The sequence below is a fragment of the Streptomyces sp. NPDC047886 genome, assembly GCF_043204435.1.
Taxonomy (GTDB): domain Bacteria; phylum Actinomycetota; class Actinomycetes; order Streptomycetales; family Streptomycetaceae; genus Streptomyces.
Genome location: NZ_JBIDCF010000012.1, coordinates 57128 through 112751, shown reverse-complemented (window position 1 = coordinate 112751; position 55624 = coordinate 57128). Strand labels below are relative to the sequence as shown.

The 55624-nt window shown below is 73.1% G+C and carries 52 protein-coding genes and 2 pseudogenes (2 of these 54 cut by a window edge); 22 read left to right on the top strand and 32 right to left on the bottom strand.

Translation table 11 applies throughout. The features are described from left to right. Positions 1 to 301: the 5' portion of a hypothetical protein gene (locus ACGF5U_RS29085; RefSeq protein ID WP_392717047.1), read on the bottom strand. 137 nt of this gene lie to the left of the window's left edge; the window shows 301 of its 438 coding nt (coding positions 1-301); its start codon is at positions 299 to 301; its stop codon lies beyond the left edge, outside the window. 302 nt (positions 302 to 603) lie between these two features. Here ACGF5U_RS29085 and ACGF5U_RS29080 point away from each other — a divergent pair, with 302 nt between their 5' ends. After that, the gene (locus ACGF5U_RS29080; RefSeq protein ID WP_392717049.1) at positions 604 to 1761 is read left to right on the top strand and encodes an ROK family transcriptional regulator; all 1158 of its coding nucleotides are present in this window, start codon (positions 604 to 606) and stop codon (positions 1759 to 1761) included. 146 nt (positions 1762 to 1907) lie between these two features. Here ACGF5U_RS29080 and ACGF5U_RS29075 read toward each other — a convergent pair whose 3' ends face one another. Both ACGF5U_RS29075 and ACGF5U_RS29070 read right to left on the bottom strand, forming a co-directional pair. Next, positions 1908 to 2651: a GntR family transcriptional regulator gene (locus tag ACGF5U_RS29075; protein WP_392717234.1), complete on the bottom strand. Its 744-nt coding sequence runs from the start codon at positions 2649 to 2651 to the stop codon at positions 1908 to 1910. 243 nt (positions 2652 to 2894) lie between these two features. After that, a pseudogene (locus tag ACGF5U_RS29070) lies at positions 2895 to 2993 on the bottom strand (sigma factor); the annotation flags it as partial. A gap of 240 nt (positions 2994 to 3233) precedes the next feature. On the opposite strand from ACGF5U_RS29070, the gene ACGF5U_RS29065 reads away from it, so the two are divergent. Further along, entirely contained in the window at positions 3234 to 4064 is an 831-nt protein-coding gene (locus ACGF5U_RS29065) for an alpha/beta fold hydrolase (RefSeq protein WP_392717051.1), read from the top strand. Positions 4065 to 4079: 15 nt separating this feature from the next. On the opposite strand, the pseudogene ACGF5U_RS29060 reads toward ACGF5U_RS29065, so the two are convergent. Next, positions 4080 to 4916 (bottom strand): annotated as a pseudogene (locus ACGF5U_RS29060) (DMT family transporter); the annotation flags it as partial. 119 nt (positions 4917 to 5035) lie between these two features. Here ACGF5U_RS29060 and ACGF5U_RS29055 point away from each other — a divergent pair. From ACGF5U_RS29055 to ACGF5U_RS29035, 5 genes are all read left to right on the top strand, one after another. Next, complete coding sequence (locus tag ACGF5U_RS29055) at positions 5036 to 6589, top strand: PLP-dependent aminotransferase family protein (RefSeq protein WP_392717053.1); 1554 nt, start codon at positions 5036 to 5038, stop codon at positions 6587 to 6589. A 252-nt stretch (positions 6590 to 6841) separates the two neighbouring features. Then, on the top strand, positions 6842 to 8212 hold the full coding sequence (locus tag ACGF5U_RS29050; protein ID WP_392717055.1) for an SWIM zinc finger family protein: 1371 nt from the start codon (positions 6842 to 6844) through the stop codon (positions 8210 to 8212). After that, positions 8209 to 10878, top strand: a complete 2670-nt coding sequence (locus ACGF5U_RS29045; RefSeq protein ID WP_392717057.1) for a DUF6493 family protein — start codon at positions 8209 to 8211, stop codon at positions 10876 to 10878. Before ACGF5U_RS29050 ends, ACGF5U_RS29045 begins: the two co-directional genes overlap by 4 nt. A gap of 88 nt (positions 10879 to 10966) precedes the next feature. Next, complete coding sequence (locus tag ACGF5U_RS29040) at positions 10967 to 12514, top strand: GNAT family N-acetyltransferase (RefSeq protein ID WP_392717059.1); 1548 nt, start codon at positions 10967 to 10969, stop codon at positions 12512 to 12514. Between the two features lie 460 nt (positions 12515 to 12974). After that, positions 12975 to 14666 carry a DUF885 domain-containing protein gene (locus tag ACGF5U_RS29035; protein ID WP_392717061.1) on the top strand — a complete coding sequence of 564 codons (1692 nt, stop codon included), beginning with the start codon at positions 12975 to 12977 and terminating at the stop codon, positions 14664 to 14666. A 149-nt stretch (positions 14667 to 14815) separates the two neighbouring features. On the opposite strand, the gene ACGF5U_RS29030 is transcribed toward ACGF5U_RS29035, so the two are convergent. Beyond that, positions 14816 to 15337 carry a rhodanese-like domain-containing protein gene (locus ACGF5U_RS29030; RefSeq protein ID WP_392717063.1) on the bottom strand — a complete coding sequence of 174 codons (522 nt, stop codon included), beginning with the start codon at positions 15335 to 15337 and terminating at the stop codon, positions 14816 to 14818. A gap of 93 nt (positions 15338 to 15430) precedes the next feature. Here ACGF5U_RS29030 and ACGF5U_RS29025 point away from each other — a divergent pair, with 93 nt between their 5' ends. Further along, positions 15431 to 15877 (top strand): Lrp/AsnC family transcriptional regulator, encoded by a 447-nt coding sequence (locus ACGF5U_RS29025; RefSeq protein ID WP_392717065.1) that lies wholly within the window; start codon positions 15431 to 15433, stop codon positions 15875 to 15877. A 72-nt stretch (positions 15878 to 15949) separates the two neighbouring features. Here the strand turns inward: ACGF5U_RS29025 and ACGF5U_RS29020 are convergent, their stop codons facing one another. The 3 genes from ACGF5U_RS29020 to ACGF5U_RS29010 all read right to left on the bottom strand — a co-directional run bounded on the left by ACGF5U_RS29020 (position 15950) and on the right by ACGF5U_RS29010 (position 20886). Continuing rightward, positions 15950 to 19030, bottom strand: coding sequence for an AAA family ATPase (locus ACGF5U_RS29020; RefSeq protein WP_392717067.1), 3081 nt, complete (start codon positions 19028 to 19030; stop codon positions 15950 to 15952). After that, positions 19027 to 20193 (bottom strand): exonuclease SbcCD subunit D, encoded by a 1167-nt coding sequence (locus tag ACGF5U_RS29015; RefSeq protein ID WP_392717069.1) that lies wholly within the window; start codon positions 20191 to 20193, stop codon positions 19027 to 19029. Before ACGF5U_RS29015 ends, ACGF5U_RS29020 begins: the two co-directional genes overlap by 4 nt. A gap of 72 nt (positions 20194 to 20265) precedes the next feature. Then, positions 20266 to 20886 (bottom strand): YigZ family protein, encoded by a 621-nt coding sequence (locus ACGF5U_RS29010; RefSeq protein ID WP_392717071.1) that lies wholly within the window; start codon positions 20884 to 20886, stop codon positions 20266 to 20268. Between the two features lie 155 nt (positions 20887 to 21041). Here ACGF5U_RS29010 and ACGF5U_RS29005 point away from each other — a divergent pair, with 155 nt between their 5' ends. Beyond that, positions 21042 to 21461 (top strand): CoA-binding protein, encoded by a 420-nt coding sequence (locus tag ACGF5U_RS29005; RefSeq protein ID WP_392717073.1) that lies wholly within the window; start codon positions 21042 to 21044, stop codon positions 21459 to 21461. A gap of 137 nt (positions 21462 to 21598) precedes the next feature. Here the strand turns inward: ACGF5U_RS29005 and ACGF5U_RS29000 are convergent, their stop codons facing one another. Further along, positions 21599 to 22192 (bottom strand): helix-turn-helix domain-containing protein, encoded by a 594-nt coding sequence (locus ACGF5U_RS29000; protein WP_392717075.1) that lies wholly within the window; start codon positions 22190 to 22192, stop codon positions 21599 to 21601. Positions 22193 to 22284: 92 nt separating this feature from the next. Here ACGF5U_RS29000 and ACGF5U_RS28995 point away from each other — a divergent pair, with 92 nt between their 5' ends. Further along, complete coding sequence (locus ACGF5U_RS28995; protein WP_392717077.1) at positions 22285 to 23151, top strand: EamA family transporter; 867 nt, start codon at positions 22285 to 22287, stop codon at positions 23149 to 23151. Between the two features lie 49 nt (positions 23152 to 23200). Here ACGF5U_RS28995 and ACGF5U_RS28990 read toward each other — a convergent pair whose 3' ends face one another. Beyond that, positions 23201 to 23938 (bottom strand): acyltransferase, encoded by a 738-nt coding sequence (locus ACGF5U_RS28990; RefSeq protein ID WP_392717079.1) that lies wholly within the window; start codon positions 23936 to 23938, stop codon positions 23201 to 23203. A gap of 151 nt (positions 23939 to 24089) precedes the next feature. Here ACGF5U_RS28990 and ACGF5U_RS28985 point away from each other — a divergent pair, with 151 nt between their 5' ends. Beyond that, a complete protein-coding gene (locus ACGF5U_RS28985; protein ID WP_392717081.1) occupies positions 24090 to 24647 on the top strand; it encodes a gamma carbonic anhydrase family protein in 558 nt (185 codons plus the stop codon). Between the two features lie 40 nt (positions 24648 to 24687). Here the strand turns inward: ACGF5U_RS28985 and ACGF5U_RS28980 are convergent, their stop codons facing one another. From ACGF5U_RS28980 to ACGF5U_RS28970, 3 genes are all read right to left on the bottom strand, one after another. Continuing rightward, positions 24688 to 25452 (bottom strand): DedA family protein, encoded by a 765-nt coding sequence (locus ACGF5U_RS28980; protein ID WP_392717083.1) that lies wholly within the window; start codon positions 25450 to 25452, stop codon positions 24688 to 24690. Positions 25453 to 25564: 112 nt separating this feature from the next. After that, complete coding sequence (locus ACGF5U_RS28975) at positions 25565 to 28111, bottom strand: beta-glucosidase (protein WP_392717085.1); 2547 nt, start codon at positions 28109 to 28111, stop codon at positions 25565 to 25567. A gap of 166 nt (positions 28112 to 28277) precedes the next feature. Further along, positions 28278 to 28730, bottom strand: coding sequence for a DUF4442 domain-containing protein (locus ACGF5U_RS28970; protein WP_392717087.1), 453 nt, complete (start codon positions 28728 to 28730; stop codon positions 28278 to 28280). A gap of 94 nt (positions 28731 to 28824) precedes the next feature. On the opposite strand from ACGF5U_RS28970, the gene ACGF5U_RS28965 reads away from it, so the two are divergent. Together ACGF5U_RS28965 and ACGF5U_RS28960 are read left to right on the top strand one after the other, a co-directional pair. Beyond that, a complete protein-coding gene (locus ACGF5U_RS28965) occupies positions 28825 to 29934 on the top strand; it encodes a hypothetical protein (RefSeq protein WP_392717089.1) in 1110 nt (369 codons plus the stop codon). A gap of 174 nt (positions 29935 to 30108) precedes the next feature. Then, on the top strand, positions 30109 to 31476 hold the full coding sequence (locus ACGF5U_RS28960) for an MFS transporter (RefSeq protein ID WP_392717236.1): 1368 nt from the start codon (positions 30109 to 30111) through the stop codon (positions 31474 to 31476). On the opposite strand, the gene ACGF5U_RS28955 is transcribed toward ACGF5U_RS28960, so the two are convergent. Continuing rightward, positions 31438 to 32283, bottom strand: coding sequence for a spermidine synthase (locus ACGF5U_RS28955; protein ID WP_392717091.1), 846 nt, complete (start codon positions 32281 to 32283; stop codon positions 31438 to 31440). The two genes, ACGF5U_RS28960 and ACGF5U_RS28955, sit on opposite strands and share 39 nt — an antisense overlap. Before the next feature lie 19 nt (positions 32284 to 32302). Then, positions 32303 to 33472, bottom strand: coding sequence for an elongation factor Tu (gene tuf / locus ACGF5U_RS28950; protein ID WP_392717093.1), 1170 nt, complete (start codon positions 33470 to 33472; stop codon positions 32303 to 32305). 525 nt (positions 33473 to 33997) lie between these two features. On the opposite strand from tuf, the gene ACGF5U_RS28945 reads away from it, so the two are divergent. The 5 genes from ACGF5U_RS28945 to lnt all read left to right on the top strand — a co-directional run bounded on the left by ACGF5U_RS28945 (position 33998) and on the right by lnt (position 38729). Beyond that, positions 33998 to 34801, top strand: a complete 804-nt coding sequence (locus ACGF5U_RS28945; RefSeq protein ID WP_392717095.1) for a TVP38/TMEM64 family protein — start codon at positions 33998 to 34000, stop codon at positions 34799 to 34801. A gap of 159 nt (positions 34802 to 34960) precedes the next feature. Continuing rightward, the gene (locus tag ACGF5U_RS28940) at positions 34961 to 35833 is read left to right on the top strand and encodes an undecaprenyl-diphosphate phosphatase (protein WP_392717097.1); all 873 of its coding nucleotides are present in this window, start codon (positions 34961 to 34963) and stop codon (positions 35831 to 35833) included. A 278-nt stretch (positions 35834 to 36111) separates the two neighbouring features. After that, on the top strand, positions 36112 to 36327 hold the full coding sequence (locus tag ACGF5U_RS28935) for a hypothetical protein (RefSeq protein ID WP_392717099.1): 216 nt from the start codon (positions 36112 to 36114) through the stop codon (positions 36325 to 36327). A gap of 75 nt (positions 36328 to 36402) precedes the next feature. Beyond that, the gene (locus ACGF5U_RS28930) at positions 36403 to 36882 is read left to right on the top strand and encodes a nuclear transport factor 2 family protein (RefSeq protein ID WP_392717101.1); all 480 of its coding nucleotides are present in this window, start codon (positions 36403 to 36405) and stop codon (positions 36880 to 36882) included. A gap of 59 nt (positions 36883 to 36941) precedes the next feature. Next, positions 36942 to 38729, top strand: a complete 1788-nt coding sequence (gene lnt / locus ACGF5U_RS28925; protein WP_392717103.1) for an apolipoprotein N-acyltransferase — start codon at positions 36942 to 36944, stop codon at positions 38727 to 38729. Here the strand turns inward: lnt and ACGF5U_RS28920 are convergent. Then, positions 38650 to 39558 (bottom strand): Gfo/Idh/MocA family protein, encoded by a 909-nt coding sequence (locus ACGF5U_RS28920; RefSeq protein WP_392717105.1) that lies wholly within the window; start codon positions 39556 to 39558, stop codon positions 38650 to 38652. The genes lnt and ACGF5U_RS28920 overlap by 80 nt on opposite strands. Positions 39559 to 39604: 46 nt before the next feature. Further along, complete coding sequence (locus tag ACGF5U_RS28915) at positions 39605 to 40933, bottom strand: FAD-dependent monooxygenase (RefSeq protein WP_392717107.1); 1329 nt, start codon at positions 40931 to 40933, stop codon at positions 39605 to 39607. Positions 40934 to 41013: 80 nt separating this feature from the next. Between ACGF5U_RS28915 and ACGF5U_RS28910 the strand changes: the two genes are divergently transcribed. Continuing rightward, on the top strand, positions 41014 to 41625 hold the full coding sequence (locus tag ACGF5U_RS28910) for a TetR/AcrR family transcriptional regulator (RefSeq protein ID WP_392717109.1): 612 nt from the start codon (positions 41014 to 41016) through the stop codon (positions 41623 to 41625). Positions 41626 to 41764: 139 nt separating this feature from the next. On the opposite strand, the gene ACGF5U_RS28905 is transcribed toward ACGF5U_RS28910, so the two are convergent. The 13 genes from ACGF5U_RS28905 to ACGF5U_RS28845 all read right to left on the bottom strand — a co-directional run bounded on the left by ACGF5U_RS28905 (position 41765) and on the right by ACGF5U_RS28845 (position 52147). Then, a complete protein-coding gene (locus ACGF5U_RS28905) occupies positions 41765 to 42202 on the bottom strand; it encodes a hypothetical protein (protein WP_392717238.1) in 438 nt (145 codons plus the stop codon). Between the two features lie 164 nt (positions 42203 to 42366). Beyond that, entirely contained in the window at positions 42367 to 43050 is a 684-nt protein-coding gene (ung, locus tag ACGF5U_RS28900; RefSeq protein WP_392717111.1) for a uracil-DNA glycosylase, read from the bottom strand. 362 nt (positions 43051 to 43412) lie between these two features. Beyond that, positions 43413 to 44993, bottom strand: coding sequence for an ABC transporter substrate-binding protein (locus tag ACGF5U_RS28895; protein WP_392717113.1), 1581 nt, complete (start codon positions 44991 to 44993; stop codon positions 43413 to 43415). A gap of 117 nt (positions 44994 to 45110) precedes the next feature. Continuing rightward, positions 45111 to 45878 carry an SDR family oxidoreductase gene (locus tag ACGF5U_RS28890; protein ID WP_392717115.1) on the bottom strand — a complete coding sequence of 256 codons (768 nt, stop codon included), beginning with the start codon at positions 45876 to 45878 and terminating at the stop codon, positions 45111 to 45113. A 20-nt stretch (positions 45879 to 45898) separates the two neighbouring features. After that, entirely contained in the window at positions 45899 to 46660 is a 762-nt protein-coding gene (gene fabG, locus ACGF5U_RS28885) for a 3-oxoacyl-ACP reductase FabG (RefSeq protein WP_392717117.1), read from the bottom strand. Between the two features lie 166 nt (positions 46661 to 46826). Then, positions 46827 to 47210, bottom strand: coding sequence for a DUF3037 domain-containing protein (locus tag ACGF5U_RS28880; protein ID WP_392717119.1), 384 nt, complete (start codon positions 47208 to 47210; stop codon positions 46827 to 46829). After that, on the bottom strand, positions 47207 to 48064 hold the full coding sequence (locus tag ACGF5U_RS28875; protein WP_392717121.1) for a HipA family kinase: 858 nt from the start codon (positions 48062 to 48064) through the stop codon (positions 47207 to 47209). The genes ACGF5U_RS28880 and ACGF5U_RS28875 overlap by 4 nt, the downstream gene beginning before the upstream one ends. A gap of 826 nt (positions 48065 to 48890) precedes the next feature. After that, positions 48891 to 49133, bottom strand: a complete 243-nt coding sequence (locus ACGF5U_RS28870) for a hypothetical protein (protein WP_392717123.1) — start codon at positions 49131 to 49133, stop codon at positions 48891 to 48893. A gap of 539 nt (positions 49134 to 49672) precedes the next feature. Continuing rightward, positions 49673 to 50272, bottom strand: coding sequence for an alkaline shock response membrane anchor protein AmaP (locus tag ACGF5U_RS28865; protein ID WP_392717125.1), 600 nt, complete (start codon positions 50270 to 50272; stop codon positions 49673 to 49675). 50 nt (positions 50273 to 50322) lie between these two features. Next, positions 50323 to 50970 carry a DUF6286 domain-containing protein gene (locus ACGF5U_RS28860; protein WP_392717127.1) on the bottom strand — a complete coding sequence of 216 codons (648 nt, stop codon included), beginning with the start codon at positions 50968 to 50970 and terminating at the stop codon, positions 50323 to 50325. Between the two features lie 35 nt (positions 50971 to 51005). Further along, positions 51006 to 51410: an Asp23/Gls24 family envelope stress response protein gene (locus tag ACGF5U_RS28855; protein WP_392717129.1), complete on the bottom strand. Its 405-nt coding sequence runs from the start codon at positions 51408 to 51410 to the stop codon at positions 51006 to 51008. After that, complete coding sequence (locus tag ACGF5U_RS28850; RefSeq protein ID WP_392717131.1) at positions 51407 to 51586, bottom strand: hypothetical protein; 180 nt, start codon at positions 51584 to 51586, stop codon at positions 51407 to 51409. The genes ACGF5U_RS28855 and ACGF5U_RS28850 overlap by 4 nt, the downstream gene beginning before the upstream one ends. A gap of 81 nt (positions 51587 to 51667) precedes the next feature. Next, complete coding sequence (locus tag ACGF5U_RS28845) at positions 51668 to 52147, bottom strand: Asp23/Gls24 family envelope stress response protein (RefSeq protein ID WP_392717133.1); 480 nt, start codon at positions 52145 to 52147, stop codon at positions 51668 to 51670. A gap of 149 nt (positions 52148 to 52296) precedes the next feature. On the opposite strand from ACGF5U_RS28845, the gene ACGF5U_RS28840 reads away from it, so the two are divergent. The 3 genes from ACGF5U_RS28840 (at position 52297) to ACGF5U_RS28830 (ending at position 54200) form a co-directional block, all read left to right on the top strand. Continuing rightward, entirely contained in the window at positions 52297 to 52935 is a 639-nt protein-coding gene (locus tag ACGF5U_RS28840; RefSeq protein ID WP_392717135.1) for an RNA polymerase sigma factor, read from the top strand. After that, positions 52926 to 53603, top strand: coding sequence for a hypothetical protein (locus tag ACGF5U_RS28835; RefSeq protein WP_392717137.1), 678 nt, complete (start codon positions 52926 to 52928; stop codon positions 53601 to 53603). Before ACGF5U_RS28840 ends, ACGF5U_RS28835 begins: the two co-directional genes overlap by 10 nt. A gap of 423 nt (positions 53604 to 54026) precedes the next feature. After that, a complete protein-coding gene (locus tag ACGF5U_RS28830; protein ID WP_392717139.1) occupies positions 54027 to 54200 on the top strand; it encodes a CsbD family protein in 174 nt (57 codons plus the stop codon). A 115-nt stretch (positions 54201 to 54315) separates the two neighbouring features. On the opposite strand, the gene ACGF5U_RS28825 is transcribed toward ACGF5U_RS28830, so the two are convergent. Continuing rightward, the gene (locus ACGF5U_RS28825) at positions 54316 to 55389 is read right to left on the bottom strand and encodes an SRPBCC family protein (protein ID WP_392717141.1); all 1074 of its coding nucleotides are present in this window, start codon (positions 55387 to 55389) and stop codon (positions 54316 to 54318) included. A gap of 3 nt (positions 55390 to 55392) precedes the next feature. Next, on the bottom strand, positions 55393 to 55624 hold the end of the coding sequence (locus ACGF5U_RS28820; protein WP_392717143.1) for a histone protein. 644 nt of this gene lie beyond the right edge of the window; only the last 232 of its 876 coding nucleotides appear in the window; the start codon falls outside the window, past its right edge; the stop codon is at positions 55393 to 55395.

Below are 55624 nucleotides of genomic sequence, written 5' to 3'. Positions count from 1 at the left end.
CCCACGGCTCGGGTATGTCCTCCCCGTCCAGCCCGCGCCGCAGCAGCGACCAGAGGCTGAAGACCTGGGGTTCGCCCCAGCGGCCGGTGAGCAGCAGGGCGAGCGCGTCGCGCTCCGCCTCGTACTGATCCTCGACCAGTTCGCGCCGTGTGCCGTCGTCCTCCCAGAAGTCCTCGCTCGTGCTGAGCTCCGCCACGTGGTAACCGGGGCCGCTGTCGCCCACGTCCGATCTGCCGCGCTGCGCGGGGAAGGGGCGGGAGCGCAACACCTCGATCGTGGCCAGATGGCGTGCCGTGGTCATGGATCCAGTAAAGCGCCCCCCACTGACAATTGGCGTCCCGTCAGGTGGCGGCGGCATCCGAGCGGGACCGACACACCGCGCCGGGGTCCGGACGCGGCCCGGTTCGGCGGTCCCCGTACCCGCGGCGACCGCGTACCGCAGCGGCGCGGAGGCCGGACGGCGCGAGGCACGGCCGCGCGGGGCATGGGGCACGGGGGCACGGCCGCGCGGGGCATGGGGCACGGGGGCGGACCGCGGTCGCCGGGCCTGCGGGCATTGAGTACGATCCGGCAGACACGCGGCTCGAACTGGGAGGACACACGGTGGGGCGGCTGACCGGCGGGGACCCGTCTCTGCTGCGGCGGATCAATTCCGCGGTGGTACTCCATGCGCTGCGCGGCGCCGACGCGCTCACTCTCACGGACCTCACCCGGATCACCGGGCTGTCGCGGCCGACCGTCGAAGGGGTGACCGAGGGCCTCATCGAAGGCGGCCTCGTGGTGGAGGCGGCGCCCGAGGAGGGCGAGACGCGGCGCCAGGGCAGGCCCGCGCGACGGTTCAGGTTCCGGGCCGAGGCGGGACACCTGCTGGGTGTCGAGATCGGCCCGCACCGGGTGGCTGTGCTGCTGTCCGGGCTGAACGGGCGGATCACCGGAGCCGGGTCGCGGGAGGTGCCCGAGACGGCGTCGGCCGACGAGCGGCTGGAGCGCGTCCGGACGGTGGTCGCCGATGTGCTGCGGCGTACCGGCGTGGCCCGGAGCAGCCTGCGCGCGGTCGGCGTCGGCACGCCCGGGATCGTGGAGGCGGACGGCACGGTACGGCTGGGAACGGCACTGCCGGGCTGGACGGGGCTGGCGCTGGGCGACCGGCTGCGACGGTCGTTCCGGTGTCCGGTGATCGTCGAGAACGACGCGAACGCGGCGGCGGTCGCCGAGCACTGGAAGGGCGCCGCGATCGACTCGGACGACATCGTGTTCGTCCTGGCCGGGCTGAGCCCGGGTGCGGGTTCGCTGATCGGGGGCCGACTGCACCGGGGCTTCGGCGGCGCGGCGGGCGAGATCGGCGCGCTGCACCTGCTGGGGCGCGGGGCGACCCCGGAGACGTTGCTGTCGACGACGGACGAGCCTCTGCACCCGCTGGACGAGCAGGCGGTGACGGAGGTGTTCGCGCTGGCGCGGCAGGGTGACGCGCGGGCGCAGGCCGCCGTGGAGCGGTTCACCCAGCGGCTGGTCCACGACGTGGCGGCGCTGGTGCTGGCGCTCGATCCGGAGCTCGTGGTGGTAGGCGGCTGGGCTGCCGGTCTCGACGGGGTGCTCCAGCCGCTCCGGGACGAGCTGGCCCGGTTCTGTCTGCGGCCGCCGCGGGTCGCGTTGTCGCTGCTGGGCGAGGCGGCCGTGGCGACGGGCGCGCTGCGGCTGGCGCTCGACCATGTGGAGGAGCAGCTGTTCGCGGTGGAGGGCACGGTGACGGCCCGCCGTTGACGCCGCCGCCCGCCGGGAGGCTGCGGTGGGCTGCGGGCCGTACGTGCGCGGTGGTGCGGGCCGTACGTACACACGAGGTGGCGTACCGACCCGCGTGGTGGGTGCGGGTCGTGCGTGCGCGGTGGCGCGGCGCGGTGCCGGTGGGGTCAGGAGGCGATCTGGAAGTCGCCCGCGTCCCCGAAGGTGAGTCGGCAGGTGTCGGCGCGGTAGGTCGCGACGGAGACGGCGGCGGTACGGCCGCCGGAGAGGTAGCGGGTCGTGACGACGAGCACCGGGGCGCCGGGCAGCCGGTCGAGTTCCTTCGCGTCGTCCGCGCGGGCCGAGCCGAGCTCGACGGCGCGGTCCTGGCCGTCGAGGGCGAGGCGCTGGAGTTCGGCCAGGACACCGCGGGCACGGGCGGCGCCGGAGGTGTCGGCTCCGGCGAGGCGGGGCACGGAGCCGGCCGGGACGTACAGCTGCTCGGCGGCGACGGACTGGCCGTGCGTGGCCCTCAGGCGCCGTACGACGTGGACCTTCTCGCCGGCTTCGGAGTCGAGGCCGAGGAGCCGCGCGACGGCGGCGGGCGGCACGGCACGGGTGCAGTCGACGGACTGCCAGGCGTCCTCGCCGGTGCCGGGCCAGGCGTGCTGCGTGGTGGAGACGTCGACGCCCATACGGGGCGGGGCGACCGTGGTGCCGACGCCGCGGCGACGCTGGAGCCGGCCTTCCAGTTCGAGCTGTTCCAGCGCCTGCCGGAGCGTGGCGCGGGCGACTCCGAAGCGGGCGGCGAGGTCCCGTTCGTTGGGCAGGATCTCCCCCACCGTGAACTCCGAGTCGAGCGCTTCGGCGAGCACGGTCTTCAGGTGCCAGTACTTCGGCTCCGGTACCGATTCGAGCTGCGTGGTCCCCACCCTGATCCTCCGCATTCGCCGCGTCCTCGGCGTTTTTCCGCGCCCTTGTTTATTAAAGGTTCCTGCACTAACCCTGCGACCATAGGACGGCACACCCCCTTGGTCAAGACCAATCATCGGTCGACCGGGGTTCTCGGTCACGGTGGGGCACGCGGCGTTCACGGGACGTTCGCACGGCGACTCGGGGTGGAGCGGCAGACGAAGGCCCCGTTCGCGGATGCCGCCGTGCTCGGCGGCCGACCAGCGGAGCCACGCCTCCTGGACGACGTCCTCGGCGTCGGCGACACGGCCGAGCATCTGGTAGGCCACGCCGGTCAGGACGGACCGGTGCTCCTCGAACACATCGGTGCCGCCGTCGGTGCCGCTCGCCTGCGTGCCGGTATCGGCGGTCACTCTCCCATCCCAGTCGACGGGCCATCCACTGTCCAGCGGCTTCGATCGACTGGACAGCGGACCCGATCGGCGGACGGCCCCGAATGGACCCGGACGGACCCGGACGGCCGGAGGTCTTGAACTGGAAGCTACCGAGCGGTAATTGTTGCTGACACGGCGTCTTATGACAGCGATCCGGGGAGCAGCAGCATGGCCGCACACCTCTCGTTCACCATCGAGTCCCCGAGGGGACCGAGCACCCTGTCCGTGCGGTACGAGCGGGCGGGCGCCGGCGAGCCGCTGCTGCTGCTCCACGGCATAGGGCACCACTGGCAGGCCTGGCACCCGGTGCTGGACGTGCTGGCCGCCGAACGCGACGTCATCGCCGTCGACCTGCCGGGCTTCGGCGCCTCCCCCGCCCTGCCCGACGGCCTCGCCCACGACCTGTCCACGGTCGTGCCCGTGCTCGGCGCCTTCTGCGAAGCCCTGGGCGTCGAGCGGCCCCATGTGGCGGGGAACTCGCTCGGCGGGCTGCTGGCCCTGGAGTTGGGCCGGGAGAAACTGGTCCGGTCGGTGACCGCGCTCTCCCCGGCCGGGTTCTGGACGGAGAGCGAGCGGATGTACGCGTTCGCCACGCTGCGCGCCATGCGCGCGGGCGCGCTCTCCCTGCCGGTCTCCATGATCGAGCGGCTCTCCCGGTCGTCCGCCGGGCGCACGGCCCTGACCAGCACCATCTACGCCCGCCCCGGGCGGCGGTCACCGGAGGCGGTCGTCGCGGAGACCCTCGCGCTGCGCGGGGCGACCGGTTTCCACGAGACGCTCGCCGCCGGGCGCGACGTGCGGTTCGCCGACGACGTACCGGGGCTGCCGGTCACCATCGCGTGGGGCACCCGGGACAGGCTGCTGCTGCGCCGCCAGGGCGTGCGGGCCAAGCTGGCCATCCCCGGCGCCCGGCTCGTCCGCCTGCCCGGATGCGGCCACGTCCCCATGAACGACGACCCGGCGCTGGTCGCGCGGGTGATCCTCGACGGCAGCCGCTGAGCCGACGGCCACCCCCAGGGCGACGAGCGCGCTGCCGACGGCTTGGGAGAGGCCGTACGAACCGGCGGAGACGAGCGGCGCGGTGAGCGCGGCGGCCACCGGGATCAGCCCGGAGAACAGGGTGGCCCGCTCGGCGCCGATCCGCCGCATCCCGGCGTACCAGCAGACGAACCCGACCACCGTGACGACGGCCGCCTGCCACAGCAGCGCCACCGTCTCGGGCGTCGTCGGCACGCGCACGGCGCCCGCCCCGTCCAGGAGGACACCCAGCACGGCCGCCTCCAGAGCGGCGACACCGCAGACGGTCGCCGTGAGCAGCTTCGGCCCGAGCGGCTTCAGGACCGGCACCGCCAGTACGGCGAAGGCGACCTCACCGACGAGGGCGCCCGCCGACCAGGCGAGGCCGGCGCTGTCCGTACGCCCCCACCCCTGCACGGTGAAGGCGCCCGCCGCGACGAGCAGCGCGCCGTACAGCACGGGGCGGGCGGGCCGGCGGCCGTCCGCCAGCGGGACCACCACGGCGACGACGACCGGGGCGCAGCCGACCAGGACGCCCGGCACGGCGGGCTCGGCGGTACGCTCCGCGGCCAGCACCGCGAGGTTGAAGCCGACCATCCCGAGCGCGGCCAGAACGGCCAGGCGGAGCCACTGGCGGCCGGTCAGCGCCCGCAGCCTGGCCGGGCCGCCGCGTCCGACGAGAGGCAGGAGCAGCAGGCAGGCGAGACCGTAGCGGAGGGCCTGGCCGCCGGCGTACGGGTATTCGCCGAGCACACTGTTGGCGGTGAAGGAGGCGCCGACGAGGACGCAGGCGAAGGCCGCGAGAAGGGCGCCTCGCAGGTGGGTCGCGTTCATGGTGTCGACGCTAGGGAGCGCGCGGGCCTCGGTCGGGGTCCACTCGCCGCTCCGCTTCGGGGGCCACTTCGGCCCCTGCGGCCGCGGCGGCCGGCCGGTGCGCTTGTAGGGTCACCGCCATGGAGGGTACGGGAGGCGCGGTGCGCGGCGGGCGGCCGGACGGGCTGCCGGGCAGCGCCGCGTGGGAACTGCTGCTGCCCTCGGTCGCCGTGGCGCCCCGGCGGCGGGGCCGGGCGCTCCAGTCGGCGCTGCGCGAGGCCGTACGGTCGGGGCGGCTCACGGCCGGGACGCGGCTGCCGTCGAGCCGTGAACTGGCCGCCGATCTGGGCGTCTCGCGCGGGCTGGTGACGGAGGCCTACGAGCAGCTCACCGCCGAGGGCTACCTGCGCAGCAGCAGGGGCGCGGGAACGTGGGTGGGAGAGGCGGCGCGCGCGGCCGTGCCGGGCGCGCGGGATCTCGCGCCGCGCCCTGCCGGTGTCCAGGTGGACTTCCGGCCGGGAACCCCGGATCTGTCGCTGTTCCCCAGGACCGCGTGGGCGGCTGCCAACAAGGCCGTGCTGTCCAGGTTGCCGCACCGTGCGCTGGGCTATCCCGATCCGCGCGGCCTCCCGGAGCTGCGTACGGCGCTGGCCGCCCTGCTCACCCGGAGACGCGGTGTGGTGGCCGATCCTGAGCGGGTGGTGGTGTGTTCGGGTGTCGCGCAGGCGATGACCCTGCTGGGTTCCGTCCTGCACGCGCGGGGGCTGCGGGAGATCGGCGTGGAGGACCCCGGCAGCCCGGAGCACGACGGCCTGTTCTCGTCGGCGGGACTGCGGACGGTGGGGCTGCCGCTCGACGGGGAGGGGCTGACGCCAGGGCCGCTCCGCGCGGCCGGGGTACGGGCGGTGGTGACGACGCCCTCGCACCAGTTCCCTTCCGGGATCGCCTACTCGGCCGAGCGCCGGGCCGTACTGCTCGACTGGGCGCGCGCGGTGGACGGTTACGTGATCGAGGACGACTACGACGGGGATTTCCGCTACGACCGCGCCCCCGTCGGCGCCCTTCAGGGCCTCGACCCGGAGCGTGTCCTGTACGCGGGTTCGGTGAGCAAGTCGCTGGCCCCGGGGCTGCGTCTGGGCTGGCTCCTGGTGCCGGGCGAGCTGGCCGATGAGATCGTCGAGCGGAAACGCACGGCCGACCTCGGCCATCCCGCGCTCGACCAGGCGGTGCTGGCGGACTTCGTCACGCGGGGAGGCTACGACCGTCAGCTGCGCCGCTGTCAGCGCGCCTACCGGGAGCGGCGTGACGTGCTGATCGCGGCACTGCGCGAGCACCTGCCCGGCACGGAGGTCACGGGGATCGCGGCCGGCCTGCACGTCATCGCCCGCGTGCCGGGCGTATACGGTCCGGCGCCGGTGTTCCTGAGACGGGCGGCCGCCGCGGGAGTCGGGCTGCGCCCGCTGTCGGACTGCCGAACCGCGCGGCCCCGGGGCGGGGCGTACGGGGAGGGGGACGGGGATGTGGGCGGTGACGCGGCCGGGGGCGGTGACACGGCCAGGATCGGTGACACGGCCGCAGGCGGAGGCGTGCGGCTCGTGGTCGGGTACGCCCATCTGCCCCCGTCCGACATCGAGCGGGGCGTACGCATGCTGGCGCGGGCGGTTTCCCCACGACGACGCCCGCACCCGGGATGACCCCTCCGGCCCCGGAGCGGGTCTTGGTGCGGGCGTCCGAGCGCGCCGGACACGTCGCCGGCGGAGTGGCCCGGCGTGACGGCGAGGCCGATACCGACGGCGAAACCGCCGAGTTGACCCCCCGTCCGCGCGCCGGAGGCGGGGCCGCGGTGTTCGGCGAGGTGAGGTGCGACCGGGACGTACCGGTCGGTGACGGGCGGGCGGCGGGTGGATGCCGGCCGATTGTCAGTGGTGGGTCCTACGGTCGAAGACATGACGCGATCCGTGCAGGCACTCGCCTACTCCCGCCCGTCCGCCCTCGAGTCGTCGCAGGCAGGACGACTGCTCGGGCTGGAGACCTCCGGCGGGCTGACACCCGCCGGGGCCGAGGCCCATCCCCGTTTCTTCTCCGGTTTCCTGACGTCGCCGCAGACGGCGGCGCGGGGGCTGCTCGCGGTCGCCGACGTCGCGGCCGCGCGGTACTACCAGCGGCAGCGGCCGGCGTCGCTGGACCCGGTGGTGACGGGGAACGGGGACCGGCTGCGGTTCGAGTCCTTCTCGGGCTGCGGCGGGGTGTACGCCCGCCTCGACGTGCTGCGCGAGGGCCTGGACGGTTCGGACACCGGCCATGGGACGACCAATGTGGACGTCAACAATCCGCTGCGGGAGGCGCTTTCCCGGCTGACCGGTGACGATCCGCTGCATCTTCGCGTCGGCCCAGATGAGCTGGCGGTCACCACGCTCGACGGTGCCGTCGTCGAGAAGAAGGTGCCACTGCCCGACCGCTGGCTGCGAGGTTTCGCCGAGGCGCAGGTGGTGTCGGCGGGGTTCGATCTGCGGGCCGAGCTGCCCGCCGCCGATGCGGTGCGGTTCCTGCGGTCGCTGCCCCGCTCCGCGGGGACGTCGCGGGGCCCGCTGTGGGTGGTCCCGGCCGGGCGGACGCTGCGTCCGGCGACCCGCCCGACGGCCGGTGCCGTCTGCCTGCCGGGCCCGGAGCGGCTCGTCGCGCTGCAGCGGGTGCTGCGGCACGCCACGGCGCTGCGGGTGTACGGGCCGGTGGCCGCCGGCGCGGCGACGGCGAGCGCCTGGGAGGTGACGCTGCCGGGGATGCGGCTCACGCTCACCCTGTCGCCGGACGCGTCGCGGGGCTTCTCCGGCGAGGGCGGAGTGCTGGAGGCCCTGGCCACGGAGGAGGCCGCGCAGGACGCGGAGCTGGTGTCGGTGCTGCTGGCGTGGGAGCCGCGCATCGACCCGGCGGAGCTGGCCGCGCAGGCGGGCATCTCGGTGGAGCGGGTGCGGGCGGCGCTGACCCGGCTGGGGACGGCCGGCCGGGTGGGGTACGACGTGGCGGACGCCGCGTACTTCCACCGGGAGCTGCCGTACGACGCGGATCGGGCCGAGCGGCACAATCCGCGGCTGGTCGCCGCCCGTGCGCTCGCCTCGTCCGGGGCGGTGGAGCAGACCGGTGACGTGGCGACGGTGGCGTCCGGCGAGCGCCGGTACCAGGTGCGGGAGTCGGGCGGTGTGCTGAGCTGCACGTGCCAGTGGTGGGCGGACTACCGGGGCAGGCGGGGTCCGTGCAAACACGCGCTGGCGGTCCGGATGGTGCGTCGGGGCGCTCTGGTCGCGGGCGGTGTGCGATGAGCGGGCCGAGCGAGCTGCTGGACGCCGTACGGGCGGGGGCCTGCGAGCCCGTTCCCGATCTGGTGCGGTCGCTGGACGCGGCGGGGCGGAAGGCGGCCCTGACGGAGCTGAAGGCGCTGCGCGCGGAGGTGCGCGGCTGGGGCTGGAACGACTGGGACAAGCGCCGCCGCATCCAGCGGGCGCTGATCCTCGCCGGGGCCGGCTGCCACACGGGGGCGGCCGCGTCCGCCGCGTGGATCGGCGCGCGCGACCTGCGGGACTGGGAACGGCTGCCGCACGAGGTGCTGTTCGACCTGCTGTGCGGTGTGCCGGACCGGGCTCCGGAGTGGTTGGGCGACGTGGCCCACCGGCTCGCCGGGCGGGCCTCGACGGCGCGGGACGACTACCCGCTGATCGACGCCCTGGTACGGCGCTCCGGGTGCGAGGTGCCGACGACGGACGCGTTCGTGTACGGCTGGGTGGACGAGTTGGCCGGCCACGGGACGGTGCGCGAGCTGGCGGATCACCCGTACACGCGAGTGCTGGTCCCCCGGCTCTTCGAGACGGCGGAGCTCGCCGGTCCGCTGTCGTGGCACGAGTGGTGGCCCCGGTCGCTCGTCGCGCTGACCGCCGAAGGAGTGGTGGACCGGGCCGAGTTCACCGACCGGTGTGTGTCCCGGCTGCTGCGCGGCGGGAAGACGGGCGATCTGCGGTTCTTCCTGGACGTGCTGAGGCGCCTGGAGCTGACCTTCGACGAGGAGCGGGCCCGTACGGCCGACTGGATGGGGATGGCCGCCGACGCGCCGTCGACCGTGGCGGGCCACGCCCAGGCGGTGCTGTCCCGCCTGGCCGAGGCGGGCGGGCTGTCGGCGCGGGCCCTGGCGGAGGTGTCGGGGGCGGTGCTGTTCCGTACCGAGAAGAAGCTCGTCCGCGCGCAGCTGGTGCTGGTGGGGAAGGCACTGCGGCGCGATCGGGGTGGGGCGCCTGAGCTGCTGCCGGTGCTCGCGGAGGCGTTCGGGCACGAGGACACGTCGGTGCAGGAGCGGGCGCTGAAGCTGGTCGGACGGTATGTGGACGCGGTCGGCGATGAGGTGCGGGGCGAGCTGGCGGAGGCTTCGGCCCGGCTGAGTCCGGTGCATCGGGCGGCGGCGGCCGAGGTGTTCGGGGACGCGCTGCCGGCGGCCGAGGACACCGGTCCGTACGAGGAGGTGCTGCCGCCCGTGCCGGAGCGGCAGCGCGTGGCCCCGGTGGCGGGGAGTCTGCCGCAACTGGTGGAGGAGGTGGTGGCGCTGCTCCACTCGGACGGCGGTGACCCCGGGGAGGCCGAGCGGGCCCTCGACGGGCTGGTGCGGTTCGCGTACCGGGACCGGCGGGCGCTGGCCGACGCGCTCGATCCGCTGGTCCGCGACCTGTGGTGGTACGCGTACGCGGACCGTGCGTTCGACCGGCTGACCGGTGTGGACCTGGTCGTGGCCGCCCTCGTCGGCAAGGTGACGTCCCGGCGGCTGCACGGGGTGCTGGCGCGGCAGTCGGGTGGCGGCTGTGTGCACCAGGTGCTCGACGCGATCTCGGCGGCCAGGGCGCGGGAGGCCGCGTGGCACGTCCTCGGCAGCCCGCTGCCGTTCCTGGTCGCGACGCCCACCTGGCACACGGGCACCATCGAACCTGGTGATCTCGTGGAGCGGCTGAGCGGTTATCGGCGCCTCGGTGCCGCGCCGGGGGCGGTCGACTTCGCGCAGGCTCTGCTGCGGGTGCGCAGGACAGGACCGGGTGTGGCGGAGGCGGCCGAGGCCGCCGCCCTGCTGGGGACCAGGGAGGGTGAGCGGCTCGCGGCCCGGCTGACGGCGGGCGGCCCGTCCCCCGTTGTAGAGCGCCGGACGGTGGAGGTGCCGAGGCCGGTCTGGTCGTATGCGGACCGGCCCGTCGTCCGGCGGATCGGGGTCGGGACGGGAGAGGACGACTGGATCCAGCGGGAGTTGCCGGCTCCGTTCCAGGCCCTGGGGCGCCCGCGTGCGGCGTCCGACGGAATGTGCCACCTCTGGCGCGATGAGCGGACGCAGTGGACACGGTGGACGGCGGTCCTGCCGGAGGACCGGGAGAGGCTGGCGGCGTGGCTGCTGGCCGGCGCGACGGCCGCCGCCGACAACGAGGCGCGTGACGGCGCGTGGTTCCTGATGCCGCTGGCCGAGGGGGGCGGGGACGCGGGTCCTTCGCTGCACCTGGCGCTCGCCTGCGGGCTGGGGGCCCGGTTCCCCGAGGACCGGCTCACCGCCGTGGACGCGCTGCTCGTGCTGGCCGCGCGGGGCCAGTTGGACGCGGCTCGGCTCGGCGCCGACCTGGCGGAGCTGGTCGCTGTCGGTACGGTCAAGCCGAACCGGCTGGCGGACTCGCTGCGCACGGCCGCCGCGACGGGGGCGTACGACACGATCGCGTCGGTTCTCGGCGCGGCGCTGCCCGGATTGCTCGAAGGCGGCGAACCGGCGCGGGGGCTCGGGGAGATACTGGCCGTGGCCGCCGAGTGCGTCGAGCGGTGCGGCCGCTTCGGGGACGGTGCGGACGGCGGGGCGGCACCGTGGCTGGAGGCGGCGGCGAACCGCCGGGGAGGCTCCCAGGTAGTGGTGCAGGCCCGACGGCTGGCGAAAGCGCTGGGGTACGACATCGGACAGCGCACGCCACAAATTGCTTAAATAGCCAATTATCCGACCAGATCCATCCTTAACCAGTCAGTCACACACCGTTCGTGATCGCGCAACACCACTGAGCCACAGTGGCGCCATGACCGATGTGACTTCTGCGAAGACCGGCCGTCGTCGTCGCCACCACCACTGGCGGCGTGACCTGGTCGAACTGGCCGCCCTGTTCACCGCCGTCGCCGTCGCCGACGCGATCGCCAACACCGTCGCGCACGGCCCCGACGGGCCGTACCTCCTGGTGGTGTCGGCGATCGCGCTGATCGCCACGGCGGCGTTCCACACATGGTGGGCACGCCGGCACAGCCATGCCCCGCCGTCGGGCGATCCGGGGGGATCGCCCGGCGCGGGCGCACCCGGCTCCCGGCAGACGGCCGCCACCGGGGCCGGAGCGCGGAGCGAGGCCGGGTCCGGCTCCGGCTCCGGATCCGGCTCCGGCTCCGGCGAGCCCTCGGGCACGGTGCTGTGGCGCGTGCGGACGACGGTTCGTGACGAGCCCGGCAGCCTGGCGGCCCTGTGCAACGCCCTCGCCCACCTCCGGGTCGACATCCTCACCCTCCAGACCCACCCACTGGCCGACGGCACCGTGGACGAGTTCCTGCTGCGCGCGCCCCGGCCGCTCCAGGCGACCGAGCTCACGCGGGAGATCGCCCACGCGGGCGGCACCGGCACCTGGATCGAACGCGCCGACGCCCACGACCTGGTCGACACCCCCACCCGGGTCCTCGGCCTCGCCACCCGCACCGCCCTCGACGCCGCAGAACTCCCGCTGGCACTGCGCCAGTTGCTCGGCCGGTGCACCATCCACTCCCTGCCGGCGGTGTCGCTGACCGGCCGGCCCACCGGTCAGACGGCGCCGGTCGAAGGCGTACTGGAGCAGGGCGAGACCGTCATGCGGCTGCGCGATCCGAACGGCGGCGTGATCAGCGTCGAGCGCCCCTACCTGCCGTTCACGCCCACCGAGTTCGCCCGGGCACGAGCCCTGGTCGAGCTCGACGCGCGCCTCGGACCGCGCATCCCGCGCAGCCAGGATGTGCTGACGCTCCCGGAGGGCAACGAGATCACCGTCCGCCGGGCCGGCCAGGACGATGTGGCGGCCGCGCGCGCGATGCACGACCGCTGCTCGGACCGCACGCTGTCCCTGCGGTACCACGGCCCGGTCGGTGACGCCGACCGCTACCTCAACCACCTGCTCAGCCCCCGGTTCGGCCGCACGCTCGCCGCCGAGACCGTGTCCGGCCGGCTGGTCGCCCTGGGGCATCTGCTCTGGGACGGCGACGAGACCGAGGTGGCCCTGATGGTCGAGGACGACTGGCAGCGCCGTGGCATCGGCTCCGAGCTGCTGAGCCGCCTCGTCGCACTGGCCGTGGAAGCCGGGTGCGAGAGCGTGTACGCCGTGACCCAGTCCTCCAACACCGGGATGGTGGCGGCCATGCGCGCCCTCAACCTGCCCCTCGACTACCAGATCGAGGAGGGCACCCTGGTGATCACCGCCCGGCTCAGGTCCCAGCCGCTCACCGGTGGAGACCGGGCCCCGATCACCGGCGGAGGCCGCGCCCCGCTCACCGGCGGAGACCTGGCCCCGGTCCTGGAGCCGGCCGACCGGTCCCCCCATCCGCGTACGGACGGCTGAGGACGACGAGCAGGTCCGGGGCGCGCACCCGTCGCGCCCCGGGCCTGATTGCGGCGCGCACCCGTCGCGCCCCGGGCCTGATTGCGACATGTTCCGGCCAAACTCGGCGACGCTGGGCAACCGCCGTCGCCGCCCCCTGAAGACCCCGGCACGCGCCCCGGCGGAACGCTCCGCCGGGCGGACGGCCGTCGCGGCCCACCCGGGCGCGGACGTGCCCCCGTCATCGCGATCCGGCCGACCGCACCCGGCATGTGGCTCCGGCACACCCTGCCGACCTGCGACGATCGGGCTCGGGATGCGGCCCCGGGCCGGAACGGGACCGCCCGGCCGCTCGTCCGCCGCACCGCAGGTGCCCGGCGGCCCCCGGCCACGGCGACCGTCCATGCCGGGCCGCTCATTTGTCAGCCGAGTGAGATCGAATGAGATGACGCGGGCCCCGGCCGCGTACGAGGATGTCTCCATGCCAGATACCGCCCGCAACGCTCTCCCCCGCCAGGTCGCCGACGCCTATGTCGACGCCCTCATCGCACTCGACCCGATCACCGGTACCTACCTCGGCGTCCGGGAAAGCGCCGGTCTCCTCCCGGACTTCACCCCCGCCGGTCAGGAAGAGCTCGCCGCGCTGGCCCGCGAGACGCTGGTCCGGCTGGACGACGCCGAGCGCGGCCCCGGTGCCGACAGCGACGCCGAACGGCGCTGCGGACGCCTCCTGCGGGAGCGTCTCACCGCCGAGCTGGCGATCCACGAGGCCGACGAAGCACTGTGCGCGGTCAGCAACATGCGCTCCCCCGCCCACAGCGTGCGCATGGCGTTCACCGTGACGCCCACCGAGACCGACGAGGACTGGGCCGCCGTCGCGGAGCGGCTGCGTGCCGTGCCCGCCGCGCTGGACGGGTACCGGCAGTCGCTGGAACTGGGCCTGGAGCGCAAGCTGCTCGGCGGACCGCGCGCCACGGCGACGTTCATCGACCAGCTCACCGAGTGGGCGGGCGGCGACGGCGCCCGGCGTGGCTGGTTCCAGGAGTTCGCCGCCGACGGTCCCACCGCGCTGCGGGTCGAACTGGACACGGCGGCGCGCGGCGCCGACCGGGCCGTGACCGCGCTGCGCGACTGGATGCGCGACGTGTACGCGCCCGCCGTCGAGGGTGCGCCCGACACGGTGGGCCGGGAGCGGTACGCCCGCTGGTCGCGCTACTTCAACGGCACCGACTTCGATCTGGACGAGGCGTACGCGTACGGCTGGGACGAGTACCACCGGCTGCTCGGCGAGATGAGGACCGAGGCCGCGAAGATCCTGCCGGGCGCGGGCCCGTGGGAGGCGCTGGCCCACCTGGACGAGCACGGCACGCACATCGAGGGCGTCGAGGAGGTGCGGGTGTGGCTGCAGGGACTCATGGACGAGGCCATCGACGCACTGGACGGTACGCACTTCGAACTCGCCGAGCGGGTACGGAAGGTGGAGTCGCACATCGCTCCCCCGGGCGGAGCCGCGGCACCGTACTACACCGGGCCGTCCGAGGACTTCTCCCGCCCCGGCCGCACGTGGCTGCCGGTGGACGGCCAGACCAGGTTCCCGGTGTACGACCTGGTGTCGACCTGGTACCACGAGGGCGTACCGGGTCATCACCTGCAGATCGCGCAGTGGGTCCACGTCGCCGACCAGCTCTCCCGCTACCAGGCGACGATCGGCGGGGTGAGCGCCAACGCGGAGGGCTGGGCCCTGTACGCGGAGCGGCTCATGGACGAGCTGGGCTTCCTGCCGGACGCCGAGCGGCGGCTCGGCTATCTGGACGCGCAGATGATGCGGGCCTGCCGGGTGATCGTGGACATCGGCATGCACCTGCAGCTGGAGATCCCCGCGCATGCGCCGTTCCACCCGGGTGAGCGGTGGACCCCGGCGCTGGCGCAGGAGTTCTTCCAGGCGCACAGCAGCCGGCCGCCGTCGTTCGTGGAGAGCGAGATGACCCGCTACCTGTCGATGCCGGCGCAGGCGATCGGCTACAAGCTGGGCGAGCGTGCCTGGCTGCTCGGCCGGGAGAACGCGCGCAAGGCGCACGGCGACGCGTTCGACGCGAAGAAGTGGCACATGGCGGCGCTGTCTCAGGGACCGCTCGGCCTGGACGACCTGGTGGACGAGCTGTCGCGGCTGTGAGGTGACGGCCTGCGGCGGGCCGGTACGTACGGGGCGGCGGGCCGGTCGGTACCGGGGCGGGGTCCTGAAGGTTCCCGTGGCGGGCGGGCCTGTTCCGGGGCGGTGTCCGGGAACGGGCCCGCCCCGGTCGGTTCCGCCCCCGGTGGCGGTCAGCAGCCGCAGTCGTCCGCGTCGAGCGGCGCCGTCAGCGGGTCGGCCTCGCGCCTGCGGGTGCCCTCCCACGTCTCGTACGGAAAGCCCTCGCGTGCCCAGTACTCGAAGCCGCCGAGCATCTCCTTGACCTGGTAGCCGAGTTCGGCGAGGGCGAGGGCTGCGCGTGTGGCGCCGTTGCAGCCCGGCCCCCAGCAGTACGTGACGACCGGCACCGACCTGTCGAGGAGCCATTCGGCCTGCTCGGGGATGAGGGCGGTCGGCAGGTGCACCGCACCGGGAAGGTGACCCTGGTCCCAGGACTCGGTGGAGCGCGAGTCGAGGACGACGAAGCCCGGGTCGCCGCCCCCGGCCAGCGCGGACGCGACATCGGAGACATCCGCGTGGAAGGCGAGCGAGGCCGAGAAGTAGGCGGCGGCAGCGGCCGGTGACGCCGGCGGCACACGCAGAACGGGGTTGGCGGTCGCGGGGACGCCGGTCGTGGTGATCTCGGCGGCGGTGGAGTGCTGTGTCGTCGTCATACCGTGAATCTAAGGCGCCTTGACCGCTCGTTGAAGTGACGATCCCCGGCGCTCACCTTGATTCGCCGGGGAATCCCCTGCTATTCATCACCCATGACGGGATATTCACCGGACGCCACCGACTGGCGCATTCTCGACGCTCTCCAGCGGCAGGGCCGGGCCAGCTTCGCCGAACTGGCCCGCACCGTCTCCATGTCGGCGAGCGCGGTCACCGAACGGGTGCGCCGCCTTGAGGAGGCCGGGGTGATCAGCGGCTACACGGCCGTGGTCGACCACGACCGGGTCGGACTGCCGATCCTCGCCTTCGTCCGGGTGCGCTACCCGCACGGCAACTACAAGCCGTTCCACGACCTCCTGGACACCACTCCGGAGATCCTGGAGGCGCACCATGTGACCGGTGACGACTGCTTCGTGCTGAAGGTGGCCGCCCGCTCGATGAGCCATCTCGAGGAGGTCTCCGGGAAGGTGGCCACCCTGGGCTCGGTGACGACGAGCGTCGTGTACTCCTCGCCGCTGCCTCGCCGGCCCATCGGCCGCTGACCCCGAGGCGGCGGCCCGGCCGGGACCGGGGCCTGGCCGGACGGGCCTGGCCGGGACCGGGGCCCGGCCGGGTCAGGCGCCCCGCAGTCGCACCGCCGAGCCCCGGCGCGCCTTGACGACCTCCAGCTGCGCGGGAATGCGGCGCCGCAGGTCGGCGACGTGGCTGACGATGCCGACGCAGCGGTCCCGTTCGCGCAGGGAGTCGAGCACGTCCAGCACCTCGTCCAGGGTCTGGTCGTCGAGGCTGCCGAAGCCCTCGTCGATGAAGAGGGTGTCGAGGCGTACACCGCCGGCCTCGTCGGTGACGACGTCGGAGAGGCCGAGGGCCAGGGCGAGCGAGGCGAAGAAGGTCTCACCGCCGGAGAGCGTCGCCGTGTCCCGTTCGCTGCCCGTCCAGGCGTCGATCACATGGAGGCCGAGCCCGGCGCGCTTGCCACCGGTCCTGGCGTCGGAGTGGACGAGGGTGTAGCGGCCGGACGACATGCGCAGCAGGCGGGTGGTGGCCGCGGCGGCGACCTGTTCCAGGCGGGCGGCCAGGACGTACGACTCCAGGCGCATCTTGCGCTCGTTCTCGGCGGAGGTGCCGGCGGTGAGCCCGGCGAGCCGGGCGACCCGGTCGTACTCCTCCCGCAGCGGGCCGAGCCGGCGGACCTCGGCCGCCGCCCGCTGGGAGAGCCGGTCGAGTTCGACGCAGCGCTCCCGGTGGGCGGAGAGGGCAGAGGCCGCTTCGCGTGCGGCGCGCTCGGCGGCGGCGTGGGCGGCCTCGGCCGCCGCCGGGTCGCCGGGCGGTCCTTCGGCGGCGGCGCGGCTGTCGGGTTCGGCCAGGCGGTCGGCGACCGCGGCGGCCTCGGCCTGCCAGGCGTCGAGGCGGTGCTGGAGGTCGCGCCGCCGGTCGTCGCCGATGAGCGCGGCGGCCGCCGCGTCGGGTGTGGCGAACCCGGCACGGAACGCGGCGTCGGCGAGCCGGTCGTCGGCCTCCTTCAGGCGGCGGGCGGAGGTCTCGGCGGCCCGTACGGCTTCGGCGGCGGAGGCGAGCACGGAGATCCGCCGCTCCAGCAGGGCGGCGTGCTCGGCGACGCTGCCGTCGGCGCCGCCTCGCACCCGGTCCAGTTCGGCGTCGAGCGCGGTCTGCTCCCGGTCGAGCGCCTCGCGCCGGGAGGTCCGCGCGGCGGCGCGCTGCTCGGCCTGCCGCTGGGCGGCCAGCCGGTTCTCGTGCTCCCGCGCGGCACGGTCGAGGGCCTCCCGGGCGGCGTGCGTGGCGGCGGCGCGTGCGTGCGCCTCGGCGTGCTCCCGCTCCAACTCGGCCACGCGCGCGGCCAGCTCGGCGACGGCGGGCTCGCGGACGGCGTCCGCCGGGGCGACGGCGCCAGCGGGCGTGACCGCGCCTGCAGGGGCGTCGGGCTCCTGGTCGGCACCCTCCAGGGCTTCGGTGCGGGCCGCGGTCAGAGCCTCCCGTACGACGGCGAGGGCGCGTTCGGCCGTGGAGCGTTCCTCGTCGGCGCGGGTGTGTGCCTCGTACGCGGCGTCCTCGGTGGCGCGGTCGACATGGCCGGCGCCCGCGCGTGCGGGCGCCGGGTGGTCGGCCGAGCCGCACACCGCGCACGGCTCGCCGTCGGCGAGCCCGGCCGCGAGTTCGGCGGCGATGCCGCGCAGCCGCCGCTCCCGCAGGTCGAGCCAGGTCTCGTGGGCGGCGTTGGCCCGTTCGCGGGCGGTGGCGAGCCGGTTCGCGGCGGCCGTGACGTCCTCGGCGAGCGCGTCGCGGCGGCGGGCGGCGGCCAGCCGCCTGCGGGCGGGTTCCAGGCGTCCCGCGAGGTGTTCGGCACGGGTGGCGGCTTCCTGGGCGGCCTCGACCCGGCCTTGGAGGTCGCGGCGGGTGGCGTCCCATCCGGCGAGCCAGTCGGCCGTCTCCTGGAGGGCGCCCTCGTCGGCGCGGGCCTGCCGGTCGAGGTCGTCGCGCTCGCGGGCGATCTCGGTGCCGCGCCGTTCCGCGCGGCGGGCCGCGTCGAGTCCGCCGAGGTCCTGGCGCAGGCGCCGTTCCAGCGCGGCGAGTTGTTCGGCGCCCGCGTCGGCGAGGTCGGCGGGCAGGTCCGAGACAGCCCGGTCACGGGTGGCGGCAGCGGCCCGGTGCTCGCGCTCCGCGTCGTCGCGCAGGCTCAGCGGCCCGGCGACCCGGTCGGCCTTGCGGGCCTGCTCCAGCCGGGCCTGCCAGGTGTCGCGCTCGGCCCGCCGGGTGTCGAGTTCGGCGGCGCGCCGCCTGGCGTCGTCGTACCGCTGCCTGAGCGCCGCGAGCCGGCGTTCGTCGTCCAGGGCGCGGCGCGCTGCGGCGTGCCGGCTCTCGGCCGCGGCCAGCGCGTACGCGGCGGCGTCCCGTGCCTCGCGGGCGCCGCAGCGGGCGACGGCCGCCCAGGTCAGGACCGATTCGGCGAGTCCGGGTTCGCCGGGCTTGCCGTCCGGGGCCGGCCAGTCGGCGGCGGCCGGGCCCGCCGCCTGGGCCATGCGGTGGGCGAGGGCGAGGAGCCTGGTGTCGCCGTCCCGTACCTGTTGTTCGGCGGCGCGCCGCAGTTCGGCGAGGCGTTCCTCGACGGCAGCGAATCGCCGGGTGTCGAAGAGCCTGCCGAGGAGCTTGCCGCGCGCTTCGGCGTCGGCGCGCAGGAACCGGGCGAAGTCGCCCTGGGGCAGCAGCACGACCTGGCAGAACTGTTCCCGGTTCATGCCGATGAGCTGGGCGATCTCCTCGCCGATCTCCTGGTGCGAGCGGCTGAGCGCCCGCCAGGTGCCGGTGGCGGGGTCGTGTTCGCGCAGCCAGGACTGGGCCTTCTCCGTGGTGAAGCCGCCGCCGCGCTTCTTGGGGCGGGGCTGCGCGGGCCTCCGGGTGATCTCCAGGCGGCGCCCGGCGACGGTGAGTTCCAGCTGGACCTCGGTGGGCGTGCCGACGGGCGCGTGGTCGCTGCGCAGGGAGTTGGCGGGACCCTGGCGGGTGCCGGGCACCGCTCCGTACAGGGCGAAGCAGACCGCGTCGAGGACGGAGGTCTTGCCGGCGCCTGTCGGCCCGTGCAGCAGGAAGAGGCCGGCGGTGGAGAGGGCGTCGAAGTCGATCCTCTGGGTGGTGCCGAACGGGCCGAAGGCGGTGACGTGGAGCCGGTGCAGCCTCACCCGGCCACCTCGCGGCGGGCGAGGTCGAGCCGTACGTCCTCGAAGGCGCCGCGCAGCGCGGCGCGCTCCGGTGCGTCGGGGCCCGTCCCGCCCCTTACATGGGCCACGAAGTCCTCCGCGATCTGGTGGTCGTCGCGGCCGCGCAGCCGCTGTGCGTACGACAGGTGCGGGTCGCCGTCCGGCCGGTCGGGGGCGAAGACGAGGCTGAGGGTGTGCGGGAACCGTTCGGTGAGCCGCGCCATGGGTTCGGTGGGGCGCACCGCGTCGGTGAGGGTCACCTCGGTCCAGGAGTCCTCGTGGCGGTCGAGCGCCGGGTCGGAGAGCAGCTGGGCGAGGGTCCCCTGGAGGCGGGCCAGGGGGCGCGGAACGGGGCAGTCGACGCGCTCGGCGGCGATCTCGCCGTCGGCGCCGAGGTCGACGAGCCACATCGTCTTGCGGTGGTGGCACTCGGAGAAGGAGTAGGCGAGGGGTGAGCCGGAGTACCGCACGCGCTCGGTGAGGGTCTGGCTGCCGTGGAGGTGGCCGAGCGCCACGTAGTCGACGCCGTCGAAGACCCCGGCGGGGACGGCGGCGACTCCTCCGACGGTGATGTCGCGCTCGCTGTCGCTGGGTTCGCCGCCCGCGACGAAGGCATGGGCGAGGACGACGGAGCGGGTGCCGGCCGGGCGGCCCGCCAGGTCGGCGCGGACCCGGTCCATGGCGGCGCGGAGCACCGCTTCGTGCCCTGACCTGCGGACGCCGAACCGCTCGCGGACGAGGGCCGGTTCGAGGTACGGCAGGCCGTAGAAGGCCACGTCGCCGTGGCCGTCGGAGAGCAGGACCGGTGTGCCGACACCGGCCGGATCCGTGCGCAGATGGATTCCGGCGCGCTCCATGAGCCGCGCCCCGACGCCGAGTCTGCGGGCGGAGTCGTGGTTCCCGGAGATCATCACGGTCGGTACGCGCGCGTCGGCGAGGCGGTGCAGGGCGCTGTCGAACAGCTCGACGGCGGCGAGCGGCGGTACGGCGCGGTCGTAGACGTCGCCCGCCACGAGAACCGCGTCCACGTCGTGCTCGCGGACCGTCGCCACCAGGTGGTCCAGGAACGCGGCTTGGGCGTCCAGCAGGCCGACGCGGTGGAAGGACCGCCCCAGATGCCAGTCCGACGTGTGCAGGAGTCTCATGATCCCTGAGCGTAGTGGCCGGGTATGACAGCGCGGGGGGTGTCCGGGAATCCCGTCGGCCCCGACGCGGGCTCAGCCATACGCCTCGCCGCCCAGTTCGAGGCGTGCGGTGCCGGCCGTCGCGTCGGCCAGCCAGCCGCGGAAGGCGTCGACGTCGGCGTCCGGCAGGCCGATCTCGATGGTGACGGCGTCGGTGTAGCGCACGTCGCGCACGGTGCGGCCGGTCGCCCGCAGGTCGTTCTCCAGCTTTCCGGCCCGCTGGTGGTCGACGGTGACGGTGGCGAGCCGGAAGCGCTGCCGCGTGACGGTGCCGACGGCGTCCAGCGCCTCGCCGACCGCACCGCCGTACGCCCGGATCAGTCCGCCGGCGCCGAGCTTGACGCCGCCGTAGTAGCGGGTGACGACGGCGGCGACGTAACGCACCTCACGCCGCAGGAGCATCTGGAGCATCGGCACGCCCGCCGTGCCGCCGGGTTCGCCGTCGTCGCTCGCCTTCTGCGTGGCGGCGTCGGCGCCGATCACGTACGCGTAGCAGTTGTGCGTGGCCGTCGGGTGCTCCTTGCGGACGCGCGCGACGAAGTCCTGCGCCTCCCGCTCCGTGGCGGCGGGCGCGAGGGCGCAGAGGAAGCGCGATCGGTTGATCTCGGTCTCGTGCGTGCCCGCGCGGGCGACGGTCCGGTACTGCTCCTGCATCCGCCCACCTTATGCGGCGCGCTGTGCCGCCCGGTCCGCGAGACCCGGACGGGAGCCGGACGGGAACCCGTCGCGGCCTGGGCGGGATCTGGGCGGGAATCACCCAGCGCATCCGCCCGTTGACGGGGAGGAGACCTTTACAGGAGGGCGTGGGCATGCAGAGCGAGACGGACACGATCCGGAAGATCCTCACCGAGTCCGGTGACACCTGGGCCGTCGTGGGCCTGTCGAACAACCGGTCCCGCGCGGCCTACGGCGTGGCCGCCGGGCTCCAGCGCTTCGGCAAGCGGATCGTGCCCGTCCATCCGAAGGCCGAGACGGTCCATGGCGAGCAGGGGTACGCCTCGCTCGCGGACATCCCCTTCCCCGTCGACGTGGTGGACGTCTTCGTCAACAGCCACCTGGCCGGCGGGGTGGCCGACGAGGCGGTGGCGGCGGGCGCGAAGGCGGTCTGGTTCCAGCTCGGCGTCGTGGACCAGGACGCGTACGACCGCACCCGCGCGGCCGGTCTCGACATGGTCATGGACCGCTGCCCCGCCGTCGAGATCCCGCGCCTCGGCCTGGGCCGCGACTGACACGACCGACCCCGGCGACCGGACCGTAGGAGTCCAGCGGCGTACGGGCTGGGCCGGTCGCGTACGGGCGGAGCCGGTGACGTGCGGGCGGGGCCGGTCGCGTACGGGTGGGGCCGGTGGCGTACGGGCGGCCGGGCTCAGTGGCGTACGGGCGGGATTCCGCGTACGGGCGGGATGGAGACCGCCATCGTCATCTCGACCGGCACGTCCCCGTCGTTGCGGTACTCGTGCGGGACGTTGGACTCGAAGACCGCCGACATGCCGGCCGTCACCTGGTGGGCCTCGGCGTCGACCACGAGCGTCAGCTCTCCCGCCGTGACGTGGAGCAGCTCCGTCGTGCCGTCGGGGTGCGCGTCGGAGGCGCTGCCGTCACCCGGCATCAGGGTCCAGGACCACAGTTCGAGCGGGCCGTGCGCCTCGGTGCCGACGAGCAGGGTGGTGCTGCTGCCGCCGGGCGTGGACCACATGCGTACCGCCTGCTCCCGCGGCACCAGCCGGACGTGCGGGCCCTGCTCGTAGTCGAGCAGGGTGGTGATGGAGACGCCGAGCGCGTCGGCGAGCTTCACCGTCGTGCCGACGCTCGGGTTCGTGCGGGCCTGCTCGATCTGGATGATCATGCCGCGGCTCACCCCGGCTCGGGCCGCGAGAGCGTCCAGGGTGAAGCCCCGCTCCCCCCGCCACCGCTTGAGGTTGCGCGCGAGCGACTGCGTGAGCTGGTCGAGGTCCGACACATTCCGTCCAATATCTTTGATGACAGAGTTCAATAGACTGCACTACGGTGTGGTGCACCCGATCGTTCACCGCACTGTACTGCGAGGACTCCATGACGGCACTGTTCGCCCTGGCCACCAGCCTCCTGTGGGGGCTGGCCGACTTCGGCGGCGGACTGCTCACCCGCCGTACGCCCGCCCTGACGGTGGTCGTCGTCTCGCAGACCATCGCCGTCGCGGTGCTGGGCGCCGTCGTCCTGGCGACCGGCGCCTGGAGCGAGGCCGGGCCGCGCCTCTGGTACGCGGTCGCCGCGGGCGCCGTCGGCCCGGCCGCCATGCTCGCCTTCTACAAGGCCCTCGCGCTCGGCCCGATGGGCGTCGTCTCGCCGCTCGGATCCCTCGGCGTGGTCGTTCCGGTGTCGGTCGGGCTGCTGGTCGGCGAGCGCCCCGGGCTGCTCCAGTTCGCCGGAATCGGCGTCGCCGTCGCGGGCGTGGTCCTCGCGGGCGGCCCCGAACTGCGCGGCGCGCCGGTGCGCCGGCAGGCGGTGCTGCTGACGCTGGTCGCCGCCTTCGGGTTCGGTTCGGTGATGGCGCTCATCGCCGAGGCGTCCACCACGCTCACCGGACTGTTCCTCGCGCTCTTCGTGCAGCGCGTCACCAATGTGGCGGTCGGCGGTGCGGCGCTGTACGTGTCGGTGCGGCGCGGCGGGCGGGCTCTGCCCGAGGACGGCGGGATGGGCGTCGTCCGGGCCGCGCTTCCCGCGCTGGCCTTCGTCGGTCTCGCCGACGTCGCGGCCAACGGCACGTACGCGATCGCCGCGCAGACGGGCCCCGTCACGGTCGCGGCCGTTCTCGCCAGCCTCTATCCGGTGGTGACGGCGCTGGCCGCGCGCGGGGTGCTGGGCGAGCGGTTGCGGGCGGTGCAGGCCGCCGGGGCCGGGCTGGCGCTCGCGGGCACCGTCCTGCTGGCCGCCGGCTGAGCGGGCGGAACCCGCGCGGACGGCGGCGCCCGCCGTCCGCTCCGTGCGGTCAGCTCTCGTCGAGGCCCGCGAGCGCGGCCAGCTGCTCGGGGGTGACGCCCTCCGGCACCGGCACGGGCGGCGGTGTGCGCAGCGGGGGCTGCCAGCCGTTCTCCGCGTCCCAGCGGCGTACGACGCGGGCCGGCGCCCCGGCCACCACCGCGTGGTCGGGCACCTCGCCCCGTACGACGGCGCCAGCCGCGACCACGACGTTCCGGCCGAGCCTCGCGCCCGGCAGGATCACCGCTCCTGTGCCGAGCCAGCACCCGGGGCCGATCTCCACCGGCTCGGCGCGGGGCCACTGCCGGCCGACCGGCTCGTGCGGGTCGTCGTAGCTGTGGTTCGTCGAGGTGATGTAGACGTACGGCCCGCAGAACGTGTCCGCGCCGATGGTCACCGCCGCGTCCGCGATGACATGGCTGCCGCGCCCGAGGACGACACCGTTGCCCAGCGTGAGAACCGGGTCGGGGCCCAGATCCAGGTCCGGCAGCATCCCCGCCGTGAGCGTGACCTGCTCTCCGATGACGCAGTGGTCGCCCACCTCGATCCACGCCTCGCCGAAGACCGTCCCCTGCGGGAACGCGAGCCGGGTGCCGGGCCCGAGCCGGCGGAACCGGAGTCGTCCCGGACGCTCGGCCGTGACGGCCCCCGTCTCCTGGACCCACTGCCAGCCGCGATGGACGGCCCGGGCGAGGACGCGGCGCCGCCAGGCGCCGAGCGATGAGAACGTGTTTCTGTTCTTCGGCACTCGCACACGGTAGTCGGCCGCGTCAGGGCCGATCCGCCGGGCCGGCTGTGATGTTCACCCCACCGCCGCGCGGCGGGCGGCCGTCGCATACGGTTCCTCCGGCGCGAGGATCACCACGGAACGACACCGAGGCACGGCGAGGAGCAGGCGGATGACGGAGCGGGCGTTGATCAGCGGCGTGGGCGGCCACGAGCCGGAGGTGCACCCGACGGCGTTCACCGCGCCGACGTCGGTCGTGGTCGGCGAGGTGACGATGGCCGCCGGGTCGAGCGTCTGGTACCACTCCGTGCTGCGCGCCGACTGCGGCCCGATCGTCCTCGGCGCCGACAGCAACATCCAGGACAACTGCACCGTTCATGTCGATCCGGGGTTCCCGGTGACGGTCGGCGAGCGCGTCTCGGTCGGCCACAACGCCGTGCTGCACGGCTGCACGGTGGAGGACGACGTCCTGGTCGGCATGGGCGCGACCGTTCTCAACGGCGCCCACATCGGCGCCGGGTCCCTGATCGCCGCACAGGCGCTCGTACCGCAGGGGATGCGGGTGCCGCCCGGTTCCCTGGTCGCGGGCGTCCCCGCCAAGGTCAGGCGCGAGCTGACGGCGGAGGAGCGCGAGGGCATCAAGCTCAACGCCGCGATGTACCTGGAACTGGCCCGGCAGCACCGCGAGGCGCACACCCCGCCCGCGACCCCCGAGGGCCCCGGGGCCTGAGCCGCGCGGGCACCGCCCCCGGGAGCCGGAGGGGCGGAGGTCAGTCGGCCGGAGCCGCACCGGCCGTGACCGGTTCGGCGCCCACGGCGGCCGTCTCCGGCGTGGCCGCCCCGGCTTCCGCGCCGCCGCGCGTCGCGGGCCGCGGCACCGCCGTGCCGGCCGGGGCGGCGCCCTGGTCCGCGGCCTTCGCCTCGTTCCGCGCGGCCGCCTTCTTGGCGCGGTTCTTCAGGAGGAGCATCGAGGTGAGGCCCACGGCCACCGCGAGCACCAGGCCCAGCCAGGAGAAGCGCTTCAGCCATGCCTCGGCGACGATGCCGACCGAGTAGATGACGGCGGTGGTGCCGCCCGCCCAGAGGATCCCGCCGAAGACGTTGGCGATGAGGAACTTCCAGTACGGCATGCGCAGCACACCCGCGAGCGGGCCCGCGAAGATCCGCAGCAGTGCGACGAAGCGGCCGAAGAACACGGCCCACATGCCCCACTTCTCGAACGACCGCTCGGCCATCGCGATGTTGGCCTCGCTGAAGTGCTTGGGGAACTTCCCGCCGAGCCAGGTGAGCAGCGGCCTGCCGCCCTTGCGGCCGATGGCGTACCCGATGGAGTCGCCGATGATGGCGCCGGCGGTCGCGCAGGTGCCGAGGATGTACGGGTCGATCTCACCGTGCTGGGAGGCGAGCAGAGCCGAGCTGACGAGGACGATCTCGCCGGGCAGCGGGATGCCGAGGCTTTCGAGGCCGATCACGACACCCACGAGGATGTAGATGCTGACCGCGGGCACGGTCTCGAGCCACTCCTGGACGTGCAACGCCTGTTCCTCCCGTGTGGAGCCGTGAATGTGCGATCCGGCCGGCCAGGCGGTCGGCGGCCCGGCGTGCGCGTGCGCGGGCGCCGGGCGCACGCCGGGGCAGCCTACCTGGTCACAGTGGCAGCACCTCGGCTCGTGCGCCGAGCGGCAGATCACGGGAGGAGACGCCCAGACGGACGGTCCGGTTGCCTGTGCCGAGCACCCATCCGCGCCGGTCCGGGTCCCAGGCGGACAGGGTGCGGGCCGCGATCGGCACGGTGACGTGACGCAGTTCGCCGGGGCGCAGCTCCAGCCGCCGGTAACCGGCGAGCGCCCGCGGCGCCTGGTCGAGGCGCGGGGGCAGGTCCGGTGAGGGGCCGACGTACAGCTGGGCGACGGTGACGCCGGTGCGGTGCCCGGTGTTGCGCACGGTGAAGCGTGCCGTGAGGCCGCCGCCCGGGGCGGGCGTGACCGCGAGGCCCTCGTACGCGAAGGTCGTGTAGGACAGGCCGTGGCCGAACGGGAAGAGGGGGGCGACTCCCTCCGCCGTGTACCAGCGGTAGCCGATCCGGACGCCCTCGGAGTACTCCTGGACGCCGTCCGTGCCGGGGTAGCGCCGGCGGTCGCCGCCGGTCGGGTGGCCTTCCTCGGTCGCGGGGAACGTCTGGGTGAGCCGCCCGCCCGGGTCGGTGTCGCCGAAGAGCACCGCGGCGGTCGCGGCGGCGCCCTCCTGCCCCGGGTAGTACATCTGGAGCACGGCGCCCGTCCGGGCCAGCCACGGCATGGTGACGGCCGACGAGGTGTTGAGGACGACGGTGGTACGGGGGTTCGCGGCGGTCACCGCCTCGATCAGGGCGTCCTGGTGGCCGGGCAGCGCGAGGCTCGTGCGGTCGCGCCCCTCGGTGGCGTCCTCGTACGCGAACAGGACCGCGCTGTGCGCGGCGCGGGCGGCGGCCACCGCCTCGGCGACGTCGGCGGACCGGGTGGCGCCGGTGATCCGCCGCAGCCGGAACAGCTGCCCCTTGGCGCCGCCCTTGGCGGTGACGCGCAGGGTGTGGCGTCCGGCGGTGACGGCGAGGGTCCGGCGGCGGACCGTGAGCCCGTCGGGTGCGCGGGGCACGAGCCCGCCCGCGAAGAACTCGGCGACGCCGTCCTGGACGGCGAAGAGTTCCGTCCCGTCGAGGTGGACCTGCGGGCGGGTGCCGCTGTAGTGGATGACGAAGGTCCACTCGTCGGGCTGGTCGACGGTGAGGGTCGCCTCGTACGTCGCGCTCTGGCCCGCGCCCACGGTCTGCCCCTCGAAGTCGGCGCCGGGGCTGCCGGGTGCGGGGGTGAGGGCGGCGGGGGGCAGCGGTTTGCCGTACAGGTCCTCGCCGAGGGCGTAGGTGACGTCGGCGTCGCCGCCGGCCCGCGCGGTGATGGCGTCGAGCGGGCTGTCGGCGCGGTCGGGTACGACATGGGCGCTGCCGCCGCCGCTGACGAAGGGGACGGCGCCGGTCGGGCCGATGACGGCGACGGAGCGAGCGGCGGCTCCGGTGAGCGGCAGGGTGGCCCGCTCGTTGCGCAGCAGGGTGGCGCCCGCTGTGGCGACCTTCAGGGCGAGCCGGGCACCGGCGGAGGCGTCGCGGGCGGGGCGGGCGGGGGCGGTGCCGTCGAGGAGGCCGAAGCGGGCCATGACGGTGAGGACGCGGCGTACGGAGCGGTCCACGAGCGTCTCGGGGACGGTGCCGTCCCGGACGGCGCGGGCGAGGGGCGCGCCGAACCAGCGGCCGTCGGGCATCTCCATGTCGAGGCCGGCGGTGAGGGCGGGCGCGGTGCTGTGGGTGGCGTTCCAGTCGCTCATGACCCAGCCGTCGAAGCCCCACAGGTCCCGCAGCACCCCGGTGAGGAGGGGCGCGCTCTCGCAGGCGTGGACACCGTCGACCTTGTTGTACGCGCCCATCACCGACCCCGCACCGGCGGTGACGGCGGCCTGGAAGCCGCGCAGCTCCGTCTCGTGCAGGGTCTGTTCGTCCACCCGGACGTCGACGCGGGTGCGGTCCCGCTCCTGGTTGTTCAGCGCGAAGTGCTTGACCGTCGCGATCAGCCCCTCGTCCTGGATGCCGCGGATCTCCTCGGCGACGAGGTCGGCGGAGAGGAGCGGGTCCTCGGCGAAGGTCTCGAAGTTCCGCCCGGCGTACGGGGTGCGGATCAGGTTGACCATCGGGGAGAGCAGTACGTCCTGGCCGAGGGCGCGTCCCTCGTGTCCGATGACCCTGCCGTACTCGCGGGCGAGGCCGGGGTCGAAGGTGCTCGCGAGCATGACGGGGGCGGGCAGGGCGGTGGCGCGGGCCCTGACGCGGACGCCGGCGGGGCCGTCGGCGAGCCGCAGCGGCGGGATGCCGAGTCTCGGTACGCCGGGGATGTAGCCGGCCTGGCCGAGGCCGCGCGGGTCCTTGGCGCCGTGCAGGAAGGTGAGCTTCTCGTCGAGGGTGAGCCGGGAGACGAGGTCGTCCACCCGTTCCCGGTACGGGGTGGCGGGTGCCGCGTCGTCGGAGGGGAGCGGCGAGGGGGCGGGGTCCGGGGCGGGGGCGGGGGCGGCGACGGCCGGGACGGGGGGTCCGCCGGTCACGGCCGCGGCGACCGTGACGGCACCGCCGAGCAGACGCAGGGCGGACCGGCGGGAGACGTTCTGGGGCATGCGGCGACTCCTTCACGCACGCTCGTGCTGCACCGACACATGCACGCACTATGCGTGCCATCGCCGTGACATGCCGTCAGACACGGCCGCCCCGGCACCCGAAGGAGGGTGCCGGGGCGGCCGGTCCGGACGCTCCCGACCGAGTATCCGGACGAAGAGGGGCCGATCAGCCCTGCGGGCGCAGGGTCCACACGATGGTCATCTCGCCGGTCACGGCGCCGTCCTCGCGGGTGATCTCGATGTTCACCGGGAACTCGGGACGCCGGCCCGCGTCGAGTTCGGCGACGACGTCCGCCTTGGGGCGGCCGAGCGTCGCGGTGGCGGTGACGACGCCCATGGCGAGCTTCTTGTAGCCGATCTCGGCCTTCACCGCGAGGGGGACGGCGCGGCCCGTCTGGTCGCCGAAGGCGCCGATGACGATCGCGCCGCTGGCCGATTCGGCCAGTGTGAACATGGCCCCGGCGTGCGGGCCCCCGACGTGGTTGTGGAAGTCCTTCTGGTCGGGCAGCCGGAGGACGGCCCGCTCGGCGGTCGCTTCCACGACCTCCAGGTTCAGGGTCTTGGCCATGGGAACAGTGGCCAGCAGCATCTCGCCGATGTTCGGCAGGGTCTCGGACATGCCCCGAAGTTACCAGGCGGTAGTAAAGGCCGGAAGCCCCGCCGCCGGGGGCGGACGTGGCACCCCGCACCCCGCCCCTCTATGGTTACTCGCCATGTGGCCAGGACAGCAGCCGCCCGGGGGCGAGCAGAACCCGCAGGACCAGAACCCGCAGCAGAACCCGCCGTACGATCCGCAGCAGAGCGCGCAGCAGAACCCGTACCAGCAGGCGGGCTACCCGCAGCCGAATCCCTACCAGCAGCCGGGATACGGCCAGCAGCAGCCGGGATACCCGCAGCAGCCCGGTCAGGCCGCGCAACCCGGCTACCCGCAGCCCAACCCGTACCAGCAGCCGACCGTGCCGCAGTACGCGGTGCCCGGCCAGCCGGGCGGGCCGGTCCCGCCGCAGGGCGACGACAAGCGGAAGACGACGATCGTCGCGATCGTCGCGGCCACCGCCGTCGTCGTGACCGCGGGCGTCACGGGCTTCCTGGTCCTCGGTGACGACGGGGAGAAGACGACGGCCGGCGGCGACGCCAAGCCCTCGCAGAGCGCGTCGAAGTCCACCGAGCCCACCGAGGCCGCGCCGCCCGTCGACAACCCGCGGGACGGCTCGACCGCGGCGAAGCCGACGATTGCCGGGTGGAAGGTCGTCTTCAACCCGAAGTACGGCACGCAGTTCGACGTCCCGCCCGGCTGGACGGTGCTGTCGCCCGGGACCAGCACGTTCTTCGAGGACGAGAAGGCCGGCGACGGCAGCCCGGTCGTCACCATGTCGGCACCGGCCCGCTACAAGACCAACTGGTGCAGCCTGGACACCGACAAGGACGGCCGCCAGGAGACCTGGAGCCTCGCCTCCGTCGGCACCAAGGGCGGGCAGGGCGCCAAGGACACCGCCGAGGCGGCCTACAACGAGGCCGGCAACTGGGTGTGGGCGGGCTACGCCCAGACCGAGCCCAAGGGCACCGTCAAGATCACCAAGGCCACGCCGTACACGTCCAAGTCCGGGCTCACCGGCCATGTCGCCACGGCCACGGCCCTGGGCGTCAAGAAGGCCAACAAGTGCGAGACCGACGGCAAGTCCATCGCGTTCTCCTTCAAGACCGCCAAGGGCGACTTCTCGACCTGGGTCCTCTACGCCAACACGGGCATCAAGGACGAGCTCAGCAACGCGGACATCCAGAAGATCCTCAGCACCGTACGGCTCGCCGACGCCACGTCCTGACGCGCTGGACCCCACCTCCCGGACCACCCAGGCTCGTTCGGGCCCGCCCCGGAACCCGCCCGCGCGGTGTCCGGGAGCGGGCGGTCCTGAAACCGATTGGCACGGCAGGGCCCGGCCGGGGATAGTCCCGGAGTGAGTACTCCCGCCCCGCCTCTCCCCGGCCCGCGCCGCCACATGCCCGAGTGGGCCGGGCGCAACTACACGCTGCTGACGGCCGCCGCCGTCGTCACCAACCTCGGCAGCCACGGCGCCCTGATCGCCGCGGCGTTCGCCGTGCTCCAGGCCGGCGGCGACGGCGGTGACGTCGGGCTCGTCGCGGCGGCCCGCACCCTGCCGCTGGTGCTGTTCCTCCTCATCGGCGGCGCGGTCGCGGACCGGCTGCCGCGCCACCGGGTCATGGTCGCCGCCAACGGCCTCAACTGCGTGTCCCAGGGCGCCTTCGCCGTGCTCGTGCTGGCCGGCGAGGCAGAGCTGTGGCAGATGATGCTGCTGAGCGCGCTGGGCGGTACGGGGCAGGCGTTCTTCAACCCGGCCGCCGAGGGCATGCTGATGTCCAGCGTCGGCGGCGAGCAGGTCGGCCGTGCCTTCGCGCTGTTCCGGATGGCCATGAACGGCGCGGCCATCGGCGGCGCCGCGCTGGGCGGCGCCCTGGTCGCCGCCGTCGGCCCCGGCTGGGTCCTCGCCGTCGACGCGGTCGCCTTCGCGCTCGCGGGCTCACTGCGGGCGTTCCTCGACGTCGGTCATATCGCGGCACGCGAGCCGGGGGGCGGGCTGCTCGCCGATCTGCGGGACGGCTGGAAGGAGTTCTCCGGCCGGCCCTGGCTCTGGTCGATCGTGGCCCAGTTCTCCATCGTGGTGGCGGTGGTCGGCGCGACCGAGTCGGTGTACGGGCCGCTGGTCGCCCGGGACCAGCTCGGCGGCGCACGGCCCTGGGGACTGGCGCTGGCGGCGTTCGGCGCGGGCACGCTGTGCGGCGCGCTGGTGATGACCCGTTGGAAGCCGCGCCGGATGCTCTTCGTCGGCACCCTGTGCGTGTTCCCGCTGGCACTGCCGTCGGCGGCGCTCGCCGTGCCGCTGCCGGTCGGCGGCCTTGCCGCGACGATGTTCGTGTGCGGACTCGCGCTGGAGGTGTTCGGCGTCGCCTGGATGACGGCCCTGCACCAGGAGATACCGGAGGACAAGCTGTCGCGCGTCTCCGCGTACGACTGGTTCGGCTCGACGGCGATGCTGCCGCTTTCGACCGCGCTGGCCGGTCCGGCGGAGAACCTCTTCGGCCGGTCGGAGGCCCTGTGGGGCTGCGCGGCGCTGGTGGTGCTGGTCACCGCCCTGGTGCTGCTCGTCCCCGACGTACGGAACCTGACGCGCCGTACGAAGGAGGTCACCGGCGGCGGGGCGGCGCGGGCGGAGGCCGAGACCGCGACGGAGACAGCGACAGCGACAGCGACAGCGACAGCGACAGCGACAGCGACAGCGACGGAAGCACAGACCGGACGGGCGGCGGTGTCACCCGATGCCGAAGGCACCGCCGGGCGGCTCGGGTGACGCCACGGCGTCCACGTCCCGGACGACCGCCGCGCCGCCCGTGAGCCGCGCGAGCGACGGGCCGTGCTCCACCCGGGCGGGAAACGCGTTCGCGGCCGCGCGCCGCGCCAGCCGGTCCGTGTCCGGCGCCGTGTGCGACGCGACGAGCACCACGTTGCCGAACCGCCGGCCGCGCAGCACCGCGGGCTCGGCGATCAGCGCGAGCTGCCCGAACACGGCCGCGAGGGTGGCCAGTTGGGAGCGGAGGAACGCGAAGGGCGCACCGTCCGCGAGGTTCGCGAGGTACCACCCGTCCGGGCGCAGGACCCGTTCGACCTGCCGCGCGTACTCGACGGACGTCAGATGCGCGGGCACCCGGGAGCCGCCGAAGACGTCGCCGATCAGCACGTCCGCCGTGTCCGGGGGCGCCGCCTCCAGCCAGCTCCGCGCGTCCGCGCCGTGCACGGTGATGCCCGACCCCGCCGGTACGGGCAGGTGCTCGGCGACCAGGCCGAGGAGCCCGACGTCGGCCTCGACCACGTCCTGCCGGGAGCCTGGCCGGGTCGCCGCGACATAGCGCGGCAGGGTGAGGGCACCGCCGCCGAGGTGCACGACGTCGAGCGGGACGCCCTCGTCGGCCGCGCAGTCCACGGCATGCGCGAGCCGGCGCGCGTACTCGAACTCCAGGTACGTCGGATCGTCGAGGTCGACGTACGACTGGGGTGCGCCGTCGACGGTCAGCAGCCAGGCCCGCTCCCGGTCCACGTCCGGCATGAGCTTGGCGGTGCCGCCGTCGACGGCACGGAGGACGGGGATCGGCTCGGTCACCGCCCCATTCTCCCAGTGGTCACAGCAGGGCGGTCACCGTGCCGGCGCCGACCGTCCGCCCGCCCTCGCGGATGGCGAAGCCGAGCCCGGCCTCCAGCGGCACGTCCCGGCCCAGCTCGACGGTCATGGTGACCGTCTCGCCGGGGCGCGCGACGGCCGCGTCACCGAGGTCGACGTCCCCGACGACGTCCGCGGTGCGGATGTAGAACTGCGGCCGGTAGCCGGTGGAGACCGGGGTGGCCCGCCCGCCCTCACGGGCCGACAGGACGTACACCCGCGCCGTGAACCGGCGGCTCGGCACGACGCTGCCGGGCTCGGCCACCACGTGGCCGCGCCGGACCGCGTCGCGCGGCACACCGCGCAGGAGCAGCGCGACGTTGTCGCCGGCCTGCGCGGACTCCATCGGCTTGCCGAAGGTCTCCACGCCGGTCACCACCGTCTCGGTGTCGGCGCCGAGCACCCGTACCCGGTCCCCGACCCGTACCGTGCCGCGCTCGACGGCCCCGGTGACGACGGTTCCCCGCCCGGTGATCGTCAGCACGTTCTCCACCGGCATCAGGAACGGCGCGTCCACGTAGCGCACGGGCATCGGCACATACGTGTCCACGGCGTCGAGCAGCGCCTCGATGGCGGCCGTCCAGCGCGGGTCGCCCTCCAGGGCCCGCAGCCCGGAGACCCGTACGACGGGAACGGCGTCGCCGCCGTAGCCGTGCGCGGTGAGCAGCTCGCGCACCTCCAGCTCGACCAGGTCGGTGAGCTCGTCGTCACCCGCGTCCGCCTTGTTCAGGGCGACGACGATGTGGTCGACGCCGACCTGGCGGGCGAGCAGGACGTGCTCGGCCGTCTGCGGCATGATCCCGTCGAGCGCGGAGACGACGAGGATCGCCCCGTCGAGCTGCGCGGCCCCGGTGACCATGTTCTTGACGTAGTCGGCGTGGCCGGGCATGTCGACGTGCGCGTAGTGGCGGGTGTCGGTCTCGTACTCGACGTGCGCGATGTTGATGGTGATGCCGCGCTGCGCCTCCTCCGGCGCCCGGTCGATCCGGTCGAACGGCACGAACGTGCCGGTCCCCCGGTCGCTGAGGACCTTGGTGATGGCGGCGGTGAGAGTGGTCTTGCCATGGTCGACGTGGCCCATGGTGCCGATGTTGAGGTGCGGCTTGGTGCGCACGTATGCCGTCTTGGACATGACGGGGCGGTTCCTCTCCGGAACTCGAAGCGTGGTGGGACCCCTCGGCCTTGCCGACCCTCCCCGTACGGGGTCCGCCGGACGATCGATCCGGGAAGGGTCAGCTTCGGGCGCCGTCCAGGACGATGGCGGCAGCCTTCGGCGCGTCCGCGACCGCGGACGACGCTGCGAGGAAGGCGTACCGGAACATGGCGTCGATCCTGCCGTGACGGCACGAGCACGTCGAACGGTTTTCCCGGCGGCCCCTCTCCGGCCTCCGGTGGTGACCCGGGCGAGCCATGGAGACGGGGGCGAGCCGTGGCGACGGGGCGGCACCGGCGAAGGGGCGGCACCGGCGAAGGGGGGTGCGGGCCGGTGGCGATCACCGTGGGCCGGACCGGGGGCGGCGGTGCGCCGGTGGGCGATCGCCCTGTGCCGGGCCGACGGCCGCCGTGCACCGGTGGCGATCACCGTGTGCCGGACCGGTGAGGGGCGGTGCGTCGTGCGTTACGGCGATCACATGTCCCGGTCGGTTACTCTCCCCGGGTGCTCGACCCCGTCGTCCGGACGCCGTCCGGTCTCGCCCCGCGCTGCTCCCGGGTCCTCCTGTCGCCCTGGTCGCGGCTCGCGCTGCTCGTCACGGTCCTCGCCGCCGCCGCGGCGACCGTCGTGGTGTACCAGCCGCAGCGGCTGCTGGCGGCCGGGTGGCCGCCGCAGATGGCCGGGGCGGGCGCGGTGCTGCTGTTCGGGCTCGCGTACGGGCTGTGCACGGCGGCCTTCGTACCGCGCCCTGTGCTCAATCTGGCGGCCGGCGCCCTGTTCGGCTCGCAGGCGGGCCTCGCCGCGGCACTCGGCGGGACGGTACTGGGCGCGGGCATCGCGTTCACGCTCGGCCGGGTACTCGGCCAGGACGCGCTGCGCCCGCTCGTACGGGGGCGCTGGCTGCGCGCGGCCGACGGGCAGCTGAGCCGGCACGGGTTCCGCTCGGTGCTGGCGATCCGGCTGTTCCCGGGCGTGCCGTTCGCCGCCGCCAACTACTGCGCGGCGGTCTCCCGCATGGGGTACACGCCGTTCCTGCTGGCCACCGGCATCGGCTCGATCCCCAACACCGCCGCGTACGTGATCGCGGGCAGCGAGGCCGCGTCCCCGACGTCACCGGCCTTCCTCTTCGCCACCGGGTTCATCGTCCTGTCCGGCCTGGCCGCCGCCGTGGTCGCCTGGCGCAAGCGGCACGGGCTGCGCGGCGGCCCCGGCGAACCGGAGCGACCGGCCACGGACCAGGCGTCGGAACAGGCACGGGAACAGGCACCGGAGCAGACGTCGGAGCGGGTACCGCTGGCGCGTCGCTGACGGGCGCCGTCGGCACCCGAGCGCAACGACCGGATCACCGGTCGTTCACCCTGAGACGGTACGCTGCGCACCGACCGGCCGCCGATCTCCGGCGCGCCGTGACGACCGCATCAGCAGCACGTTGACCGCACACGTACATACGGGACGGCCGTTAGCCCCATGAATTGGTTCGAATCGCTCATCCTTGGGCTGGTCCAGGGGCTGACGGAGTTTCTGCCCATCTCCTCGAGCGCGCATCTGCGCCTCACGGCCGCGTTCGCCGGTTGGCACGACCCGGGTGCGGCCTTCACCGCCATCACACAGATCGGTACGGAGACGGCGGTCCTGATCTACTTCCGCAAGGACATCGGGCGGATCCTTTCGGCATGGACCCGGTCGCTGACGGACAAGGCGATGCGTGCCGACCACGACGCCCGCATGGGCTGGCTGGTGATCGTGGGCTCGATCCCGATCGGCGTGCTGGGCGTCACCCTCAAGGACCACATCGAGGGACCGTTCCGGGATCTGCGGCTGATCGCCACGACGCTCATCGTGCTGGGCATCGTCCTGGGCGTCGCCGACCGGCTGGCCTCCCGGACGCAGGAGGGCGGCAGGCACCGCGCCGCACCCGAGCGCAAGACGCTCAAGGACCTGGGCGTGAAGGACGGCCTGATCTTCGGCATGTGCCAGGCGATGGCGCTGATCCCGGGCGTCTCGCGCTCGGGCGCGACGATCAGCGGCGGCCTGCTGATGAACTACTCGCGCGAGGCGGCCGCCCGCTACTCGTTCCTCCTCGCGATCCCGGCCGTGCTGGCGTCGGGCCTCTACGAGCTGAAGGACGCCACCGAGGGCCATGTGTCCTGGGGGCCGACCATCTTCGCGACGGTCATCGCGTTCTTCGTCGGCTACGCCGTCATCGCCTGGTTCATGAAGTTCATCACGACCAAGAGCTTCATGCCGTTCGTGATCTACCGGATAGCGCTCGGACTCCTGCTGTTCGCGCTGGTCTGGCTGGGCGTCCTGAGCCCGCACGCGGGCGAGTCGGCGGGCTGAGCGCACGCGTCGGCGAGCCCGCGGCCGAGCCCCTCACGCGGGCCAGTCCGCGGGCTCACGCGTTCGCCCTCGCCGACGGCGTCGGGGCAGGGGAACGCGGGCCGCCGTGAGGGGGGGGTTCCGGCGGCCCGCGGCCCGGTTCTCATGCCCGGGCTCCTGTGTTCAGAGTGCCGTGACGGCACCAACGGCACCAGGGCGCACGTCGCATATATGCAGGTGTTCCATTCACACCCCGTGTGCGTTCACCCCCCACACGGTCGCTGTGTCACCCTGGTGCTATGGCGTGGCAGGCCCCCATCGTCGTGCATCGCCCGGCCGCCGACGGCGGGCGGCGCGTCACCGTGCGCGGCCAGATCCTGGGCCTCGCCCACAACGACGCCGATCTGATCGAGTTCCTCCGCCGCGCCGGACTGGAGGAGGCCGACATGGTGCTGGACGACCCGCAGCTGGTGGAATGGCGCGGTGGCCGCGCGCACCAGTGGGAGGCCGCGTGATCCGTCGGTGCACAGGTCCATGACGTGGCCGCAGGGACCCTGGCGTGTCGCGCCCCGCTGTCCCACACTGATCCGATGACGCAGCGCGTGGATCTCGCGACCGTGATGGACCGGCTGGCCATCGACGAGCTGATCACCGGGTACGCCGTGGCGGTGGACGACGCGGACTGGGCCGCCTACCGGCGGCTGTTCACCCGGGACGGACGGGCGGACTACCGGAGCGCGGGCGGCATCGCGGGCGCGGCCGACGAGGTCGCCGACTGGCTGACCGGGGCGATGCGGCTGTTCCCGGTTCGCCAGCACCTCATCGTCAACCGGCGCGTACGGCTGGAGGATCTGGGCGGCTACCCAGGCGACAGCGCCGACGTCCTGGCGGACTACGTCAACCCGATGCGCCTCGACAGCGGCGACGGCGCCGAAGGAACGGGCGGCGACTTCGTCTCCGGCGGGCGGTACGCGTTCGGGCTGTCGCGCACGGACGCGGGCTGGCGGCTGCGGTCGGTGGTCGTCCACGAGAAGTGGCGGCGCCCGCCCGGCGCGCTGTCCAGCGGCTGAACCGCTCCAGCACACTGGAGTCGGAACCGTTCCCCCCTGCGGGGGCGAGGAGGCGCGGCATGCGGATTCCGGTCGGCCGGCGGGACGCGGCGGGGCGGCACGGCACGGCGGAACCACACGGTGACGCCGACCGGGGCGCCTCGGCGGTATCCCCGGACGCGGAACCTGGCACGGAGCCGGGCACGACACCGGACACCACATCGGGCACGACACCGGACACCACATCCGGCACGGGTCCGGGCAAGGCACCGGACACGGCACCGACGAGACCGGCCGCCGCCGCCCGCTGGGGGCGGGGGGCCGCCGCCGTGGTCGCCGGAGCGCTGCCCGCGCTGGCGTTCCCGGCCCCGTCCCTGTGGTGGTGGGCGTACGTCGCGCTCGTCCCGTGGCTGCTGCTGATCCGTACCGCCCCGACCGGACGGCGGGCGGCGCTCGACGGATGGCTGGGCGGCATGGGGTTCATGCTGGCCGTGCACCACTGGCTGATGCCGAACCTGCACGTCTTCATCCTGCTGCTGGCCGGACTGCTCGGGCTGCTGTGGGCGCCCTGGGGGTGGCTGGTGCGGTGGTCGCTGGCCGGTGCGCCGTCCCGGGGCCGGGCGGTGGCCGCGCTGGTGGGGGTGCCGTCCGCATGGCTGATGATCGAGCTCGTGCGGTCCTGGGAGGGGCTCGGCGGGCCATGGGGGCTGCTGGGCGCGAGCCAGTGGCAGGTTCCGGCGGCGCTGCGGGTCGCGGCGCTGGGCGGGGTCTGGCTGCTGACGCTGCTCGTGGTGGCCGCGAATACGGCGTTGGCTCTTCTCGTGGCGGTCCCCCACCGCCGTACGGCCGCGATGGTCGGGTTGACGGTGTGCGCGGTCACTGTGATGTCGGTGTGGCTGTGGCTGCCGGCCCCACAGCCGACGGGGCAGGTGCGGGTCGCGCTCGTACAGCCGGGGGTGATCGGTGGGCCGGGCGGCGCCGACCGGCGGTTCGCGCGCGGTGAGGAGCTCACCCGGCGGTTGGCCGACCGGGACGTGGACCTGGTGGTGTGGGGCGAGAGCAGTGTCGGCGCGGACCTGGCGGCGCGGCCGGAGTTCGCGGACCGGCTGGCGGCGCTGTCGCGGGACGTCGGCGCCGAACTGCTGGTCAATGTGGACGCGCGCCGCTCGGACCGGCCGGGCATCTACAAGAGCAGCGTGCTCGTCGGTCCCGGGGGGCCGACCGGTGACCGCTACGACAAGATGCGGCTGGTGCCGTTCGGCGAGTACGTCCCGGCGCGGTCGGTGCTGGGGTGGGTGACCTCGGTGGGCCGGGCCGCGGGCGAGGACCGGCGGCGCGGAACGGCGCCCGTGGTGATGACCGCGGGCGGGGACGGGCTGCGGCTCGGCCCGCTCGTGTGCTTCGAGTCGGCGTTCCCCGACATGAGCCGGCATCTGGCCCGGGAGGGTGCGCGGCTGCTGGTCGCGCAGTCGGCGACGTCCACGTTCCAGGAGAGCTGGGCGCCCGCGCAGCACGCGTCGCTGGCGGCGCTGAGGGCGGCGGAGACGGGTCGGCCGATGGTGCACGCGACGCTCACGGGCGTCAGCGCGGTGTTCGGCCCGGACGGTGCCCGGGTCGGCGCGCCGCTGGGCACGGACCGCAGCACGGCCGCCGTGTACGACGTCCCGCTGGCCTCCGCGACGACCCCGTACGTACGGTTCGGGGACTGGCCGGTGTACGGGGCGCTGGCGGTGCTGGCGGTCCTGGGAGCCGTCGTCGGCGTACGGGCCGGCGCACGGGCACGGGTCGTCAGGCGGCCGCCTGCTCCAGGGACTCGCGCACGATCCGCTCGCACAGTTCGTGGGTCTTCAGGGCGTCGCGCGCGCTGACGGCCTTTCCGGCGCGTACGTCGTCCAGGAAGGCGCGCACGACCTGTTCGATGCCGCGCTGCCGGGCGACGGGCACCCAGTCGCCGCGCCGCCGTACGCTCGGCTGGCCCTTGTGGTCGACGATCTCCGCGAGGTTGACGACCTGGCGCTTGGTGTCCTGCCCGGAGACCTCCAGGATCTCCTCGGCGGAGCCGTTCATCCGGTTCATCATGCCGATGGCGGTGAAGCCGTCACCGGAGAGCTGGAGCACCACGTGGTGCATCAGCCCGTCGCGGACGCGGGCCCGTACGTCGGTGTGCTCGACGGGGCCGGGCAGCAGGAACCGCAGGGTGTCCACGACGTGGATGAAGTCGTCCAGGACGAGGGTGCGCGGGTCCTCGGGCAGCCCGATCCGGTTCTTCTGCATGAGGATCAGGTCGCGCGGGTGGTCCAGGCACTGCTCGTACGCGGGGGCGTAGCGGCGGTTGAAGCCGACGGCGAGGCCGGTGCCGCGCCGTTCGGCGAGGTCGACCAGTCGGCGGGATTCGGCCAGTTCGTAGGCGAGGGGCTTGTCGACGTAGGTGGGGACGCCCGCCTCCAGGAGCCGGGTGACGATCTCGGCGTGCGCGGACGTCGGGGCGTGCACGAACGCCGCGTCGAGCCCCGCCGCGAGCAGGGAGCCGAGGTCGGTGTGGCAGCGGGCGGCCGGGATGTGGTGGGTCTCGGCGACCCTGGCGAGGGTGGCGGGCGTGCGGGTCTGGAGGTGCAGTTCCACCCCGGGGAGGGTGGTGAGCACCGGCAGATACGCCTTGCGCGCGATGTCGCCCAGTCCGATGCAGCCAACCTTCACGGCGGTCCCCTCAGTCGTGCTCCACGTTCACCCGCGTGCTCCACCGTCACCCGGTGACCTGATCGTATGCCCGGCGGGGGCGTGGGTACCCCGGGGGCTGCCCCGGGGGCTGCCAGTCCGCGATGCCGTCGAAGGCGCGCAGGGCGAGCCCGGGGCCGAACCGGGCGAGGGACATCAGGGCGCCGCGTGCCGCGACGGCCGGGACACCGGTCACGGCGATGAGCCGGGCCACGCGGGCGGATCGGCGCACCACCATGTGGGTGCGCGCCGTGCGGGCCGCCGAGTACGCGGCGAGAGCGGGCCCGATGTCCTGACCCGGCGGCAGGTGGTGGGCGAGGACGACCCCGTCCTCGACGGCCTGGTTGCCGCCCTGGGCGAGCATGGGTGCCATCGCGTGCGCGGCGTCGCCGAGCAGCGCGGTGCGGCCCCGGTGGAAGGCGGGCAGCGGGTCGATCATGTGGTGCACGTCGTGGCGCAGCACGCTGTCGGGACGGGCCGCGTCGATGATCGTCGGGATGGGGTCGTGCCAGTCCCCGAAGCGGCGGAGCAGTTCGGCCTTCTCGTCGTCGACGGCACGGTCGCCCACCGGTGCGAGGGCGGCGGCGTACGCGTAGACCCGGCCGTCCCGGAGGGGCTGGCTCCCCCACAGCGTGCCCGGCCCCCAGGTCTCGTGCGGTGCGAAGGGCCGTGCGGGCGCGGGCACGACGACGCGCCAGGTGGTGAAGCCGGTGTACCGGGGTCCCGGGTGACGTGGGAACAGCGTCCCGCGTACGGCTGACCCGATCCCGTCGGCGCCGACGACGAGGTCGGCCTCGATCGTGCCGTCGGGGGTGGTGACCGTAGCGGGGCGGCCGTCCGGGACGCCGGGGTCGGTGAGGGAGGCAGCGGCACCCGTACGCACGGCCCCGTCGGGCAGCCGGGACACCAGGGCGTCGATGAGGGTGGCGCGGTGCACCAGGACGAGCGGCCCGCCGAACCGCCGGGCGGCGGCCTCACTGCTCATACGGGCGAGCCAGCGGCCGCGCGGGGTGCGCATGCCGCCCGCGCCCTGCCAGGCGGCGAGGGCCCGGATCTCGTCGCCGAGGCCGATCGTGTCCAGGGCCCGCTGCGCGTTCGGCGCGAGTCCGATGCCGGCGCCGACGGGCCGGAGCGACGCGGCGCGCTCCAGGACGGTGACGTGCCAGCCGCGCAGGTGCAGGGCGAGTGCGGCGGTCAGTCCGCCGATGCCGCCGCCGATGACGACGGCCCGATGGGCCCGACCTGCCCGGTCGCCCCGGTCGCCCCGGTCGCTGCGGTCGCTGCGGTGATCGTGGTCGCCCCGATGGTCGTGGTCGCCGTGGTGATCGCGGTCGGTGCGGGATGCGTCGTGGGCCATGACCCCTCCGGAACTACAGATGTAGTGACCTGACTCCAGAACCGTACTACAGCTGTAGTGCCGACGGTAGGTTGGGCCGTATGAACGCACGCACGACCGGCACCTCGTCCCGCGACCGGGCGGCCCTGGTCGCCGACACCGCCCTGACGCTGCTCGCGGAACGGGGCATGCGGGGGCTGACCCACCGGGCCGTGGACGAACTCGCGGGACTCCCCCAGGGGTCGACGTCCAACCACGCCCGGACGCGTCAGGCCCTGCTGGAGGCGGCGGTACGGCGGCTCGCCGAGCGTGAGGCGCGCGTGCTGGACGTCACCGGGACGGTGACGCCGGGTGCCGGGCTCGACGTCCTGGTGGACGCGCTGTCCCTGGCGCTGCACCGCTATCTGACCCGCCACCGCGAGCTGCTGGTCGCCCGGTACGAACTGGGCCTGGAGGCCACCCGCCGCCCCGAGCTGCGGGCCTTCTACGACGAGACGGGACGCCGGTTCCGGGAGCCGCTGGTCGCCCTGATGGCGGCGGCCGGGTCGGCCGATCCGCAGCGCCACGCCCTGTCGCTGATCGCCTGGTGCGAGGGGCTGATGTTCTCCTGCGCCGCCGGGTCGTTCCATTCGTCGGTCCCGGCCCGCGAGGACCTCCGCACCGGCTTCGAGGAACTGCTGCGCGGCATGCTGGGTCCCGCGTACGACGCCTGACGGGGGCGGCGGGCCCGCGTCCGGGGCCCGGCGACCTGGGCCCGCGTCCGCCGGGCGGTGGCGTCCGCCGGGCGGTGGCGCGGGACGGGCGGTGGCGCGGGACGGGCGGTGGCGTCCCCCGGCGGGCGAGCCAGGTGGGTCAGCGGGCGCGGAGGCTGCGGTCCAGGCGCTCGATCGCGGCCCGGACGCCGTTGCCGTACCCGTCGTCGTCCAGCGCGGCCGACGAGACCCGGGCGCGGTCGAGGTGGACCCGTGCCTCGTCCGGCCGACTCAGCCGGACGTAGTCGGCGGCGAGGTTGAGGTGCAGCGACGGGTACAGCGCCCGCAGCGCCACCGCGGAGTCGTGTCGGGCGAGCCGCTCTTCGGTGAGGCTTTCGGCCGCCCCGAGCGCCCGCAGGTCCCAGGCGAGCTCGTCCGCGGGGTCGTCCTGGGCATCGGCCATGTAGTGCGCGAGGGTGCACCGGTGCAGCGGGTCGCCGTCCTCGCCGATCTGCCCCCACAGCTCGCCGAACCGGTTGCGCGCCTCCTCGCGGTCGCCCCCGTGGAGCAGCATCATCGCCTGCCCGATCCTGGTCATAACGGCGTCCTCCGACGCCTCGCGCTGCTGCTCCGTCACGCTGGTCCTCCACTCATCGGTCGTGCTCCGACGCTAACGGCCGCCGTGGCCGATCCGGCTCAGGCTCGGGGGCGGGGCGGGCCCCGAGCTCTCGCGGCACGGCGGCCGGCGGCGGCCGGCGGCGGTCAGCCGAGGTTCGGGATGCGCCAGTCGATGGGCTCGTGGCCCTGCTCGGCGATCGCCTTGTCGATCTGGGTGAAGGGGCGGGAGCCGAAGAACTTCTTCGCGGAGAGCGGCGAGGGGTGCGCGCCTTTCACGACCACGTGCCGCGTCTCGTCGATGAGCGGCAGCTTCTTCTGCGCGTAGTTGCCCCAGAGGACGAACACGGCCGGGTCGGGGCGGGCCGCCACGGCGGAGATCACCGCGTCGGTGAACTTCTCCCAGCCCTTGCCCTTGTGCGAGTTGGCCTCGCCGGCCCGGACCGTGAGCACCGCGTTGAGCAGCAGCACGCCCTGCTCGGCCCAGGGCATGAGGTAGCCGTTGTCGGGGACGGGGTGCCCCAGCTCCTCCTGCATCTCCTTGTAGATGTTCCGCAGGGAGGGCGGCGTCTTGACGCCCGGCCGCACCGAGAAGCACAGGCCGTGCCCCTGGCCCTCGCCGTGGTACGGGTCCTGGCCGAGGACGAGGACCTTGACCCGGTCGTACGGAGTGGCCTCCAGCGCGGCGAACACCTGGTCCCGCGGCGGGTAGACCGGCCCCTTGGCCCGCTCCTCATCGACGAACTCGGTGAGCAGCTTGAAGTACGGCTTCAGCAGCTCGTCTCCGAGGACGCCGCGCCAGGACTCGGGCAGCAGCTGGGTGTCGGTCACGTCAACAACCTCCGGTGTGGGATCGCCTGTCGACCACAGAACCTACCGGGGCCCACTGACAACGAGCCCGGGACCGGGGAAACGGGCACGAAGACCGGGACGGGAACGGGCGCGGCGACCGGCGCGGAAACGGGCCCGGCGACCGGCACGGGAACGGGCCCGGCGACCGGCACGGGGACGGGCACGGGCACGGGCACAGCAACCGGCACGAAGACCGGCACGGAAACGGGACTGGCGACCGGCACGGGGACGGGCACGGGGACGGGCACGGGGACGGCCCCCGGGGGCGGCGGGACGGCGGAACGCGAAAGGGACCGCCGGCGGCCCGTCGTGCGGTGCCACCGGCGGTCCCTGCGCGTGGCCTACCAGCTGGCCTTGCGGTGCAGCTCCCACAGCTGCATGACCGTCTGCGGGTCGAGGGCGCGCTCACCGCCGCCGATCTCCTCGCTCGCGGCGATGTACAGCTTGCCCTGCCACAGCGGCAGCAGCCGGACGTCCTTGACCATGATCTGCTGCGCGCGCTCGAACTGCTTGCTCACCGCTCCGCGGTCGCTCTCGCGGCGCGACTGGGGCAGCAGCTGCTCGGTGATCTCCGGGCTGTCGTACGGGGTCGACAGCACGTTCTCCTTGCCGACGAACGGCGCGACGAAGTTGTCCGGGTCCGGGAAGTCGGGGAACCAGCCTCGGCCGAACGCCGGGTACTCGCCCTTCTGGTAGCCCGCCTGGAACTCCTTCCACGGCTTGCCCTCGATCGTCACGTCGAACAGGCCCGACTCGTCCAGCTGCCGCTTGATCTCGGCGAACTCGGCGGCGGTGGAGGAGCCGTAGCGGTCCGTGGTGTACCAGAGCTGCAGCGGCACCTTCTTGGTGATGCCCGCGTCCCGCAGGAGCTTCTTGGCCTTGCGGACGTCCGGGTCGCCGTAGGTGTCGAAGAACTTGGTGGTGTGGCCAGCGATGCCCTTGGGGACCATCGAGTACAGCGGCTCGGCGGTGCCCCGGTACACCTTGTCGACCAGCGTGTCACGGTCGATGACCTGGGCGACGGCCTGCCGGACGGCGATCTTGCCCGCCGACGGGTCGTCGGGGTTGAACACCAGGTAGCGGATGTCGGCGCCGGTCGACTCGACCAGCTGGAGCCCCTCGTTCTCCTGCCGGTTGTCGCGGAGGTCGACGACCTCTTCCGCGGTCAGACCGCGGTAGGTGACGTCGATCTCCTTCTTCTTCAGCGCGCCGACCATCGCCTCGGACTCCTTGAAGTACCGAATGGTGACGGCCGTGTTCTTCCGGTCGGCGAACCCCTTGTACGTCGGATTCTTGAGCAGCTCGGCCTCGACGCCCTCGTCGTAGGAGTTCAGGACGTACGGGCCGGACCCGACGACCTTGCCGTCCTCGCGCAGCTTGTCCGCCGGGTAGGAGGCCGGGTCCACGAGCGACATCGCCGGGGTGGCCAGGATGAACGGGAACGTCGCGTCCGATTCCTTCAGCTGGAAGATGACGGTGGTGCTGCCGTTCGTCTGGATCTTGTCCAGCGAGCCGAGCAGTCCGTTCGGGCCGCCCTCCGCGTCGATCGTCCGGATGCGGTCGATGGAGTGCTTCACGGCGGCGGCGTCGAGCTTCGCGCCGCTCGAGAACTGCAGCCCGTCGCGGAGCTCGCACTGGAAGACCTTGCTCGTCCGGTCCGTGAACTTGCACTCTTCCGCCGCGTCGGGCTGCGGAGTCGTGCTACCGGTCGGGAAACTCAGCAGCGTCTGGAAGACATTTCGGTACAACTCCCACGAGCTGTCCCACGAGGCCGCGGGGTCGAGCGTGGTGGGAGAGCTGGTCGTACCAACAGTGATCTTGTTTTCCCCATCGGCGTCATCGTCCGAAAAAAGACCGCATCCCGCCAGCAGGGATATGGACGCAAGGGCTGCAGCGACCTGCAGACTGGTCCGGTTGAACACGTGCACGCTCCTCGTTCAGCCATGGGTCGGCCGACCATACCGCAGTGCCCCACCAGGTCAATGAGCAGGACCGGTGGGGCGCTTGAGGCAATCAGCGGTCAATCAGGAGAATCCGCCTCAACCGACTCCGGCATTGAGGAAAATTCCCCCATCCACCACCAGGGTTTGTCCGGTGATCCAGTCCGATTGGTCGGATGTAAGGAAAGCGGCGGCCCCACCGATATCGTCCGGTGTGCCGAGCCGCCCGAGCGGATAGGCGGCGGCCGCCTCCGCCTCCCGGCCGTCGTAGATCGCCTGCGCGAATTTCGTCTTCACGACGGCCGGGGCAATCGCGTTGACCCGGACAATCGGGGCGAATTCATGGGCGAGCTGAAGCGTCAGATTGATCATGGCGGCCTTGCTCATGCCGTACGCGCCGATGAACGGCGAGGCGGCGACACCGGCGACCGACGCGATGTTGACGATCGCGCCGCCGTTCTCCTTCTGCCACGCCTGCCAGGTCCGCTGAGCGAAACCGAGCGCCGAGATCACATTGGTCTCGTAGACCTTCCGCGCCACGTTCAGGTCGAGCTCGGCGATCGGGCCGAACACCGGGTTCGTGCCGGCGTTGTTGATCAGGTAGTCGACGCGGCCGAACGCCTCCATGGTGCGTTCGACGGCCAGCGCCTGGTGGGCCTCGTCGTGGGCCTTGCCCGGGACGTGGATGACCCGGTCGGCGCCGAGCCGCTCCACGGCCTCCTTGAGGGCCTCCTCGCCGCGTCCCGTGATGCACACCAGGTCGCCGCGGGCGACGAGCGCCTCGGCGATGCCGTAGCCGATGCCCCGGCTGCCGCCGGTGATCAGCGCGACCCTGCCGGAGGGCTCGGGCAGTTCCTGTGCGGTCATGTCGTCTCTCACCCGCCGCTTCAGTTGAGGGGGCCGCCGGCCACGTACATGACCTGGCCCGAGACGAATCCGGCGTCGTCGCCCGTGAAGAAGGCGATGGCGTTGGCGACGTCCTCGGGACGGCCGACGCGCTGGACGGGGATCTGGGTGGCGGCCGCGGCCTGGAACTCCTCGAAGCCCATGCCCACGCGCGCGGCGGTCTGGGCGGTCATCTCGGTGACGATGAAGCCCGGCGCGACGGCGTTGGCGGTGACGCCGAACTTGCCGAGCTCCTTGGCGAGGGTCTTGGTGAAGCCCTGGAGGCCCGCCTTGACGGCCGAGTAGTTGGCCTGGCCGCGGTTGCCGAGCGCCGACGAGGAGGAGAGGCTGACGATCCGGCCGAAGCCCGCGTCCACCATGTGCTTCTGGCACGCCTTGGCCATCAGGAACGCGCCCTTGAGGTGCACGTTCATGACGAGGTCCCAGTCGGACTCGCTCATCTTGAACAGCAGGTTGTCGCGGAGGACGCCCGCGTTGTTGACGAGGATCGTCGGGGCGCCGAGTTCGGCGGCGACGCGCGCGACGGCGGCCTCCACCTGGGCGGCGTCGGAGACGTCGCAGCCCACGGCGAGGGCCCTCCCGCCCGCCGCGGTGATCTTCTCGACGGTGTCCTTGCAGGCCGCCTCGTCCAGGTCGAGTACGGCGACGGCCCGGCCCTCGGCCGCCAGTCGTACCGCGGTGGCGGCGCCAATGCCCCGCGCCGCTCCCGTGACGACGGCGACGCGCTGCTCGGTCGTGGACATGCTGGTTCTCCTCGCCCTTGGATCCCATGGATGCGGCTCACCCGACGTCCCATAGGGGTGAGCGACCGCTTAGTACCTTCAGCAGACGAGACGCTAGAAGCCCTGGCACCCGGTGTCAACGGCCCGCCGGGTGCCCCCCGTCACTCCGAAGGGTGACGGGCGTCGCTCAGCGGACCAGCAGGTCGAGCAGCCGCTCGGTCTCCCGCTGGGGATCCGCGGTGAGTCCGGTGTGCACGGGCCCCGGCTGGACGACCGTGGAGCGGGGCGCGATCAGCCACCGGAACCGCCGCCCCGCGTCGTCGCGCGCCGCCTGGCCCGCGTGCGAACCGCCCTCGCACACCCCCTCGACGGCGTGCAGCGCGGCCCGTACCCCCGCCACGTCCGCGTGCGGGTCCAGCGCCCGCAGCTTGGCCTCGTCCAGGTGCGTACGGGCACACACGAAGGACCGGGCGCGGCAGTAGACCACCACGCCGGCGTTGAAGCACTCGCCGCGCTCGACGCGTGGTACGACGCGCAGCAGCGCGTACTCGAAGACGTCCCGGTCGCTCACTTGGTGCTGTCCTTCACGCTCTCGCTCCTGGTGGGGTGCGGCCAGGGTGTCAGATGGTCGGTCAGCCAGCCGGGGGCTCGCGTCGCCGGGCGTTCGGTCCGCTCCCCCACGGTGACGCGTTCGTGGATGGTGGCCGCCCGTGTCAGCAGCGTCTCGACGTAGGCGCGGCGCACCGCGTCGGCCGACGCGAAGCCCGGCTCGTCGACCAGCCATTCGTCCGGCACGTCGGCGGCGACCTCCGTCAGGAGCTCCTCGGTGACCAGCGGGGCGAGCGCGGCGGCAGCGGCGTCGACGTCCGGGCCGAAGGTGGCGAGGACATGGTCGGACGCGTCGTACGGCTTGGCCGCCGAGGCCGGCGCGCCGGGCCAGTTGTGGTGCCAGATCATGGTCGCGCCGTGGTCGATCAGCCACGGTTCGCCGTGCCAGACGAGCATGTTGGGGTTGCGCCAGGACCGGTCGACGTTGTTGATCAGCGCGTCGAACCAGACGACCCGGCCGGCCTCCTCCGGATCCACCGCGTAGGCGAGCGGGTCGAAGCCGATCGAGCCGGGGAGGAAGTCCATCCCCAGGTTGAGCCCGCCGCTGGCCTTGAGCAGCTCCTGCACCTCCTGGTCGGGCTCGCCGAGCCCGATGACCGGGTCGAGCTGGATGGTGACCAGCTCGGGCACGCGCAGGCCGAGGCGGCGGCCGAGCTGCCCGCAGACGACCTCGGCGACCAGGGTCTTGCGGCCCTGCCCGGCCCCGGTGAACTTCATGACGTACGTGCCGAGATCGTCGGCCTCGACAATCCCGGGGAGCGAGCCACCCTCACGCAGAGGCGTGATGTAGCGGGTCGCAACGACCTCTTCGAGCACTTTCCCAGGCCACCCATCTCTTCAGCCTTGCAATCCACGGAGGACTTCTGCGGGGCGTAGGGGTGGAAATCGCCGGTCAACGACGCTGGGGAGAATCTGGGGAGTTTCGGCTGGCGTGCCGGACTCCCCGCTCTCCCAGCAGACCGTCGATGACGCCGCGCCCCTTGCTGCCGGCCTCCGGCATGAAGTGAGCATAGTAACCGAGGGTGATCGCCGGCGAGGAGTTCCGAGCCACCGGGCCAGGGTGACAACGGACTCTCCGGCTTCCAACATGATTGAGGCGTAGGTGTGCCGAAGCACGTGGAAGCCGTCCTTGGGGGCCGCCGCCCACTGCCAGGCTTTCGCCCCCTCGGCACGTGGCGGGATGACGCCGGCCTTGGCCAAGGCGGGCCACGCCACCCCGAGGCCCTGGCACATCAGCCTTCCGGCACACATCCGCCGCCCCAGGAAGGGGGACGCCCTGTGCAAGCACAAACACCCCTTCGGTTGAGGTCGGAAGTTGGCTGCCGGCGGCCCGCTCCCAGCTGGACGGTCCTGATCGGACTGCTGGAGCTGGAGAGTGGTGCCCGCCGCGGCGTTTCCGCCCAGCGGGTCGTAGTGCTGGGTGTGAAGCGACTCTTCTGGTCAGCCCTTTACCGGGCCGCCTTCCTGGAGGTCTTGTTCAGCTGCACGGTTGTTGCGCACGGCGTGGAACCCTGTGTTCTGGCCGCTCAGCTGAGCGAGCAGGTGGTGGTTCTGCATCTGGGATAGGTGCGACGCGGCAACCAGAGCGTGGACATCATCCTTCAGCTGCTGGATCTCAATGCGGTCGGATGCGCGGAGCTTTTCAGCTTTCCGATCTCTCGGCGGAGCCGTCTTTCGTTGTCGGGGGCGGAGCCTCGGGCGCGGATCCTTTCGTAGATCTCGTTCTGAGGTCGGGGTGCCGCTGGGTGAGCGCGTTGCGGGGAACACCGGCTTCGACGGCGAGGGCGACGATGGTCAGCGCGCCGTTCGAGTGTTCGGGGGTTTCGCTCAGGATGCGGTCCATGGCCGCGCGGATCCGCGGCCGTTCATCAGCGGCCGGACTCATGGGGTGTTCTCCTGAAGGGTGATGCGGTCGCGGGCACGGTCATGTGCGAGGGTCCGCAGACGGGCGGCCCGCCGGCTGAGCCGCTCGGCCAGGGGGCCGGGTACCGCCTGTGAGCGTGCTTGCTCGTCCAGGGATGCGGCTCGTTGCAGGAGCTGGTGGGCGTGGTCGTCCGTGCGAGCGAGAGTTCGCGCATGTCGGCTGGCAGCGATCCAGGCTGGGGGCTGTCCGCGGAGTCCATGCGGTGGCAGAGCTCCCGGTCGCGGTACACGCACATCAGGAGGGAGCGGGGGTTGTCGTAGCTGTTCGTGTCGAGCTGCACGGTCGTTGTGGCGTTGGTGGAGACGCTCCGCTGAAAGCGGGTGCCCTCGCGTGCCGTCCGGGGGCCTTGCATGCCGACGCAGCCGCCCCAGTGCAGCCGTCCCGCGCCGTCGGCTGGAGTCGAAGGGCGCGGGTCGGGGCGCGCCGCCGTGGGTCCGAAGTTCCCGTGGTGATGCGCCTACATCCTGTGCGGCGTTTTTCGGGGCCGGACCGCAGGAGCCCTATGCAGCGCGGTGTGCTTTATGCGGGGACACCCGCAGCCGCGCTCTTGCCGGAAGGGGCCGGCCGGTGGACTGGCGGGCGCGTTCCAGGGGTCCGTCGCACAGCGCCTGCAGGACGGGGCCGGGCTCGGTGTCGGGAGTAAGGGAGAGGTCGACGTGGGCTTCGGGATGGCGGGAGGAGCCGGTCATCCGTGCGCGGGCCTGCTGAACGCCGGGCAGGTTCCGGGCGTCGGCTGTCAGAGCGTCGCTCAGGGCACGCTCGCGCAGTTCCGCTGCCTCCACGGGGTCGACGCCGACGGGTATGGGGCCGGGATGAGTGCGGCGGAGTTGTGCCAGCAGCCACCACAGGGTGAGCAGGACGACGATGGCCAAAGCGGCGATGACCCCGGGCCACCACCATCCCTCGTCGACCCAGCGCGTGCGGTCGGCGTCATCGAGCAGGACACCCTGGGGAGTGGTCAGGGGCCAGCCGTCGGGTGGTGTCATGCGCCAGCGCCGGTAGAGGTCGAGACTGCCCGCCAGGATCAGGAGGCCGGTGCCCAGCAGGACGATTCCGGCCAGGGCCAGCAGGACTCGGTTGACTGCGGATTTCCTCTTCATGGGATCCCATTCCTGTCTCTCCCTCGACGGCAGGCATGCCCAGGCGTGTGCTACTTGCGGCGTGGGCGCACCTTGACGGCGAGCCGAGGTGGACGCGCGAGGGCGAGCCGGTCGACTTCCGCCAGGAGAGCGACCAGGAGGTCGGCCTTGACGTCGGCGGGGGCGCGGTAGCGTACGTCCGCGCGCGCCCCGATGCGGTGGTGGAGGATCCGGATCCTGGCGGCGCTGACACCTGGCACGCGCATCGCGGCATCCCGCAGCAGGAGTTCCGCGCTGGCGCGGTCCAGCACGGCGTGCGTCTGGGCGTCGGGGGTCTTCAGGGGCAGCTTGTGGCGCAGACCATGGGTGAGTGCCATGACCAGCATCCAAAGACCGAGGACGGCGATGAGGGCGGCACCGACCTGTATCCAGATGTCATCCAGGGGGCGGGTGGCTAGTTCATCGGCCAGGCGCGTGCGCCAGGCCGCGGCAGTCTGGCCGGCGCGGACCCTGACGACGTCGAACAAGAGGATGCCTGCCGCGGCCCCGATGAGCAGGGCCGTGAGCGCGGCGGGTATCCGGCGCGCGGACCAGGGGCGGGGAGTCGGCCTGCCTTCGGCCGCAGGCTGTTTGGCCAGGTGCTCCACCGTGCGGGAGGTCACCTCGTCGGCCGCGGTGAGCTGCTCCGTTGCGGCTGGGGGTTCTTGGTCGCGTTCCATGCCGGCTCTCCTTCCCGGGGGGAATGCGCTCCGGTTCACTGCACGCGCCGGTGTTCCTGGCCATCTGCGGAAACCAGGTGCTCGATGGCGAGGGTCACTTCTGTGACGCGCATCCCGGTGAGGTGGGCGACCCGCTCGCTGATGTAGTGCTGCACCTGCCGGCAGGCGGTGGCGAGGTCTGTCGGGTAGGACAGGTCCACGGTCAGCCTCAGCCGTGCCGAGCCGCTGCCGATGGTCGCGGAGGCGTGCGGAGCCGCCAGTTTCGCGTGAGCGGCCGAGGCGCCTGCGTGTACGGCCAGTGCCTCCTTCGCGGCGCGGGCCGCGATGCGGGCGACCACCTTCTCCGGAATGACGGTGGCGCCGCGCTCGGCCGGCGGCAGGACCGCCGCCTGGGTGGGGGCCGCCGCACCGGGCAGGGCTGCGCCGGGCTGCGTTGTCACTGCCGGTCCCGGGAACGGGTGAAGTCGGACATCTCGAGGTCACCCTGCAGCATGAGGCCGATGATCAGACCCACCAGGCCCAGGAACGCCACGAGCAGGAACGCCCAGAAGCCGCCGAAAAAGGCGGCAAAGCCCAAGGCCATGCCGGCAAGCAGGCCCACGATTGCTGCGTTCATCTCACTCACCTGAACTTCAACGTCGGTCGTCTTTCGCCCCGGTGGCCTTTTTCGCCCCGGTGGCCTTGCCGGGTCGAGGGATCACTGCACGCGGCCCGCGGTTCCCTCGTCGTCCTCCTCGTCGGGCAGGTGGACGTCGTCGACGGCGATGTTCACCTCGACGACTTCAAGGCCGGTCATGCGCTCCACAGCCGTGATGACACTGGTGCGGACGTCGCCGGCGATGTCCACGATGGCGACGCCGTACTCCACGACGACATCGAGATCAACGGCGGCCTGCCGCTCACCCACCTCGACCTTCACACCACGGGACACGCTGGGACGGCCGCCGGGAACCTTGTCCGTGACCGCCCCGAGCGTGCGGGCCATGCCTGAGCCGAGGCGGTGGATGCCCGGCACCTCCCGAGTGGCCATACCTGCGATCTTTTCGACCACGCTGTCGGCGATGGTCGTCCGGCCCCGGGACTCAGGCGGGGCCCCGGCTCCTGCCTGACCCGCGAGGGCCTTACCCGCAGAGCGTGGCGTCTCCCCGCCCGCGGTGGGGTTGACGGTGTCCGACATGAGGACCTCCCTATGATGTCGATCCGGGCGCGCCGGTGCGGTGCCCTCAATGTTTTAGACACACCGCACGGACATTCCTCACGCTCGCAGCCGTACCATCGAGGAGGGCATACGCGGGCCGCGATTCTGCGGCAGGAAGCGAGCGGCGGATGCGCAACCGGACGAGCCCCCCTCCCCCGCCCAGCACAGGTTTCCCCCTGCGGCCGGGCTCGGTACCCGCCGTCGCCGCTGTAGCCGATCAGGACAGCGGCCTGGACGACAGTGTGCTGGCGGTATGGGCGCGCGAAGGCGATGAAGAGGCCTTCGCCGTCCTGGTCCGCCGGTACACCAGCCGCTTGCTCGCCCTCGCCCAGCATCTGCTCGGCAACCGCGCGGACGCCGAGGACGCGGTTCAGGACGCCTTCCTCAGCGCCTGGAGACAGCTGCCGGAATTCCGGCACGGCGCCTCGTTCGGCACGTGGATGTACCGCATCGTGACGAACCGCTGCCTCAACACCTTGCGCAGGCCGCCCCACCCGCTTCCCCTGGACACCGTTTCGGAACCCGCTGCCGCGGATGCGGGCAGCTCACCACCTCGAGTGGCAGAGGCCGACGCAGCCACAGTCGCCCTGATGCAAGCGCTACTGGAACTGCGCCCCGAGCTTCGCGCGTGCTGGGTCCTGCGGGAACTGCACGGCCTGCACTACAACGAAATCGCCCACGTGCTGGCAAGCAGCGAACAAACCGTACGCGGCAGACTCGCTCGCGCACGACGCATACTGATGGAGGCGATGCGCCCATGGCGCTAGAAGACCACCCGCACCTGGCCTCCGGCGACCAGCCCGAAAGCGTGTGCGCCACGAGCGCCGAAGCACCCTTGCGCGGACAAGCCAAGATGCTTGCCGGCGCGGAGTTCCTGCCCTGCGGACGCCACCCGGGCCGCGCCTGGGAACAAGCCCGCACCCCCGCCGGCACGACAGATCCGCCCACCAGACACTGCCCCAGTTGCCGCGAAGCCCTCGAAGGGCTGACAGCGCTGGACCGGGCCACCCGTGCTCTGCGCGCCGAGGAACGACCCGACAGCCACCGCCTCGCCAACCGGATCATCAGCGCGGTCCGCGCCGAGGCACGGCTGGGTACCCTGCTGCGACTGGCTGGCCCCGATCACGACCTGCGCATCGCAGAAAGCGCCAAAATTCTGCGCCGGGCCGCCGACACCGTGCCCGGCGCCCGCACAGCCAGCTGCCGTCTGACCCCGTCCAACGGCAACCGCGCCGTCCATGCCGTCGCCGTCTCGGTCGCGGCCAAGCTCGACAAGCCGTTGCGAGAGCGCGCCGAAGCGGTACGCCAAGCCGTACTGCGCGCAGCCGAGCATGTTCCTGGTCTCGCCGTCACCACCGTCGACGTAGAAGTCAACGCCGTGCTGGAGCCCTCCCGCGTACCGGGCGGCGAAAGGGCTGAGCTGAGCGAAGGATGAGCGCATCCCACCGAGAGGACAGCCGGCGAACCGGCCGAAGCAACCGTCGACGTTCCCGGCGTAGCCGCTCGCAGCCTCACACCACGCGACAAGCGCAGGAACCGCCCACCACAGGTCGGCGGGCAAGCGCTGCATCCTGCACGCTGGCGACGACCGCGTCGTAGACCTCCGTCCCGCGCCGGTCCAGGCGCCGCAGCCACGGGTCCGCACGCCGAATTGCGCGACGCGCTCGGAGGGCACAATCTTTCGCTTGCGCCAGCTCCCGGTCGGCGCTGTGCCTCTATCCCCCTGACCAGGGGAGAAGACCGGTAGCGCTTTCCGCTTTGGGGGGATAATTCACTTAGGGTGCCCGTTCGGGGGTATGCACTGGGCAGGCAGCTTATCTACAGACCGCACCACGCAGCGGTGTGGGAGGTGACAGAGATGGCGGCTGGCAAGAAGGCCAAGAACGCAGTCAAGAAGACCAAGGGCAAGCTCAAGGAAACCACAGGCCGGGCTGTCGGCAACGAGAGCCTGGAGGCGAAGGGGACCCGCGAGCAGATGGCGGGCGATGCGAAGCAGACCGTCCAGAAGGCCAAGGACACGCTCAAGCATTGACCCCACGCCTTGGAGCCCCGGTACCAGGGGCTTCCAGGAAACCCATAAGATAAGGGCCGACGTCTCACGTCGGCCCTTATTGACGGCCGACCCGATGGCACAGCCGTGCGTGCGGCTATCGGCGCCGCCGACGCGGACGGCTTGCTTCGTACTCGTCGTCCTCTTCGGGAGTGTCCTCGTCCTCGTACTCCTCCTCGTCCGCTTCGTCGGCGTACGGTCCAGGTTCCTCTTCGTCCTCCGCAGGCTCTTCGTCCTCCTCAGGCAGTCCGTCCTCGTCTTCCTGCCCTTCTTCGTCTTCGTACTCGCCCTCGTATTCGTATTCGCCTTCCTCCTCGTCCGTGTTTTCGTCTTCCGCTTCGCCTTCTTCTTCCAGTGCTTCCTCGTGGGTGCGGACCACCTCGCCGTCACGGATCTCGCCGCGCCAGCCTTCGGCCTCATCGGTCGTGAGCGAGACGTGCCTAAGGAAATGTTTGAGGTCCAGGCGCAGGCGTCGGCCTTGAGCGCGCCACAGGTTGCCGGTCTTCTCGAAGAATCCGGAGGGGTAGTACTCGACCACCGCGATGATGCGGGTCAGCGTCGGCGTGATCTCGTGGAAGCTGACGCAGCCGCGTGTGGTGCCTTTGGGGCCTTCGGAGGTCCATACGATCCGCTCGTCCGGTACCTGCTCCTGCACGGTGGCCTTCCAGCCGCGCGTTGACGGCCCGACCTTGACCTTCCAGTCGCTGGTGGTGTCATCGTTGCGGGAGACGTCGCGTACACCCTTGGCGAAGCCGCTGAAGTCCTCGTACTGCGTCCAGTGGTCGTACACGGTGCGCAGCGGCAAGCCGACATCGAGGAACTCGACGATGTTGATGACCTTGCCGCCGCTCTTACGGCCCTTCTTGCCCTTGCCGAACGTCTGGGAGACGGTGTCCGTCAGCTTGTCCTTGAGTCCGCTCAGTCCCTGGCTCATCATCGCCTTCATGGGCGAGTCGCCCTGCAGCATCCGCCCCCCGATGCCGACGGCGTCGGACAGCTTCCCGTTGCCTTGCGCCACGTCCTGGAGCTGACCTGTCACATCACCCAGCTTGTCCGACGCCTTGTCCGCGAGCTGTCCGGCCTGGGCACCCAAGAACGCGGTCAGCTCTTCGAGCAGCTGGTCCAGCCCGGACTTGGGCTCGTGCCCGCCGGCGCGGTCTGACTGTGCCATGACCTACCTCCGCGTGGACGGCTTGCGGCCCGGCGTCTTCTTCGCCGCAGTCTTCTTGGCTGCCGTTTTGCGTGCCGGAGTGCGCGCTGCGGTCTTCTTCGCGGCTGTCTTGCCCGCCGGACCGCGCGCCGCGGTCTTCTTCGCCGGGGCCTTCGTCGCGGTCTTCTTGGCCGCAGTCTTGGAGGGCGCGGCCTTCTTCGCGGCTGTGGGCTTCGACGGGGTCTTCTTCGCAGCG

What these genes read in the sequence shown, in the direction of transcription:
- ACGF5U_RS29065 (WP_392717051.1), top strand. Translation starts at nt 3,234, where the DNA reads ATGGCCGCACACCTCTCGTTCACCATCGAGTCCCCGAGGGGACCGAGC.
- ACGF5U_RS29055 (WP_392717053.1), top strand. Translation starts at nt 5,036, where the DNA reads ATGGAGGGTACGGGAGGCGCGGTGCGCGGCGGGCGGCCGGACGGGCTG.
- ACGF5U_RS29050 (WP_392717055.1), top strand. Translation starts at nt 6,842, where the DNA reads ATGACGCGATCCGTGCAGGCACTCGCCTACTCCCGCCCGTCCGCCCTC.
- ACGF5U_RS29045 (WP_392717057.1), top strand. Translation starts at nt 8,209, where the DNA reads ATGAGCGGGCCGAGCGAGCTGCTGGACGCCGTACGGGCGGGGGCCTGC.
- ACGF5U_RS29040 (WP_392717059.1), top strand. Translation starts at nt 10,967, where the DNA reads ATGACCGATGTGACTTCTGCGAAGACCGGCCGTCGTCGTCGCCACCAC.
- ACGF5U_RS29035 (WP_392717061.1), top strand. Translation starts at nt 12,975, where the DNA reads ATGCCAGATACCGCCCGCAACGCTCTCCCCCGCCAGGTCGCCGACGCC.
- ACGF5U_RS29030 (WP_392717063.1), bottom strand. Translation starts at nt 15,337, where the DNA reads ATGACGACGACACAGCACTCCACCGCCGCCGAGATCACCACGACCGGC.
- ACGF5U_RS29025 (WP_392717065.1), top strand. Translation starts at nt 15,431, where the DNA reads ATGACGGGATATTCACCGGACGCCACCGACTGGCGCATTCTCGACGCT.
- ACGF5U_RS29015 (WP_392717069.1), bottom strand. Translation starts at nt 20,193, where the DNA reads ATGAGACTCCTGCACACGTCGGACTGGCATCTGGGGCGGTCCTTCCAC.
- ACGF5U_RS29010 (WP_392717071.1), bottom strand. Translation starts at nt 20,886, where the DNA reads ATGCAGGAGCAGTACCGGACCGTCGCCCGCGCGGGCACGCACGAGACC.
- ACGF5U_RS29005 (WP_392717073.1), top strand. Translation starts at nt 21,042, where the DNA reads ATGCAGAGCGAGACGGACACGATCCGGAAGATCCTCACCGAGTCCGGT.
- ACGF5U_RS28995 (WP_392717077.1), top strand. Translation starts at nt 22,285, where the DNA reads ATGACGGCACTGTTCGCCCTGGCCACCAGCCTCCTGTGGGGGCTGGCC.
- ACGF5U_RS28985 (WP_392717081.1), top strand. Translation starts at nt 24,090, where the DNA reads ATGACGGAGCGGGCGTTGATCAGCGGCGTGGGCGGCCACGAGCCGGAG.
- ACGF5U_RS28975 (WP_392717085.1), bottom strand. Translation starts at nt 28,111, where the DNA reads ATGCCCCAGAACGTCTCCCGCCGGTCCGCCCTGCGTCTGCTCGGCGGT.
- ACGF5U_RS28970 (WP_392717087.1), bottom strand. Translation starts at nt 28,730, where the DNA reads ATGTCCGAGACCCTGCCGAACATCGGCGAGATGCTGCTGGCCACTGTT.
- ACGF5U_RS28965 (WP_392717089.1), top strand. Translation starts at nt 28,825, where the DNA reads ATGTGGCCAGGACAGCAGCCGCCCGGGGGCGAGCAGAACCCGCAGGAC.
- ACGF5U_RS28960 (WP_392717236.1), top strand. Translation starts at nt 30,109, where the DNA reads ATGCCCGAGTGGGCCGGGCGCAACTACACGCTGCTGACGGCCGCCGCC.
- tuf (WP_392717093.1), bottom strand. Translation starts at nt 33,472, where the DNA reads ATGTCCAAGACGGCATACGTGCGCACCAAGCCGCACCTCAACATCGGC.
- ACGF5U_RS28940 (WP_392717097.1), top strand. Translation starts at nt 34,961, where the DNA reads ATGAATTGGTTCGAATCGCTCATCCTTGGGCTGGTCCAGGGGCTGACG.
- ACGF5U_RS28935 (WP_392717099.1), top strand. Translation starts at nt 36,112, where the DNA reads ATGGCGTGGCAGGCCCCCATCGTCGTGCATCGCCCGGCCGCCGACGGC.
- ACGF5U_RS28930 (WP_392717101.1), top strand. Translation starts at nt 36,403, where the DNA reads ATGACGCAGCGCGTGGATCTCGCGACCGTGATGGACCGGCTGGCCATC.
- lnt (WP_392717103.1), top strand. Translation starts at nt 36,942, where the DNA reads ATGCGGATTCCGGTCGGCCGGCGGGACGCGGCGGGGCGGCACGGCACG.
- ACGF5U_RS28915 (WP_392717107.1), bottom strand. Translation starts at nt 40,933, where the DNA reads ATGGCCCACGACGCATCCCGCACCGACCGCGATCACCACGGCGACCAC.
- ACGF5U_RS28910 (WP_392717109.1), top strand. Translation starts at nt 41,014, where the DNA reads ATGAACGCACGCACGACCGGCACCTCGTCCCGCGACCGGGCGGCCCTG.
- ACGF5U_RS28905 (WP_392717238.1), bottom strand. Translation starts at nt 42,202, where the DNA reads ATGACCAGGATCGGGCAGGCGATGATGCTGCTCCACGGGGGCGACCGC.
- ACGF5U_RS28890 (WP_392717115.1), bottom strand. Translation starts at nt 45,878, where the DNA reads ATGACCGCACAGGAACTGCCCGAGCCCTCCGGCAGGGTCGCGCTGATC.
- fabG (WP_392717117.1), bottom strand. Translation starts at nt 46,660, where the DNA reads ATGTCCACGACCGAGCAGCGCGTCGCCGTCGTCACGGGAGCGGCGCGG.
- ACGF5U_RS28870 (WP_392717123.1), bottom strand. Translation starts at nt 49,133, where the DNA reads ATGAGTCCGGCCGCTGATGAACGGCCGCGGATCCGCGCGGCCATGGAC.
- ACGF5U_RS28865 (WP_392717125.1), bottom strand. Translation starts at nt 50,272, where the DNA reads ATGAAGAGGAAATCCGCAGTCAACCGAGTCCTGCTGGCCCTGGCCGGA.
- ACGF5U_RS28860 (WP_392717127.1), bottom strand. Translation starts at nt 50,970, where the DNA reads ATGGAACGCGACCAAGAACCCCCAGCCGCAACGGAGCAGCTCACCGCG.
- ACGF5U_RS28850 (WP_392717131.1), bottom strand. Translation starts at nt 51,586, where the DNA reads ATGAACGCAGCAATCGTGGGCCTGCTTGCCGGCATGGCCTTGGGCTTT.
- ACGF5U_RS28845 (WP_392717133.1), bottom strand. Translation starts at nt 52,147, where the DNA reads ATGTCGGACACCGTCAACCCCACCGCGGGCGGGGAGACGCCACGCTCT.
- ACGF5U_RS28840 (WP_392717135.1), top strand. Translation starts at nt 52,297, where the DNA reads ATGCGCAACCGGACGAGCCCCCCTCCCCCGCCCAGCACAGGTTTCCCC.
- ACGF5U_RS28835 (WP_392717137.1), top strand. Translation starts at nt 52,926, where the DNA reads ATGGCGCTAGAAGACCACCCGCACCTGGCCTCCGGCGACCAGCCCGAA.
- ACGF5U_RS28830 (WP_392717139.1), top strand. Translation starts at nt 54,027, where the DNA reads ATGGCGGCTGGCAAGAAGGCCAAGAACGCAGTCAAGAAGACCAAGGGC.
- ACGF5U_RS28825 (WP_392717141.1), bottom strand. Translation starts at nt 55,389, where the DNA reads ATGGCACAGTCAGACCGCGCCGGCGGGCACGAGCCCAAGTCCGGGCTG.